Below are 57,671 nucleotides of genomic sequence, written 5' to 3'. Positions count from 1 at the left end.
TTATAGTAAACACGAGAGGTTGCCTCGAAAAGGCAGCCTCTCGTATTATATACAGGCAATCGGTAGTAACGTCCCTTTTCTTGTCATCCTCGGGCTTGACCCGGAGCTCCATGAGCGTCCCTGTTTCTCTCCATGGATGCCGCATCGAGTGCGGCATGACTTCCCGCCAACATCCACATCCATTCCCTATTCCCCATTACCTACTATACCCATCCCCCTTCTACCCTTTTACCTTCTTACTTTTATTAAATGACGTCCGAACAGCAAGTGGGCTATCCATCCACTCAGCGATTCTATCTCAATACCCCAAATTTCTTTTGTTTCTGAAAAAGTTCAAGGCTAAACCCACCATAACCATATTACCCAGAAGTGATGAACCGCCGTAAGAAAGAAAAGGTAATGGAACTCCTATAACAGGAAAAAGGCCGATGGTCATACCGACATTGATCATCACATGAACCAGCCACAGAGAAACAAAACCGACAAGCGTAAGCTCGACAAACTTATTCTTGATAACACTGACTAGCCAGAGCATCCTCAGAAAAAGAGCGAGAAAAAGACTCAGCAACACTATACTACCAAGTAAGCCCATCTCTTCGCCAATCACACAGAAAATAAAATCTGTCCATTGTGCCGGAATAAAACGTAGTTGCGTTTGTGTTCCTTCAAGAAAACCCTTTCCAAACATTCCACCCGAGCCAATCGCAATTTTTGCTTGCAGTGCATTGTAACCCGCCCCCAGGGGGTCTGACATAGGGTCAAGAAAGGTCTGGATACGCTTCATTTGATGAGGTTGTAGAATATCTGCAGCAAAACGATATGTGAAAAGTCCGCCTGCCAAACCAGAAAGGGAAACAATGACCTGAGAAAAATGAAATCCCTTACGGATAAAAACAAGTAGTACAAAAACAATTATAGTAAGCGCAACCAGCATATATATGTTAAAAAAACCAATGACGGTAAGAAGAAAAGGAATTATCATCAAAAGAAGATAATACACATTGAAACCTGCCATAATCATTACAGGAAAGATAAATGAAAGATAGGTCAACGTCGTCCCCATATCAGGTTGAAGCAAGACCAGTCCCGCAGGTATCACAGCAATGGCGATAGCCAGCAGCACATCATTACGAGAGGTTATATCTGTATTGTCATTCGAGAGATATCTTGCGAGAGCAAGAATAGTGGTTACTTTTGCTATTTCCGATGGCTGTATACCGACAAATCCTATTCTCAGCCAACTTGTAGCACCTGAAACTTTTGTTCCAAAAAACAAGACCAATATCAGCAAAAATAAACCTGACAGATATAAAAAATAAGAGTACTCCATAATCTTCCGGCAGTCGATATAATAAACAATGGCCATGACGGCCAAACCTATCCCAAACCATATAAGCTGTTTATAAAATAAATCGATTGTCCCAACCCCATTGCTGGCACTATATATTGCAAGAAGCCCGAAAATCACAAGGCACACCATGAAACCAAACAACCATATATCAAGTTTGTTATAGCGATTAATCATATCGTTCCCGAGATAATAAGTCGAAATATTGTTGATTCATCTAACTTTTGAATGCTTCATTCAAAAACAAGAGCCAAATTTGATATGCTCTTCAAGCAAGCCATTTCACCTTTTTCACTATTCTTGTCATGAACACAAGATGGCCCATTTTCCATCTATACTGTTCCATGAAGCTTCATGGATCCCCGCATTGCACATCGAAATGATAAAAATCCACCACCCCCACTCTCTATTCCCACTACCACAACCACCTACTACCTATTCCCCTAATTCCCACTCCCTATTATTACCTCCATTACCATAAATTTTAGTATAGTATAACCATTCAACATGCATTCAAACCATCATTCATGCCGAATACAACAGTTTTTGCATGCGGGTACGCCGCTATTGTCGGTCCGCCGAACGCAGGCAAGTCAACCCTGCTCAATAAGCTTCTCAAGCATAAACTATCCATAGTAACACCAAAGCCGCAAACCACAAGAAAAAAAATAACCGGAATCTACCATAATGATCATTGCCAGATAATTTTTCTCGACACCCCCGGCATCATGACTCCCATGCAGAAATTGCATGAATCGATGCTGAAAACAACTCGAACGACCCTCAACGAAGCGGATGCACTCATTGCTCTGATTCCAGCATGCAAAAGACCCGAGCTGTTTGATCGTGCATTCACCAACATGCTTTTTGAAAAATGGCTCAAAGAGACAAAAAAGCCGGTGATCATGGCCTTGAACAAGTCCGACGTCCTTAACGCAACAGAGCGGAAAGAGGCACTGCACATTATCCAGGATCGTTGGCAACCGCAAAAAGCACTGGCAATTTCGGCTCTGCATGGAACAGCAACTGATACACTTGTCGATTGTTTACGACATTTCTTACCGCTCGATGCACCACTTTACCCTGACGATATCCTCAGCATCGCTCCTGAGCGTTTTTTCGTCAGTGAAATTATTCGCGAAAAAGTGTTTCTGCAATACGGGCAGGAAATACCGTACGCAACAGAAGTTGTCATCGATGAATTCAAAGAACAACATGAGAACACACCGGCGAAAAAGGATGTAATCCGTAGCTCGATCATCGTTGAACGCGATTCCCAGAAATATATTCTTATCGGAAAAAAAGGAGCGGCTCTCAAGAAACTCGGTATGGCGGCAAGAAAAGATATCGAGGAGCTTCTCGGTAGACCTGTCTTCCTGGAGCTGTTCGTGAAGGTCAGACCCGACTGGAGAAAGAAAAAAATAATGCTGAGAAGTTACGGGTATTGAGCGTCTCTTTCACGGACGGCATTGCCCCCCCGCCCCGTCATCCTCGGGCAAGCGAAGCGCGACCCGGGGATCCATCGGTATAGATACCTGAAAGATGTATGACGTAACTCTGTCACTGCCCGATTCCTTTTTCGTCATATGCAAAAAAGCCTCTTCCGGCAATCCGGAAGAGGCTTTTTTCATTCAGTGTTTCAGACGAATACCTTTATTCGCCACTTTTTTTCCCTTCTGCTTGTGATTGCGATTCCAGTTCTGCACTGGCATCTTCAATCTCTTTCTTTTCGTTTGGATGAGCCTTCAGATACTCTTCGATCTCTTCCTTGCTCTTGTCTTTGAAATACTCGAGCGCCGAAAGAATGATCCGCTTGTTCTCCTTGTCAAACTCTATCACACGAAGCGGTAACTCATCTTCAACCTTGAAGGAACTATGGATATCCTTTACACCACCCTGGAGCAGATGAGACACTGGAACGAAGCCATCAACATCTCCCGGCAGAATAACGATAACACCTTTCTCGATGATCTGGGATATCGTACCGGCACACTCCGAACCGACAGCATACTTCTGCTCGAATTCATCCCATGGATCAGGATTGATCTGCTTGTGACCAAGTGCTATACGACGAGCGTTCACATCGAATTTCAGCACTTTTACCTCGAGTTCCTGATTCTTCTTCACCAGTTCGCTTGGATGACGAATTTTCTTGGTCCATGAAAGGTCGGAAATGTGTACAAGCCCATCGACTCCTGGTTCAAGCTCAACAAAAACACCGAAGTCGGTAATATTGCTGACCGTACCTTTGTGAATCGAACCTTCGACATACTTCTCCGACAACGCAATCCAGGGATCCTCGTTGACTCGTTTCATTGAAAGCGAAAGTTTTGTGTGCTCTTTATCGATATTGAGAATGACACATTCCACTTCCTGACCGAGGGAGACAAACTGGCTCGGGTGCTTGATATGCTGTGTCCAGCTCATCTCAGAGATGTGAACAAGACCTTCGATACCTTTTTCAATTTCGACAAATGCACCGTAATCCGTAATCGATACGACACGGCCGTTTGTCTTGATGCCGACAGGATATTTTATTTCGATGTTTTCCCACGGATGAGGCTCGAGCTGCTTCATGCCGAGAGAAACCCTTTTGGTTTCTTCGTCAAAACCGACAACGACAACCTTGATCGGCTGATCAAGTTCAACAACTTCCGACGGATGGTTGATCCTGCCCCAGGTGATATCGGTAATATGCACAAGACCGTCAAGGCCTCCGAGATCGACAAAGATACCGAAATCGGTGATGTTTTTCACCGTACCTTCGAGCACCATACCGACCTTGATGTTGGCCAGCATCTCTTCGCGTTTTGCAGCATACTCTTCTTCAAGAATCACCTTGTGACTGACAACGATATTCTGAGTGACCGGATTGATCTTGACAACTCTGAAGTCCATGGTCTGTCCGACAAGAGCATCGAAGTCCCGAACCGGCTTGACATCGATCTGTGAACCGGGAAGAAATGCTTCGACTCCCGAGAGCGAAACGGTCATTCCACCTTTCACGCGGTTGACGATCTTTCCGTTTATAATGGTGTCGTTCTCGATCGAATCGTATATCTTATCCCAGATCCTGAGAACATCGGCTTTTCGTTTCGACAGAATAAGCTGTCCCATCTTGTCTTCGATATTCTCGAGATATACCTCAACCTCGTCCCCGACTTTCAGCTCTTCTTCATCCTTGAACTCGAGCTTCGATACGATACCCTCGGACTTGAAACCAACGTCGATGGTGACATCTTTGTTCGAAATCGCGACAATGGTTCCTTTGACGATCTCTTCCTCCGTGATCTCGTTGAGCGTGCTCGAATAGAGCTGCTCCATTTGATCGAGTTCCGAAGGTTCGTAATTCGCGAAAAATTTTACCCGGTGGTTTTTAGGGTTTGTTTCCGTTGCCTTCTGTTGTTCGATTGTTTGCGTTTCTGACATTAATTGTTTCCTTCCTCTCTTGTGAATGTTGCCCTTCGCCTCGAGAGATACCAGCGAAAGGTTTTATGGTTAACAAATATGAAGCCGTTCTATACGGCTGTTTTTTCCAAAGCAAGATTGTATACCAGAGCGACTTGCTCATCTATTGTAAGACCGGACGTATCAACCTCGACAGCATCCCGATGTTTTTTCAGCGGTGCATGTGTCCTCTCGGCATCGCTTCTGTCACGCAGCAGGATTTCCTGCTCAAGTTCTTCTACCGAGGGAATATTGTTACAGCCTCCGCTTTTCTGAATCAGTTCTGCATAACGACGGTTAGCCCTCTCCGAAGCATCGGCAACAAGGAAAATTTTCAACTCGGCATCGGGAAAAACAACTGTTCCAATATCTCTGCCATCCATGACCACCCCACGTCTCTCTCCCATAACTCTTTGCATCTGCTTGAGCGCATCACGCACCGGTTTCAACGAGCTGACAAAACTTACATGACGGGAAACCCTGTTATCTCTGATAGCTCCGGTCACATCCCGGCCGTCGAGCAATACACGTTCACCATCAAAAGCGATACCGATATCTTCGAGCAGTGATGCCGCATCATCGGGATGATCATGCAAATGTTCCAGCAATCCAGCCTCAAGAGCCTTGAGGGTTACCGAACGGTACATCGCTCCCGTATCGATATAGGTATATCCCAGTTTTTTGGCCAACAAACGTGCCGTAGTGCTTTTACCTGAAGCGGCAGGACCGTCTATTGCAACGATAATTTTTCTTGTTCCGCTTGTGATATCCAAAACATTTTGAGTTAGCCTGCTATTCTATAAAAAAATTTTGCTTTTTGCAAATATATTGATTATTTCAAAGGCCCATCATATATGGTTCCATAACCACTACCTATAACTTTTTTCATTACTTATGGCTTTACGTTGCGGAATAGTCGGGTTGCCCAATGTCGGTAAATCAACGCTTTTCAATGCTATAACAGCCAAACAGGCTGAAGCTGAGAATTATCCATTCTGTACCATCGATCCCAACGTAGGCATGGTGCTTGTTCCTGACAAAAGACTTCAACAGCTTTCCGAAATAGCCAAAACATCGACAATCATTCCTGCAACCATCGAACTGGTAGATATCGCAGGGCTTGTTCGGGGCGCGAGTAAAGGAGAAGGACTCGGCAACCAGTTCCTGTCACATATAAGGGAGGTTGACGCAATTGTTCATGTTGTACGATGTTTCGAAGATACCAACGTCATCCATGTCCATGGCAAGGTAGACCCTGCTGATGATATTGCCACCATCGAAACCGAGCTGATCCTTGCCGATCTTGAAAGCATGGAAAAACGACTGGACAAACTGAAGAAAAACGCCAAAAAGGAAAAAGAACTTCTGCCTGCCGTAGACCTCGCCGAAAAGCTCATCGATGGCTTAGGGAATGGCACTCCGGCACGCTTGCTTCTGGAAACCGACGAAGAAAAACTTCTCGGCAATCAGTTTTTTCTACTCTCGGCCAAACCCGTGCTGTATGCTGCCAACGTTTCCGACGGCGATCTCCCCGAGGGGAACAGTTTCACTGCTAAGGTAGCCGAAATCGCTGAAAAAGAAGATGCAAAAATGCTCATCATCAGCGCTAAAACCGAAGCTGAAATCGCAGAACTGCCAGAAGAAGACAGACCGGAGTTCCTGGAAAGCCTCGGATTGGAAATGTCGGGCCTCGACCGTATCATTCGGACCGCTTATGATTTGCTTGGTTTGCACACCTACTTTACAGCAGGGGAAAAAGAAGTCCGTGCCTGGACCATACGCAAGGGTGCTGCAGCTCCCGAAGCTGCAGGAGTGATTCATACCGATTTTGAAAAAGGGTTCATCCGCGCTGAAGTCATCGCCTATGACGACATGATTTCCTGCGGCTCGGAACAAAAAGCCAAGGAAGCTGGAAAAATGCGCTCCGAAGGAAAGGAATACGTTGTCAAAGACGGCGACGTCATTGTATTCCGATTCAATGTTTGAGAAATGCTGAGTGCTGGTGCTGAGTGCTGAGTGCTGCGGAAAAGAAAAAAAAGTCATCCTCGGGCACGCGCAGCGCGACCCGGGGATCCATCTTCCAATGAACGTCACCATGGATGCCGCATCGAGCGCGGCATGACTTTCGTAGAGGATTACACCCCATCCCTGTGTAATCTAAACGTCTATTCCGCGGAACGGCACGGCTTCTCCCCTCTTGTCATCCTCGGGCAAGCGCAGCGAGACCCGGGGACCCATCTTCCAATGAGCGTCACCATGGATGCCGCATCGAGTGCAACATGACTTTCCGCCATTCCCTATTACCCATTACCGATTACCGATTACCCATTCCCTACTACCTACACACCTGAACCTCTCTCACACGTCGACCAGTTCCACATCCGGAATATCACGACCAAGGAAAAGTTCACATAATGCTTTAAACTTCTGGGGAAGATCGCTGACAAGAAGATGAGGAAAAACCGAACTGGCGGAATCATTGAGCAGGTTGTTTTCAACCAGCACCTCTTTTGCCTTGAGAGCAATGGCTTCTGCAGAGTCTATGATAGCGATATCCGGTCCTACGGTTTCCTCTATCAAATTCCTGAGTATCGGGTAATGCGTACACCCGAGAACAAGAGTATCGACACCCTGTTCCAATAGTCCCTCGAGATATTCCCGGGCTATCATACGTGAAGCAGGATGATCGATATACCCTTCTTCTGCAAGTGGAACGAACAAAGGACAGGGCGAAGAAAACACTTCAACAGCAGGTTCGATCAAACCGATGGCAAGCGAGTAGGCATTCGACGCGATAGTCGCCCGGGTTCCTATAACCCCGATACGGTTGTTACGCGAGTGTTGAACCGCAAGGGCAGCCCCGGCCTCCAATACTCCCAGCACCGGGACACCGTTACCAACCTGTTTGACTACATCGAGCGCAAGAGCTGAAACGGTATTGCAAGCAACAATGATCATCTTCGGCTGATACTTCATCAAAATCGCAGTATCGTCCTGTGCGTATTTGCGAATCGTGACTTGCGATTTCGAACCATAAGGAACACGTGCAGTGTCACCGAAATAAATAATACGTTCCGAAGGCAGAAGAGACTGTATGGCTTTTACCACGGTAAGCCCACCAATACCCGAATCAAAGATACCGACCGGACTTGACGCTGATACTGTCATGGAATGATAGTGAATAGTGAAAAGAAAGAAGATAGTTCAGAAAACGAAAACAAATGAATAACGATAGATGAAGAATGGCGTTTTCTTCATCCCTTGGGCTCCAGCATCTTTTCACTGATATCCCAAAGTTCCTGGCGTAATTGGCGATCCTCGACAAGCGAAGAATATGAAACCTGTCGGTCGTTTTCGAAATAACAGCCGGTTATCGCCTCGACATCCTTTGCAAGTGCTAGCCACGCCAACCTCTCACCACCTCGTGCCGGATCTTCTCCAGAAAGCGGCCATCCGGCATGAAGCAACTTCGTTGCAAGAATGCCGGGATCCAGGGTATTGACGGTAACCCCTGTTCCCTCGAGCCGTTCGGCATGTTCGACCGTGAACATGATGTTACAGAGCTTGCTGAAGGCATAGGCATCATAACCCGTATAATGTCGCTCTCCCTGCATGTTTCCGAAGTCGAAACCGGCACTGAGATGATCGACCGAACTGACATTGATAATACGGGCTCTGCTTTTGAGCAGGAGTGGTTCCAGCAGAAGAGTCAGGCGGAAATGAGCAAGATAGTTCACGGCAAAGGTGGTTTCAAAGCCATCGACCGTCAGTTCCCTTCGTGCTCTATAAAGACCGGCATTATTGATCAGCACATCTATTGACTGCTCACTTTCAAGCAGTGTTTCAGCCATTACGGCAACCTCATCGAGAGAACTGAAATCGGCTTTAATTTTCCTGATCTTTGCATTTCCGGAAAGTAAAGCGATCTCTCTTTTTACCTTTTCAAGCCGATCACCGTTTCTGCCATGCAGAATAACCACTGAACCTTTGCTCGCAAGCTGTAAAGCCGCCGCGCGTCCGATCCCGTCCGTGCCTCCCGTTATGCAGATAACTTTTTGTCTCATGTACCAGTCACACTCGACCTACCAATTAGAGATCATGCGGTTAAAAAGGTCATCGACAATCTGGTCGACGACCGTATCGATCGCCTCTTCTTTTCCGGCAAAGTCACCGATATTGTAATCATCGAATCCAGTAAACGGGGTGTTGGTAAAAAAGGCTTTGTTTTCCACACGGTCGGTGAATGATGCACGGACGACAATCGTAATCCTATTGGTTATCGCACGTTCGGTTTCGCTGCCAATCTGGCTCGGTTCATCGCTGAACGACACAATTGCCGCTTCAAGCACGGCATCTGCCCTATTAATGTCCGACTCTATACTCAAAGAACTTTGCAATTCAATCGTATCGATCAGTTTTTCCGTGAACTCGGCACTCAGTTGAGCCACACCAGCCCCTGATTGCTCCTTGAAGGTAGGCACGGCAACCGTCTTGATATGTGGAGGTATCGATGCCCCTGTAAAAGAATAGCAGCCTTGCAAAAAAAGCACAAGGCCTAAAAAAACTGGAAGAAATCCCATAAGCCCCTTGATCCTGAACACAATCCTCTCTCCTTTTTTGATAGCTACGAATGTTATCGATCAGCTTTCCTTCGTTGCCTTTTTCTCCCCGTTCACACGGACATATGATATATGTCTTCACACATCATCGAGCAGCTTGTTCAGTACGCTAATAGTTTGTCCGATCGATTCTATGAAACAGTTTTCGAAATGGATAGGAAAACAGAAGCCATTTTTTACGCTTTCCATCGAGTGCAGAAAGGTAATCACCACTGTTACATCCGCCTTTTTCGCTGGCCATTTTCACCGCCAATGATGCTGCCACAGAAGGCGGTTGGGAAAAAATATCGACTATGGTCTGAAATGTTGCCTGCTGACGCTTCATTTCAGGAGTCTGCGGGCCGGAACGTATCATTTCTGTACGAACGAGCCCCGGATGCAACAACATGATGGAAACCGGATGGTTTTTATATTCTTCCGCAACAGCGAAAGTAAATCTCGCTATTGCAGCTTTCGATGAACCATACGCGCTGATATAGGGAGTATTCGATTTTTTATCGGTACCCGAACCGGCCATGTTGATGATTTTTCCTGAATTGCCGGTTTCAAGAAAATAGTTCAAGGCTGCCCTCGTACCATAATATGTACCCTTCAGGTTAATATCTACGACACGTCCCCAGTCCTCGGGGTCACTATCGGTAATGTTATAGAACGTGTCGGATATTCCTGCGTTGTTGATAAAAACATCGAGTTTTCCAAACCGCTCGACAGTCGCTGAAACCAGCTTTTCAAGCTCCACACAGTTCGACACATCGCAAACGTGACCGAAAACGTTCTGTTCGGGAAAATCATTCAGTGCAGTATCGACATTGATCTTGCTGCTGGAAGTGATAACAACCTTCGCACCTTCCCGTACGAACGCCTGTGCGATGACTTTGCCGATCCCTTTGGTTGAACCGGTAATGATAGCAACCTTATCGAAGAGTTTTGCCACAGCTGTCAAGTCAAAAGTGAAAAGGCAAAAGCCAAAAATATGCACTCAAGAGTCAAAACATACATCATCGGGGATTGAACGTGTTGCTTTTTGACTTCTAATTTTTTGAATTTTGACTTATTATTTCCCCAGCATTGCCATGAGCTCCGGATGAGTATCCGCATAGCAATCAAGAGACTGACCACTCTCGATGGCATCCCATGCTTGGCGAATACTCGACGCACCTGCTTTAGGACCCATTGGATGCCCGAAAATCCCTCTTCCCGGAACAAACCCGAAATCGACACTGCCGACTTTCCGGTAAACGCTCTCGAGAGTCAACGCGGAATCACTCCCGCCCGGAACAGGTAGTGAACGTTTTACCGTTCCCATTTCATTGAGACACTCCTCGATATTTTCACGAACTTCCTGTTCGGGAGTCATCATACGATTGCCAAACCCCGGCATGATGATTGCATCGAGGCCTGCCAGACGCTGCAACTTGGTTACAACTCTGGAATGAACACCGAACTTTTTAAGACGGGTAAATGCCGCGATAAAAGGAAAATGCCCTATCAAGGGGACTTTTGTATGTTTACGCAGCATCCGTACAGCACTCAGTCCTACGGGAACAGCGTTCAGAAGAAGTGCATTTGCACCATTTGCCACAGCGATATCATGCTGTTCGATCATTTTATCAACCTCATCGGTGATATTGGCGAGGTAGATTTTTTTATCTCCGGTCACCTTTTCAGCCCTGAGCCGTGCTTTGCCAAGAAGTTTCGTACGCTTTCTGGTCGTTGACCAGGGAACATCCGCCAACATCTCGTCATCTTTTGCTATATCGAGACCGCCAAGCCAGCTTTGATAGGCAATCTCGGCAAAATGCTCGGGCTGCAGCCCGATGTTAGGCTTGACGACTCCGAAAAAAATAGGCCGGTTATATGCCCCAAGCATATCGCGAATGCCATCGATACCGAACTTTGGCCCCTCGAACTGTGCGAGGTAATTGTCCGGAAACGATATATCCAGCAGCTTGACAAGCGGGATACCCGGCGTAAAAAACGTCCCTTCACCGCAGACAGCGGTAATCAGGTTGGGAAGCTTGGGTCCAAAATTCCCATGAGGATGCGCTATGGTAACCCGGCATGCATGAATTTTCCCAACAGCAGCGTGTTCCACCGGATAGCTCAACGCATCAAGCTCTTCGAGAACCTGCCAATCGAGGACCTTGGCGCCATACAACGTCCTGAAATCCTCGTCAAAGCCAACCCTGCTCCACTGAGCGGTTGACTGCTCACTACAAAAATGAGCCAAAGCTGTTTCGATGTCACCGACACACTCGAGGTAATACTCGAGTGTGAGGTAATCATCCATGTCGAGCTTGTCGCGATCTGCAAAAAAACCTTTTATCTCCTCTGCATTCATAATACGTCGTTCAGTGCAGGAATTGTAAAAAAACAGGATTACCTGCCTTTTCCTGTTCGTACTTCGGCCGATACCCGATGAAACCGTCCCATTGGATTGCGCCTTTCCCTACCCTTCAGCTTTGATGCTGTTGAAATAGTCAAATGCTTCTTCAGGCGTCAAGTTTTCATGAACAATCCGATTCACGGCTTTCATCATAGCCACCGGAGCTTCGCTCTGAAAGATATTTCTTCCCATGTCAACCCCGGCTGCTCCTTCTTGAATCGCTCTATAAGACATGGTAAGTGCATCGAGTTCGGGAATCTTCTTACCGCCGGCCATAACGATTGGAACAGGACACGATGATACGACGGTATCGAAATCTTCAGGAACGTAGTATGTTTTGACTATCTGAGCTCCAAGCTCGGCACACATTCTACAAGCAAGACGGAAATACTTCGCATCACGGACCATATTCTTTCCGACAGCGGTTACAGCCATAACGGGAATACCATACCGGTAACCCCAATCGATAAGTTTGGTCATATTATGAATCGAGCGGGTTTCGAACTCACCCCCGATAAAAACCTGAAGAGTGATGGCAGCGACATTCATGCGGATCGCATCGTCAATATCAACGGCTATCTGTTCATCGGAGAGCTCCTTGAGGATGCTTGGCCCGCCACTGCTACGCATGACAACCGCTTTGGTCAACGTTGGAGGAACGGTAGTCCGAAGAATGCCTCTCGTCAACATGATAGCATCCGAGTACTGCATAAGCGGTACTATATTGAGGTCGACCCGCTCGAGTCCTGTTGTCGGCCCCTGAAAATAACCGTGATCGATCGCAAACATGACGGTCTTTCCGGTATCAGGCCTGAAAATCCTGGACAAACGGTTTTTCATACCCCAATCCAGAGCACTTGCTCCTTTAAGAAAAAAACCATGAGTATCTACCGGTACATCGGTAAAGTAATTTTTCTCCTGTTTCACCTGATCTACTTCCGGCATAGTTTATGCTCCTGTTATGCGTTTTTTTAATGGATAGAAACTCTTGAAATCTTATCTCAGCGCAGCTGCAATGTTACCGCCATCCACCGTCGTAATCGAACCTGTTGTTTTTCTCTCGAGTGCAAGGTGTATAAATGCATCGGCAACATCTTCGGCCGTAACCTCGAGCTCGAGAAGGTTACCAGCCATATACTCCCGGACACTGAGTCCCCGTGCTTTCGAGCGTGACGAAATCATATCCTCGTTCAGCAGTCCACTGCGAATCCTGTCCGCATTGATACCGTTCGCACGGATACCATCACGACCGTGATCGAGGGCATACTGACGAACAAGAAAAAGCGTTGCTGCTTTGGGGAGACCGTACGGCCCGAAATCCGGACCGGGATTGACTGCCTGTTTTGACACGTTGTACAGCAGGTTTCCACCCATGCCCTGCTGCTTCATGATCGCAACAGCTTCTTGTGAAATTGCCTGGTGGGAAAAGAAATTCAGTTCAAAACTTTTTCTCAACACATCATCGGCGACTTCGCCGATCCTTCCCTGTATAGCAGCACCAACGTTGGAAACAACGATATCGACCCCTCCGAATTTACGGCATATTTTTGTAAATGCACTCGAAACGGATGAACGGTCGGTAACGTCACAGACAACGGCAAGTGTATCGGGTCCCAGTTTGTTCTTTGCTTTTTCGAGACTCTCGGCGTCCAGATCGAGAATTGCGATTTCCGCCCCCCTATCCTTGAACGCTTTGGCTGTAGCCAAGCCAATAGCACCTGCGGCACCGGTCACCATGGCAACTTTTCCGGCAAAAACATCATGTTGCACTTTTTTCACCTTGGCTTGCTCCATATCCCAGTACTCTATTCCGAAAACCTCGTGTTCGCTGATAGATTCGAAACAGCCGATCGATTCCGCCTGAAGCACAGCTTCTGCCGTACTTGTAGCGATATCAGCCGTAGTACGGGCATCCTTGAGTGTTTTACCGAGCCCAAACAACCCAAGCCCCGGAACCAGAACAACTCTCGGTAGCGGATCCAGCATATCGACATTTATGCCGGAAGCCTGTTGTTGTTTTGTAAAGTAAGCCGAATACTCTTTTTTATATGCATCCACAGCATCATGAACGCCTTGCCGGAACCTTTCAGGTTCCGACGCGTCGGGAACAGAGAGAACCAAAGGTAGATTTTTGGTACGGATAATGAAATCCGGCGTCATGCTGCCCTTACGGGTCAGAGATTCAAGATCGTCACAGTTGACATATTCCATGATCTCCGGAGAAGTCCGAAAATCAAGCACAAAGCTTTCATAATCTCGACTCTCAGGTACTTTTTCCATTGCACAAGCACCCCTGATTACCGGAGCGACTTTCTCGACAGGAAGAAGTTTTTCAGGCAAATCAACTGAAGGGAACACGTTTCTTTCCGCCTGCTCGATCCTATCTTCCAATTTTGAAACTGCACCGATCATCAGATCGTAGGCTTTTTTGGATGTCTCTCCAAAAGTGACCAATCCGTGCTTCAGCAGCACAAGACCCTCCACGTCTCTGTTTTCCGCATAGATTTGTTCGGCAGAACAGGCAAGCTCGAGGCCCGGCCTCATATATGGCACAATACCAAACCGGTCACCAAACACCTCTCTACAGAGCTTTTCTCCATTTGGCTGGTTGGTTAACGTCAGCAGAGCCTGAGAATGGGTATGATAGATATATTTATGAGGTAAAAAAGCATGGAGCAGGGTTTCAATCGAAGGGGTCAGACCGTTTTTGACCATGTGATCGGTCAGACTGAAAAGGTTCAGGAACAGAAAATTTTTGAGCTCCCTGTTTGAAAATCTCTTGAGATCCTCATTGGTCAGATTCTCACCGGACAGCACCATTTGCATCAGTTTGTCGAGAGGTTCAATTCTGACCGGTGTAAAATCGTACGCTGTAACATCTGCCAGATCAACTCCGCTTCCTTTTATAAACAGCACGTTGACTTTATAGCCGAGAACATCGGTCAGCTGACTTTTTACAGACGTATTACCTCCTCCATGCATGACAAGCCTGCTTTCTCTGCCCAGCAGGCGAGAGGCATAGACAAGTTCGGCGAGCTCTCGAGGCAGTCGGGCATCAACTTCCAGTGATTCCAATGTCGTATCGAATCCAGTTTCTTCCCAGAGGTTTTTCATAGAAAAAAACGTCTAATATCTGAAGAGGCGAAAATTACTAAAGAGTATCATTATGTAAGGCTTTGAATATAGCAAAAACCTGAAACCCTGAAAACCCCGCAAGACAGTCGTTCCATTATTTTTCCGGTTGTTGTTACTTTGGGATAACAGCGGTAGTAGTTAATGGAAATACGAGAAGCAGATAGTTTGATTGCTTTGCCATTAAGCTATCAGGCATCACCCCTAACAAGCCATTAGTTACAAACGGGAAACACCATGACCGAAAACTCAGACAAAAAGGCTTTCGAACTTGCCATTCGCTACCTCGGCAACCGAGAACATTCACGCAAGGAAATCATCACAAAACTCGAACGCCGGCAATTCAGCCCCGAAGCTATAGCTAAAACCCTGGAGCGGCTCGATGAGCTCGGCCTGCTCGATGACAGATCGTTCGCGTTGAACTACATAGGAAGCAAATCGAGAAAAAAACCCTCGGGGCGTTATAAACTCAGACATGAATTGCTCCGAAAAGGCGTATCAGAAGAAGTTATCGAAGAGGTTCTCAGTGAGTATGACAGCTCGAGCCATTGCCTCGATGCGGCATTGAAAAAACTGCCCTTCCTCAAGGGAGATGACCGTTACAGGCGGCGAAGGCTGCATGCCTTTTTGATGAACAGAGGATTTGACAGCCAGACGATCCGACAAACCCTCGACCAGATTTTTCGATCCTGAATCCCTCAGCAACCAAACCTGACTCGTGTAGGAGGAACGGTTCGTTTCGTGTGATTGCGGTACCCGATCCGGAATGCTTCGAAGGGTTCTCGGGTTACGTATCCACAGAAAAGGAGCCTAACGACTGTCATCGGTCAACCGGAAAATGCCGTACTCACCTAGAAATGCCATACCGGTTTACTCTTCTCCACGGTTGACAAGCGTCCCGACAGCTTCACCGTTCAATAATCGCACAAAATTACCTTCCACATTCATGTTCATGACGACAATAGGAAGAAGATTTTCGCTGCAGAGAGTAATGGCTGTGAGGTCCATTACCCTGAGATTCTTTTTCAGAACATCGATATATGAAATGTTACGGTACATTTCAGCGGTTGGATTTTTTTCCGGATCAGAGGTGTAAACACCGTCGACCCGTGTTCCTTTGACAATGACGTCAGCCTCGATCTCGACAGCCCGGAGTGAAGCTGCCGTATCGGTTGTGAAGTAAGGGTTACCCGTACCGCCACCGAAAATTACCACACGGCCTTTTTCAAGATGACGTATTGCACGCCTGCGGATAAACGGTTCTGCGACCTGCTCCATCTTGATCGCGCTCATGAGACGTGTAAAAACCCCTTTTCTTTCAAGCGCATCCTGAAATGCAAGAGAATTGATGACAGTGGCAAGCATGCCCATATGATCTGCCTGAACACGGTCCATGTCTGCCGCTGCCGAAGACAAACCTCGAAAAATGTTACCGCCCCCTATTACCAGTGCAATTTCCGCGCCGAGTTCAAGTGCCTTTTTAATTTCTCCCGCATAACGATCCACCATGCGGGCATCGATTCCATAACCCTCATCACCGGCAAGTGCCTCACCGCTTAGTTTGAGAAGGATGCGCTTATACTGTAACATGAGTGTATCTCCAGAATATTTTACACCAAAAAAAAGCCTCGTAAAACGAGGCTTTTCGATTTATTCACCCAACTGATATCTGACAAAACCGTCTATCGTCATTTGCATATCGTGCTGTTTTATAAAATCTCTGAGCACATCGTCAACCTTTGCATTGCTATCCTTTATAAAGGATTGCTCGAGCAACACCACCTCCTGGTAGTATTTTTCCAGACGACCGGTCACAATTTTATCGACAAATTGTTCGGGTTTCCCCTGACTCAAAGCCTGTTGACGATAAATTTCTTTCTCCTTGTCGATATAATCAGCCGGAACACCGTTACGCTCAACAACGACAGGTGAAGCCGCGGCGACCTGCATGGCTATATCTTTAGCGAAAACAATGGACTCCGGGGTACTTTCAGCAGACACCTTGACCATGGCTCCGAGCTTTGACCCTGGATGTACGTAACCGGCAACAAGCCCTGCTTCCGATTTCACATACTCCAACCGCTTGAGTTCTATTTTTTCTCCGAGTTTTCCCGTCATGGTCTTAATGGCATCCTCTACCGGTTCATTGCCATGAACATCACCCAGAGAAACACTCATCATACGCTCTGCCGAATCGATACCACCCTCGAGTGCAAATTGAGCAATTGCTTCGGCGAAACCTGTAAAATCTTCACCCCGTGCCACGAAATCGGTCTCACAATTGAGTTCGAGAATAACCCCGGTATCAGCGGCATCGTTGATTCTGACAACGATCACGCCTTCTCTTGCCTCACGTTCAGCACGCTTTGCCGCAAGTGCCGCACCTTTTTTACGAAGATACTCCATGGCTTTCTGCATATCGCCGCCGGTTTCATCCAGTGCTTTTTTGCAGTCCATCATACCAACGCCGGTCTTGTCTCTTAACTCTTTAACCGTTTTTGCAGATATCTGACTCATTACACTCTTTGTATGGTTTGAATGGTAAAATAATAATTAATCCTGTGCACTCCCTTCCTGACCAGCTTTGTCACCTTCTTCTGCGGTTTCTTGGGCCTCAGCCATTGCAGCTTCTTCAGCAGACTGCTGACGAGCACTTGCAATCGCATCTGCAACACCTTTGACCATCAATTCAATGGAACGGATAGCATCATCGTTTGCAGGAATAACGAAATCAACCTCATCGGGGTCACAATTGGTATCGACAAGAGCGAAAATCGGTATCCCGAGTGACCGGGCCTCTCTTACCGCTATATGCTCTTTTTTGATATCGACGACAAAAAGTGCCGCTGGCAACCTGGTCATCTCTGCAATACCACCGAGTATTCTCACAAGCTTTTCTTTCTCACGCATAAGCATGAGGCGTTCCTTCTTGGTGATCATATCGAAGGTGCCATCGGTCTCCATCCTGTCAATTGCATTCATCCTACGAATGCTTTGACGGATTGTCGAAAAGTTGGTAAGCATACCGCCAAGCCATCTCTCCGAAACATAAGGCATACCTGCGCGTTCAGCCTCTTCTGCGATAATGGATTTCGCCTGTTTTTTCGTCCCTACAAACATGATCTCCCGTCCTGTCATGGCGATTGCCTCGATGGCTTTCATAGCCTCTTCAGCCATTACAAGAGTTTTTTTGAGATCGATGATGTGTACGCCGTTCTTTTCCATGAAGATGTACGGCTTCATTTTGGGACACCAGCGGCGTGCCAGGTGACCGAAATGCACACCGGAGCGTAGCATGTCTTCAAGCTGAAATCTCGATACTGTCTGTGTCTGCTGCATAATTCTAACGGTTTTTCCTCTACCCTGCCCATATCGCACGGAATCCGGTACAGACCATACTGGACACCTCCGTACAACGTCACCCGCCGAAGCGGATCAGCAGAATATGCGTTGTTGATATAATAGTAAAATAAAGAACTTAACGTTTCGAGAACTGGAATCTCTTACGAGCTTTTTTCTGACCATATTTCTTCCTCTCAACCATACGGGGATCCCTGGTCATGAGCCTGTCTTTACGGAACAACAAACGGTTTTCAGCATCGACTTCGACAAGAGCCCTTGCGATAGCAAGACTTACCGCACCTGCCTGGCCACTGATACCACCACCCCGCACATTGATTTTGACATCAAACTCGTCCTGCTTTCCGGAAAGCATCAAGGGCTTGAGCGCTTCGCTTCTTTTGTATTCGTCCCTGAAATACTCATCAACAGGTCGCTTGTTGACCGTAACGGATCCTTTACCCGGAACAAGAAAAACCCTCGCCACCGAGGTTTTTCTGCGACCCACTGCATTGATAACCTCTTTCATCACCATTTTTTTTTATTAGTTAACTTTCATTTCAACAGGACACTGGGCAGCATGCGGATGCTCGGGGCCAGCATATACTTTGAGCTTCTTGAAAAGAGCTCTTCCGAGATTATTGTGCGGAAGCATTCCCCACACAGCTTTTTCGATAACCTTTTCAGGGTTTTTCACGAGAAGCTCCTTGACGTTTTCAACCTTGACACCGCCAGGATAATTCGAGTGTGAAAAGTAGGTCTTTTGATCGATTTTTCTTCCACTCAATCCGATTTTACCGGCATTCGTTACGATAACGAAATCTCCCGTGTCTACATGTGGGGTAAACTGCGGCTTGTGTTTTCCACGCAGTACCTTCGCGATTTCACTGGCAAGACGGCCCAACACCTTACCTTCCGCATCAACGACATACCATTTGCGCTCAACTTCACCGGGCTTGGCCGAATATGTCTTGAAACTAATCGTCTTACTCATCCTCGTACATTGTTTAGAGAAACATTCCAAAAAATTGTGTCTGGCAATGTAATTTATTTCAAATAATTCTACAAACATTATACCTTGCCAAAAACAATTGCAACTGTCAATGATCTGGCGAAAGCATTGTACATTACCTTTTAATGCAACAAGAGCCTTGATCGCATGCGGCAGAATCGCCTGGCAGGCAGTTAACAAAGAAAAGCAAAAGTATTTTCATTTGCTGAATATTATGACGATGATATAGTGTAATTTTGAAACCTGTATGCAAGAACCATGAAGGCTTCAACCACCTTACACGTTCCGGAAGACAGACCTGTGAACACTACATTGTCATATGTCTCATAACGTCATGGCCATTCAGCCATCGAGCTGTCTGGCTGGCAAGCCATTAAAACGAACAATGAAACCTCTTGTAGCTCTAGTCGGCCGACCGAACGTCGGGAAATCAACCCTTTTCAATCGTATTACACGGAGCAAAAGCGCAATTACCGACAGTACCCCCGGGGTTACGAGGGATCGCCATATTGTACAGGCGGAATGGCAAGGAAAGCAGTTCATGGTCATGGATACCGGGGGATATTGCCATGAAAAGGACACGATAAGTACCGCCATGCTCGAGCAGACACTTGCGGCAATACGTGAAGCCGACGTCATTTTGTTCATGGTCGACGTACGCTCCGGGCTGACCTATCTCGATCTCGACATGAGTAACATGCTTAAAAAACATTTCCAGGATAAACCGGTTTATCTGATCGTAAACAAGGTTGAAAGCCGCCAGCTTGCTTATGAAGGTGAGGAATTTCGTAAAACCGGCTTTTCCGAACCCTGGTTCATATCTGCCAGGGAAGGAACAGGGGTCGCTGACCTGCTCGATGAAATTGTGGACTCTTTTCCCGAAACATGCCTGGAGGATGAACAAGACGATACGACCAGACTTGCCATCATAGGACGCCCCAATGTCGGTAAATCAAGCTTTGTCAACGCTCTTCTCGGCACAAACCGGCACATAGTCTCAAACACACCCGGAACGACGAGAGACGCTATCGACAGCAGATTCAAGCGTAACGGAAAGGACTTTTTGTTGATCGATACCGCAGGACTTCGTAAACGAACAAAAATCGACAAAGGCATAGAATTTTACAGCTCTTTGCGGACGGAAAAATCCATCGAACGGTGCGATGTAGCATTGCTGTTGCTCGACGCAGAGCAAGGCCTTGAAAAACAGGATATAAAGATTATACAGATGGCGGCCGAAAAGAAAAAAGGAATCCTTATCCTTGTGAACAAATGGGATCTTATTGAAAAAGATTCGAAAACAAGTAAAAAATATAGTGACAATCTCTATGCTCAAATCGGGAATCTCTCCTGGATTCCGATCCATTTCGTTTCGGCACTGACCAGAAAAAACCTTTTCAAAGCGATCGACACCGCTTATGAAATATCGCTGAACCGCCAAAGAAAAATAAGCACAAGCGAGCTCAACAGGTTCCTGCAACAGGTGCTTTCGGAAGTTCCACCTTCCTCAAAGTCAGGCCGTGAACTCAAAATAAAATATATGACCCAGATCGGCGCTCATTACCCGGTATTTGCGTTTTTCTGCAACAACCCGGACCTTGTACTCAACAATTATAAACGGTTTCTCGAAAAGCGTCTTCGGCAAACATTCGATTTTACCGGAGTACCATTATCATTACGTTATAAAAACAAATAAGCCTACTAAAACGCTTATACGTACTTTTTCAGAACCTCATAAATAGTTTACGATATGCCAGTAATTACCGAGAAGCAGGTACTTGAAGCTCTTGAAAACGTCATGGACCCTGACCTGAAAAAAGATCTGGTCTCTTTGAATATGATCGAGGACATACGCATCGATGACAGCAACAACATCTCTTTCAGCATCCAGCTGACTACACCAGCCTGCCCGATGAAGGAACACTTCAGAAACACCTGTACTGCCGTTATTCGCGACCGACTGCCCGAAGCGGGTGAAATAACAATAGATCTTCCTGCAAAAGTCACCTCAGGGACAAGCTGCGGCAACCATGGAGAAAAAGCAAATCCCTTACCCAATGTCAGAAACATTATCGCCGTCGGTTCGGGCAAAGGAGGAGTCGGCAAATCGACAGTAGCAGTAAACCTTGCAGTGAGCCTCGCCCGAACAGGAGCGAAAGTCGGCCTGATCGACGCCGATCTCTACGGACCAAGCATTCCGACGATGTTCGGCCTCGAGAACAAGCGCCCGGAAGTAGTTGACAAAACCATCGTACCAATAGAAAAATACGGTGTGAAACTGATGTCAATCGGATTTTTGATCGAAAGCGACAACCCGGTCATCTGGAGAGGCCCCATGGCATCATCCGCCATAAAGCAGTTCATCACAGATGTCGCATGGGGTGAACTGGACTATCTCATTTTCGACCTTCCTCCCGGCACAGGGGATATTCAACTCACTCTTGTGCAGACGCTTCCCGTCAACGGTGCCGTCATCGTCACAACTCCCCAGGATGTTGCCCTGGCTGATGTTTCGAAAGCGGTCACCATGTTCAGAAAAGTCAACGTACCACTGCTCGGCCTCATAGAGAATATGAGCCACTATCTTCTGCCCGATGGCACAAAAGATTACATATTCGGCAAAGGAGGCGGGGAAAAGTTCGCCAAGGCGCAGGGAATAGCACTTCTTGGCTCCATACCGATCGGGGGTAGTATCAGAGAAGGAGGAGATAGTGGGAAGCCGGTTGTCGTGGAGTCTCCCGACAGCATAGCTGCAAAGGCAATCGACACTGCAGCCTGTGAGGTTGCAAGAGAAATTTCCATACATAATGCCGCAGCGTGCGCCCACCACAATTGACGAAAGTCATGCCGCCCTGTGTAATATAAACAATAAGTATTACACGGGGTGATCCGGCACCCATAGAAGCGTTATGATACGATGGATTCCAGGGTAAGACCTGTGAAACAGTTGTTTTGTTCCTCAGAAGCCAGGCTCGCGAAGAGTAATCACAAAGGGGAGCAGAACCATCAAGTATTATCTGCTTACAATACGAAAGGCTGCCTTTTCATGACAGCCTCTTTTCATTACGAATTTACCACTCGCTTTTACACCGATTCCACTCTTGCGATTTCAGGAATAGCTCTCTTGACTGCCTGTTCAACCCCTGCACGAAGTGTCAGTGTACTCATCGGACATGAACCGCAAGCTCCGAGAAGTTTGACGTCGACAACCATATCTTTGGTAATGCCGACAAGCTGGCAGTCTCCGCCATCAGCCTGAAGGTAAGGGCGAACATCTTCAAGTGCCTTTATAACCCTGTCATACAGTGGATCGGTATCCGGTAAATAATCTTTATTGGTATTCATATTCTTTGTTTTTGTGTACGGAAACAATCAAGGGTATAGTGTCCCATGACCTAATATGAACTGTCACAAGCAAAAAACAAAATGGTTTTCCCAAATCAGGCGATTGTCAGAAACAACAGGTTCGATGTTTTTTTTCAAAGCCCACTCATTCAGAGTCACGCTTCCCGATAAAACGGAGGTTCTCTCAGTCGAGATTTCTCAACAACAAATCAAGCGCATCGTGACTGTCAACCAAAACATCACGAGCCTTGCTACCGTCTGCAGGCCCCACGATACCGGCTGCTTCGAGTTGATCCATAATACGGGCAGCCCTGCTGAAACCCAGTTTCAGACGACGTTGAAGCAGGGAAACACTACCCTGCTGGTGCATAACAACGAGATGTGCGGCTTCCTCAAACATGGAGTCCCTTCCATCTTTATCCTGAAAACCGCCATTTTGCATACCATTTCCTTTTTCCCTGATATCCGGCTGGGGAAGATGATAGAAATTTTTCAAACCGTCCTGTTTCCCGATAAACGATGTAATAGCCTCCACTTCGCCTGAAGAGACATAAGGACATTGAATGCGTTCGGGTTTTGGCTGTGAGGTTGGCTGATACAGCATATCACCATTCCCAAGAAGCTGTTCGGCACCCGACCCATCGAGTATGGTACGGGAATCAACCTTACTTGCGACCTGAAAAGCGATCCTTGCAGGAAAGTTCGCTTTAATGACCCCCGTTATGATATCGACAGACGGCCTCTGCGTCGCAACAATAAGGTGAATGCCGACAGCTCTCGAGAGTTGTGCAAGGCGGGTGATCGGTTCTTCAACATCCCTTCCTGCGGTAATCATGAGGTCTGCCAGTTCATCGACAACGACAACAAGATAAGGTAATGCCTGGTCAGGCTGTTTGCGGTTGTAATCCGCAATGTTACGAACCCCGGCTTTTTCAAGCAGATCGTAACGCTGCTCCATCTCTTTCTCGACCGATTTCAATGCATACACCGCTTTAGCCGGATCGGTGATTATCTGTTCGTCAAGACCGTGAAACTTTACAAGAAAATGGTTTTTGAGGTTCTGATAATGCAGCAGTTCGACGCGTTTGGGATCTATCAGCACAAATTTGACCCTGTCAGGACTGCATGCATAGAGAAGACTGGTCAACATGACGTTGATACCTACCGACTTTCCCGAACCGGTTGCTCCTGCAATGAGAAGGTGCGGCATGGTAACAAGATCTTCAAGATAGACCTGGTTGGCAATGGTTTTCCCCAAAACAACCGGCAGGGCCAGCCTGTTGTTCTTGAATTTTTCAACCTGAAGAACCGAACGCATCCAAACGGTTCGCGGCTTGCCATGCGGAATTTCAACACCAACGGCATTTTTCCCAGGAATCGGAGCAATGATCCTGATACCTCTTGCCGCCATCGCCATCGCAAGATCATTTTCCAGTGACGTCACCCGGCTTACCTTGACATCGGGTGCGAGTTCAAGTTCAAAAAGAGTCACTCTCGGACCGACGGTTGCAGATATTCTCACAACCTCCACCTTGTATATCCGCAACTTTTCAAGCAGCCTGTTCTTACTGTCTTCAAGCAGCGTTTCATCAATATAATCGTCTTCATCACGAGCATGACGAAGCAGATCAACAGAAGGAAAACGATAGGCAACCCTGTCTTTTGTCTTTACCTTGAGTCTGCGTTTATCGAGATCGGCCTCTTTCTCATGCACTCCTTCACGAATGGTTATTTCCGGCTCATCATCAGTTTGGACTGGTGGAAGAGAGTTCGTTATCTCTTCCTGAGGTTCTTCATTCAGCTTTTCGACAAAAGCGTTGTCCGGTTTTTCAGGAGGAAATGGCAGGCTCAACTCCGCATCTTCGGTTTCAGGTTTCGATTCCTCCTTTCTCCTGCTCTCGAAGGAAGAAACAATGCGTCCCTTGAACGCTCCGACACCGGTGATCGCAGAACGCAGCTTGTCAAGCGGATTTTCAACAAGAACTCTTACAGCGAAAAGAGTTGCCGCCACCGCCAGTGCACCAAGCAGAATCCATGCACCCGTATAGCCGATAACCGTTGAAAGAAATGCTGCCAGCATCCTTCCTATCACACCGGACATGACATCACCGAACGGAGCGGTAGTCAACCCGAACATGGAAGCCGCAAGAAGAGAAATGAAAACCGTATAAAACGTAAAAAGCAACGGAGGCTTGAGGCTTTTATGACGCAAAAGAGACCACGCCCAGTATATAACAGCCAAACCAGGAACAATTGAAATATAGCCTAGAAAAGATCTGATGAAAAGTTCCGCCAGGCGTGCTCCGAAAATACCGAAAGGATTGTGAAGCTTGGAAACCGTTTCCATAGCGTTACGGCCAAAAAACTCATACCACTTCAATCCTGCAAGAACCGTTTGGTCATCTCTATCATAAAACAGCAACGCCCCGATATAAAAAAAGGCAATGATGCCCAGCACTATCCCTGACAGCTCTTTTTTCAGCTTATCCTTATTCATGAAAGTAACTATGCCTGAAGTCTAATTCATTGTTCATTGATCGTTCATTGGTATGAAACGTGTCCCATAACCATCCATCCCCCATTACCTAATCCCCATTACCCATTCTCCCTATTTTCACCCCCGATTGACAAACGGCAATTTGACAACCCTACCACTGTAACGCTTATTCCTGACATCCATGAAAACAATGCTTCCCGGCGCCATCGAGCTCCGCAAAACATGTGCTGTCCCTATAGGTTTCTTCAAGGTTGGTGACATGGTACCGCTGCAGACATTTCCGATTTCATTTCCGGCACTGTCGTACAACACATACCCCTGGCGAGGAATCGCACGCTCTTCCATAACAAACCCAACAATGGTCCGCTCAGGCTGGCGATCAACTTCCATACAAGCTTCCTTGCCGATAAAATCATCCTTGTCAAGTTTCGTCACCCACTTCAATCGAGTTTCAACTGGGTTGGTTTCACGGCTTATTTCATGACCATAGAGCGGGTAGCCCATTTCAAGCCGCAAAGTGTCCCTTGCTCCAAGCCCAATGGGCTGAATACCAAATTCACTGCCTTCCTGCATGAAAACCTTCCATAAATCCTCAGCACGGTCATTCGGGACCGAAATCTCGACACCTTTTTCTCCCGTATACCCAGTACAGGCTATCATGAGCTCACTGCCCTGAAAGCCGGTCCTGAGGAACTGAAAAGGAGAAAGCTGTTCGCATACCGATGAAGAAAAGACACGTTCAAGAATATGCATCGACTTAGGCCCCTGCATGGCAATGAGTGAAAGTCTCTCCGTGTGATCTTCAACCGACACACCCTCGAACTTTTCGACATGCTCCCTGAGCCAATTGAAATCTTTTTCCATATTACTTGCATTGACGACAAGAAACCATGTTTCATGATCTATTCTGTAGATGATAAGATCATCGACAATTCCGCCATCGGGATAAAGCATCAACGTATACTGCGCCTGACCGTTTTTCAGGGAAGCCGCATCATTGGAAGTCATGAACTGAAGAAACTCGAGAGAACGTGCCCCTGTAACATAAAAGTTGCCCATATGGGAAACATCGAAAAGCCCCACTGCAGTACGAACGCACTTATGTTCTGCAATAATTCCGGAATACTGAACAGGCATGAGGTAACCGCAGAAATCGATCATTTTCGCCCCTCTTTCCTCGTGCCACGAATACAACGCTGTTTTTTTCATGAATCGTCAACCTTACATCGTTATGGTACCGACAGCATCCGCTTTTCACCACGATAACGCTGTCATTTTCTGCAATAAACATAACAATATAGAATTCCGGGAAATAAATCTGCGGCACTGTCATTCTCTTCCATATCGGACTGTGCACCGCAGAAACAATGGAACCCTTCCAAGAGATATGTCTCTAAGGCACATAAGGGAATTCAGTACAACGTCATTCCGTTACTTCTCTACACGGACTCTGTCGTACTATCGAAAACAATGGGGTTGCATCTATGAGAGATCCTTATATCTACTACGCCTTAGGATTTTTATCGCTTTCATCAATTTTCATATTTCCTCTAACAAAAGACAACCGGTTACAATATATCGACAACCCTTGAACTTCGATTGTTCTCGGAATTACTGTCTTCAAAGCCCTCGGGAATTACCATAGCCGATATGGTATACTTACCGGGGAGGAATCCATCGAGGTCGACCGAGGCTGAAAAAGCAGCCCCTACTTGCCCCGGTTCAAGGGCCTTTTTTTGCACGGCCCGGCTTTTAAACACCTCGCCTCCATTGACATCACCGACAACGACCTCGACGGTGTAAATCCCTGACCGGACGACACCGATGTTCTGGCAGAAGACACTCAGAACAAACGACTCGGCTCCCCGGGGCACCCTTGGTTGAACCTCGATGCCGGAAACCATGATATCAGGCATCACCCCTGAGCGTTCCCAGCTTTCTTCACGTTCGAGATCTCCGGTGGTCGATCCTGAAAGACGATAATCATTCATGAGGAATATCAATGAGGCAAAAAGTACAAGAACAGTAAGAAGAGCACCCATCCTGCGCTTTTTCGATTCCTGGCTTTCAACAAAAAGAATCACCGTTTCTCCAGGGTTGTGCTGCGTTCGTCGACAACAAAAGGAACATCGCTCTTTGTTGTTTTCTGTCCCTGCATCGAAGAGCGCAGTGTCATAAGAAAACGTTTCATAGCAATCGAGAGGAATTCACCGGCCGGATATACCGGTTCCCGTTACAGCAAAGAAAAAATATTCGATCAGTATGACGGTCTCAGGCACCTTGGTATTGTTCAAGCTACCGCGTCAACGCTTTTTCATCTTCATGATCGCTTGTACCCTCTTTCGCCGCTTCATCGTCCCATTCAATGCCGTTATCCTCGAGCAACTCGCGAATAGCATGGTCACCGAGTCTGGCAGCTACCTTCAGGTCGGCAAGTTCCCCTTCCCTGTCACCGAGCCATGAACGAACCAAAGCCCTGCTGACATAGGCCTCCGTATCCTCTGGATGCAGCACTATAACCTTGTTGAAATCAGCCATTGATTTATCATACTCTTCGAAGTAGCTGTAAATTATACCACGGTTATAGTATGCTTCTACATACCCCGAGTCCAGATGAATGGCTTTGTCGAAATTTTCGAGCACTTTCAGTAGCTCTCCGGTTTTTATGTAAACATGCCCGCGGTTAAAGTAGGACACCGCATACCCTGAATCCTGCTCGATGGCTTTGTTGAGATCTTCCAGTGCCCCACCGAAATCCTCGTTTTCCAGCTTCTCCATTGCACTGGTATTGAGTTCCTCGGCACTCGGGCCACATGCACCGAGACCAAAACAAACAATCAGAAGAAACAACGGTAAAAGATTTTTGTAATACGTCATTGTGAACTCTCTCGAATTTAATAAAGCACGAAAACACAAACAGCTTCCGTACAGGATAGAAAGATAGCCAACCTCATACGAAATGCGATACGCTGACGCGAAGGGCTGTTGTTGTTAAATATGCATTTTTTGCTGTTTCATTGTTGAAAAAAACGGTAGATCAACCGCGTGATCAGGAAACAATCTTTACCGGCTTGCACAGATGTTCCTTCTTTTTCGAAACCCGTGCACATTTCTCACAATAGTATCTTGGCTTGACCACATCCTTCACCAGGTTCTTGATATTTTTTTCCACCTCTTTTCTCGTAAGCTTGCACAACGATTTCATAAGCCTCTTCTTCTCGTTTCAATGCCCTATTATCACGGAATCACCAAGTTCATTCGAGTTATCCGGCTCTGCCGGAAAATGCTTTTCGAGAATATCGCCGCAACGCTCGACAGCTCGGCAGATAGCTGAAACTTGCCTCTTCTCCTTGATGCCTGCCGTTATCATACCGGTTATCTCCTGCCACACAGATTTATCCACTGACGCATCGATGCCTTTGTCCCCGAACACCCATACTCGATGTTCAAAAAGGGATATGTAGATCAAAATTCCTGTATGATTCCTGGTATTGTATATCTCCTTTTTATAAAACGATCCTATCGCTGCTTCTTCAACCTCCTCGTCCATATCGGAACCGGTAACAAACAGGCGCTTGAGAAAAAAACTCCTCTTGATAACCTCATTGCTCAACACAAATGCCAGCACGAAAAAACCCAGAAAATGCCACATGGTACCCAGACCCGTTATCAAGGAAACCGTAACTCCTGCGATAATACCGAACAGCATCCCGCCAAGAATGTTTGCAAGAGGATAATGATGACTCGAAGAGACAACCATCACAACAATTTCTCCAGCAGTCCGTTTTTCAGTCTCGCGAACTTTTTTCTCTATTGTCGCTTTGTCATCTTCGGAAAGAAATCTTCCGACAAGATCGCTCATAAAAAAATCCCTTATATCTATTTTATAGAACAACTTAACTCAGATCGACGCAACGAATCACAAGAGACAAACCGGTATCCGGCATTCACCAGCTTCCAGAAGCACCACCGCCACCGAAGCTTCCGCCTCCACCGCTGAAACCGCCTCCGCCGAAACTTCCGCCTCCACGGCCTCCGCCATAAAATCCACCGCTACCAAGACCTCCTGTGAATATCAGCGGACCGGAACCGTGCCCCCCACCGCCACGAGGCACCTGACTGTAAAAGTAAATGATCACGATCAGGATAATCAGAACGGGAAGAAGAGATCCTCCGTTTTGCTCGTCATCATTTTCTTTCTGAATGGCAGAATACTCACCCTGAACGGCGGCAATGATCATATCGATACCGTGGGCAATACCTCGATCATAACGGCCTTTCGCAAAAAAAGGTACGATTTCGTTATCGACGATTCTTCCTGCGGTTAAATCGGTAAGCCTCCCTTCAAGTCCATAACCAACCTCTATACGCACCTTGCGGTCCCGTTTTGCAACGAGCAACAAAACCCCGTTATCGTAATCTTTCTCCCCTATCTTCCACGCCTCCACAACACGGATGGAAAAGTCCTCCAACGGTTCACCTTCGAGGGAATCAACGGTCAGAACAACAACCTGCGTCGACTCGTTTTCTTCGAGCCGTGAAAGCTTTTCATCGATACCTCTTGCTGTCTCAGGAGTAATCATAGAAGCATAATCGTTCACCCTTCCGGTCAAAGAGGGAAGCTCTTCAGCCAAGCTGACTGGCCAAAAGAAAACCTGCACCATGATAATGAACAATATACCACCGAGCATGTATGGCATCTTCCTTACAAGAGAACTCTGCACCATTTAAAACTCCACCTGTGGCACCTCTTGCGCCGATGCATCACCCTTGAAATACTCTTTCGGCTTCAGGTGAAGAATAACACCATTGGTCAGTGAGTTTGGAAACATTCTTATCGAATAATTGAAGGTTTCAACTGAAGCGTTATACCGTTGACGAGCAACGCTGATTCTGTTTTCGGTACCTTCCAGTTGGTTTTGCAGATCCCTGAAGTTCTGATTCGCTTTGAGCTCAGGGTATCGCTCTACAACAACCATAAGCCTCGAAAGCATGGATGATAGTTCTCCCTGCGCGTTTTGAAATTTAGCCATTGCTGCCGGGTCACTGAGCATTTCAGGGGTCAACTGGACAGAGGATGCCTTTGACCGAGCTTCGATAACCCCCGTAAGGGTTTCCTGCTCGAAATCGGCAGCCCCCTTCACCGTTGCAACGAGATTGGGGACAAGATCGGCTCTTCTCTGAAGCTGTGACTCGAGGTCTCCCCATGCCTTGCTGACCCCCTCTTCATTCTTTTGCATGGCATTGTATCCACAACCGCTGAACATGAAAGCGAGAAAAAAAACGGATAGAATCTTAAAAAAACCGGATTTCATGGTTATGCTCCTTGCGTTTATTCAACTATGGTTTTGATCATTCAAGACTGTTACGAACGATATTCCGAGACTCGCAATACGAGTTCAAGAACACAAAAAAATACGGATTTCCTTACAGTCAGGAAAAAACAAAGGATTCATCAGCAATAACATCATGTTTTACAAAGAAATAAATTATATTACTCCTTTAATACACCCTCCCGTAGAGATGTACATACATGAAAGTAACGTTCCTGTTTTTGCTCTTAATCCTCAACCTTATCCCTGCGACTGTATCCGGCAGTTTCGAACACCGCAGCCCGGATGCACGCGTCGAAGCAATGGGAGGTGCTGGCGTAGCCCTTGAAAATTCTCCTTTCGGTATTTTCTATAATCCCGCTTCACGTGCTGCAGAGAAAAATCGCTCTGCCGGCATCTCCTATGCGCTACCGTTCGGACAAAGCTCGTTTGACAGTTTTTACGGCACCTTGCAAACAAACGCTCTTTCATTCGACAGGAACGGATGTGCCGGAATCTCTTGGCTGAATTACGGCTCCTCTCTCTACAACGAGACATTCACTTTCCTTACGTATGCAACAAAAGTAGCAGGCCCTTTACGAGCCGGAATATCAGCCGGTATTCTCGACAGGGATACCGCAGAAAAAGGATCCGAGTCCACTCTGGGGGTCAACCTCGGAGTCCTTACATCACTCTCTTCCTCTGTGAACCTGGGTGCCTCGATTTTCAATCTGAACCGTCCGGAAACAGGCAAGAATGGCGAAAATGCTCCCTCGACAAGTTTTGCCGGTTTAGCGTACAAACCCTCAACAGACATTGTCCTCAATGCGGTCATCGAAAAGCGGGAAAAAAAAGATGCCAGGCTGCGGGCAGGCGGAGAAGTTCGAGTCTTTTCTTTCCTGAATCTACGTGCAGGCTTCACGACAGGACCATCGACATTTTCCGGAGGAGCTGGCTTTATCTTCGAGAGCCTCCAGGGAGACATAGCCCTTGTTCATCATCCTGAACTCGGAACCGAAAGCTGGTACACCATGAGAATTGCATTCTGATTTTTTTACAGATCGGAAACCTCTCCAGCCTGTATGCTTGTTCGCAGATGATACCGGACGGAATCTGCCGTAACGGCCAATGATAAATCCGCCTTGAACGTTTCATACTTTTTTCCAGTCTGCAAGAAAGTGTTTCATTGCATCGAGGCGTTCTGCTGACAGCGGTTTGTCCTGTTCCCTGAACGATGCCAGCCGAGCATCACACACAGTTATACTATCGACATATTCAAGGGGTAAACCGCTAAAGAGAAACTCGTCCATCTGGACCGCCATGACAATCGCATCAACTTTCGGCGAAAGCGTCAGGGCTCGAATACGCCGGTAGAGGCTTATGAACGGCATGTGAACCGGTTTTCCTGAAGAATCGAAGGTTTGCCTTTCATTGGTCAGAAATGCGTGTATTCCTTTTGAAAGCAGAGCTCTCCAGAGCCTGAACGTAGCTCGCAACGCACGCTCCCCTCCGACAAAAACGTTGACAGGGATTCTGCCGTCACCTGCCATGAACTCACGGAGGAAAATTGGTATATGGCGCTTTGAAATCTCCCCCCCCCTCCGGACAAAGGGGCGTAGTTGACTTCGTTGATGATAGCTCCATTCTCATACCAAGGCACAGAGATATCGGCGCTGATGATGTCGATGCCCGCTACATCGAGACTGAAAAGTTTTGCAGCATCGGGAGCCGTCACGAGATTTTCTGAATGAACATGGTCAGTGACTTCTTCATCGACACCTCCCCATTGGGTCGATTCGATCGGACGCAGGGGAACAAGCCTTCCTTTTTCAGGGACAGACATCTCGGAAAAACCGGCAGCCTCGATGGAGTCACGGGCGCGCTGGTCCAAAGGCTGTGCCTCCCCTTTTCCGCCAAGCACGGCACTCCGCCCCAGAAGGGTTAGAATCGTCTTGTTCAGTTCGGTTCGAACAGGTTTTCCCCGCTCATTACGAGGAATGTCATCGAGGATCACGACACGATAGAGAACAGACGCACCGAACCGCTCCCGGGTAAACGTGAACAGATCGTCAGCGGTCGCTTCCGAATTCTTTTCAAGCACTACAGCACAGACAAGGCTATCCTGGTAGATCCCGTCTTTCAGTGACAGAACCACTGCATCATGAACACCCGGATGGGAACCAAGGGTTTGTTCGATTTCCTCGGAATAGATGCTCATGCCGTTCATGATTATGAGGTCATCTGTCTTTTCAAAACCAACGCCCTGATGCAATGTCTGCTCCTCCGGCAAAAGCCTCGAGGTATTTCTGCATCAAAGCATAAAAGGATACACCGAAGTATCGGTGCAAAAATATCTTCAATTTCATAGGAAACCAGCTCAGTTTCCGAGACGCTCGACGGAAAACACACCCTGTACTTTTCTGATTTTATCCATCAAAGCCTGCAAACGAGCTATGTTACGGACATAGATCATGACCGTTCCGATAAACATCCCGTCTTTCGCATGCAAAGAGATACTGCGAATATTGATATCGGACTTGGAAAGCACACCGGTTATCTGGTTCGTTATACCGATCCTGTCTTCTCCAACCACCTTAACCCCGGCAAGAAACTCGGTTTCAACCTTCCTGTTCCAGGAAACACTTACGACGCGCTCACTTTTCAGAAGACTTTCATTACTGACATTGACACAGTTTTTCCGATGGATCTTCACAAACCCCTCTTTGGTGACAAACCCTATGATATCATCTCCGGGAACCGGCTTACAGCATTTGGCATAAGAATACGCAATATTGGGTAACCCTTCGATAACAACTTCATCCTTGCCGACTCTTTCACCCTCTTTCCCCTTTCGAGCCTCTTCTGCAAACGCATCATATTCGTACTCTTCAGGCTCCGGCTTCTCGGTTGTGAAGGGCTGCTGTTCCTGATCGGCCAGACTTTTGAAAACCTTTTCGGCGTCAATCTGCTGGTTAGCCAATGCGCTGAAAAAATCTGCCGGTGTTTTGATGCCGTATTTACGGACCTGTTTTATGATATCGTTTTCCGTAAGCAGCTTCTTCGTGCCGGAAAGCATCTTTTCCCACATGTTCCGGCCTTTTTCAATCTGGCGACGCCGTTCTTCGTTGATTGCCGAGCGAATTTTCATACGAGCCCGGTGGGTCACAACGAACTTCAACCAATCTGCTTTGGGTTTCTGGTTCTTGGAGGTGATGATCTCTACACGATCACCCGACCTGAGCTCGGAATTGAGTCTGACGATTTTCCCGTTCACTTTCGCCCCGATACACCCGTTACCTATCTCCGTGTGTATCGAATACGCAAAATCAATAGGAGTTGCTCCGGCAGGCAGGGTTTTCATATCACCTTTGGGTGTAAAAATATAGATCTCGTCATGATAGAGATTCAGCTTGAAACCCTCCATGAACGAGGCAGCCGAGTCGGCGTCCTTGATGAGATCACGAGCCCACTTGAGAAACGTGTCTATCGTAGCGTCATCCTTGGATACTTTCTCCTTGTAACGCCAATGAGCCGCAACACCGAATTCCGCAAACTCATGCATCCGGCTTGTTCTAATCTGCACCTCCACGACACGTCCTTTCGGCCCGAGAATCGCAGAGTGAAGCGACTGGTATCCGTTATGTTTCGGGATGGAAATATAATCCTTGAAGTGCTGGGGAAGCGGCGGATATTTCTGTGTTATGTAACCGTAGGCAGCAAAGCAATCGGAAATCCGTTCGGTATCAATGACGATCCTGATGCCGTAAAGGTCGTGAATATCCTCGAAACGCTTGTTCTTATAACGCATCTTGTTATAAATGGAAAACAGATGTTTTGCCCTGCCCTCAACATCCACCTTGAATCCCTGCTTTTCCAGATCCTTTTTGATTGGCACAATCATCTTGTCGAGATAAGCGATTCTTTCCCCTCTACTGAGCCGTACCTTCTGCTGAATCTTCTCGAACATATCCGGGTCGATATACTTGAACGCCAGGTTTTCAAGCTCTATCTTCATCTTTCCGAGACCGAAACGATGTGCAAGCGGGGCATAAATGTCTCGTGTCTCCAGGGCGATTTTAAGGCGGCGATGCTCCGGTAGAGCATCGAGGGTTCGCATGTTGTGCAATCGATCACAAAACTTTATCAGAATAACCCGCACATCTTTGACGACTGAAAGCAGCATCTTGCGAAAGCCTTCTGCCTGAGTAATCTCACGGTTGATCATAATCCCGGAGATTTTGGTAAGACCCTCCACGATATCCGCCACCTCACTGCCCAGTTCCGCTGCTAGGTCCTCATAGGTATACTCACTGTCCTCTATGACATCGTGCAACAGGGCCGCAGCTATCGAAACCCCGTCAAGAGGAAGCTCGGTAAGCAGTATTTTCGCAACTTCAACAGGATGATAGAAAAATGGTTCTCCGGATGCACGCTTTTCACCTTCATGCGCTCTATAGCACATGAAAAAAGCCCGTTGAATCAGCGATTCATCGAAATTCCTGAGATTCTTCCGAGCCAGTCGAAGAATTTCATGCATCTTTTCATATTGTGCTTTTTCAATCTGGGCTAACATACGTCAAGTACCGGTAATCGGGTTTATGATTTTCTGTTCCAATACATAAATAACGAGCGATACGTAAGAAGTCAAAGAAAAAACATTGCTCATTGCTCATTGCTCATTGCTCATAAGGTTACAATAGCAACACTTGAACAGGTTTTGAAAATGCCTTCAGAAATTCCAAGAGCGCCAGATGCATTCTCCCATCAATCGTCATCATTCATTTGTGGAGCTTCTTGCTTTCTTGTTCGTTTCCTTGCGTCTTTCCTTCCGCAGCGTGCTCGAGCTTAGCAATCTCATCGCGAAGATATGCCGCTTTTTCATACTCCATGCCCTCTGCCGCCTCCTGCATCTCCAGCTTGAGGGTTTCCGCCATGGCATACAGATCCTCGCTTCCCAGGGAACCGATCAAGTCCTCCAGAACTCTCTGTGACCGCTGCTCGAGTCCCATTCTTCTTCTTCTGAACCGCTCCTCGGCATCGGCTACCCCTGTGGTATCGAGAACCTGGTCAACCGACTTGACGATCGATGCGGGAGTGATACCGTGTTCCGCATTGAACTGCTGTTGAACCGTTCTGCGCCTCCGGGTTTCTTCGATAACCGTCCGCATGGAATCGGTAATCTTCTCAGCATAAAAAATCACCTTGCCTTCAACATTTCTGGCGGCACGGCCCGCAATCTGCATCAGCGATTTGCTATCCCTTAAAAAACCCTCCTTGTCAGCATCGAGAATAGCGACAAGAGACACCTCAGGCAGGTCAAGTCCCTCCCGGAGAAGGTTTACCCCCACAAGTATGTCGATCTCTCCGGTTCTCAGCTCTCTGAGGATCTGCATCCTCTCGAGGCTCTTGATTTCAGAGTGCAGATAACGCACCTTCAAGCCGGCTTTTCTGAGAAAATCATGCAGATCTTCACTCATGCGCTTCGTCAGGGTCATCACCAAAGACTTGAATCCTTTGGCAGTATGCTTCCGGATTTCTTCGAGAAGATCGTCGATCTGCCCATTGACAGGCCGAACATAAATTTCCGGATCGAGCAAACCGGTCGGTCTCACAAGCTGTTCGACAACCGCCCCGCCCGTACGGCGAAGTTCGTATTCTCCAGGAGTCGCACTGACACTTATCAACTGCGGGACCATCGATTCGAACTCTTCGAAACGCAACGGTCGATTGTCAAGAGCCGAAGGGAGTCGGAACCCGTAATCGACAAGAATGGTTTTTCTGGAACGGTCACCCGCATACATTCCACGGATCTGCGGAAATGTAACATGTGATTCATCAATAATGACAAGGTAGTCTTTCGGGAAATAATCCAAGAGACAGTACGGTCTGTCTCCGGCATCCCTGCCTGACAGATGACGTGAATAATTCTCAATTCCCGAGCAATACCCCAGCTCTTTCATCATTTCCAGGTCGTAACGGGTTCTCTCTTCCAGCCTGCGTGCCTCGACAAGCTTGTCTTCGGCACGTAAAACGTTCAGACGCCCGGCCAGTTCATTTTCTATAGCGAACATAGCCTGTTTCAGTTTTTCCTCTTCGGCGACAAACTGCCGTGCGGGGTAGACAAAGGCATACTCCTGATCACCGAGAATTTCACCGCTTTGATGATCGAAAAGCTGCAGCCTCTCGATCTCATTGCCGAAAAACTCTACGCGCAAAGCAATATCTTCATGCATCGGAACGAGATCGATGACATCTCCTCGCACCCTGAATTTTCCGGAGGCCAGGTCCTTGTCATCACGAACAAAGTGAAGGGAAACAAGCTCTTTCAAAAACTCGTCCCTGTCTTTCTCCATTTCCCGACGAAGTTCCACTATCTGAGCTTTCCAGTCTTCCGGTGAACCCAATCCATAGATGCAGCTCACGGAACTCACTACAACGACATCCTTGCGACCACTTAAAAGAGCGCTGGTCGCTTTGAGCCTCAGCCGCTCGATTTCATCGTTAATTCGCAAATCCTTTGCGATGTACTTATCCATCGAAGGGATATAGGCTTCAGGCTGATAGAAATCATAATAGCTTATAAAATACTCTACCGCATTATGTGGAAAAAACTGCCGTAGTTCACCGTACAACTGAGCGGCAAGCGTTTTGTTATGACTGATGACAAGAACAGGCTTGTTGACAGCAGCGATAACGTTGGCCATCGTGAAGGTTTTACCTGAACCGGTGACACCCAGAAGAACCTGACTCTGGTCGCCTCTCAACACACCATCGGTAAGCTGCCGGATAGCTTCCGGCTGATCGCCTTTAGGTTTATAGTTGCTTTCAATTGTATATACATTGTTGTCGTTTCTTTTCATTGGCTTTACCTTTACCGCTTCACGTCCTTCTTACCGTAAAATTGCTATTGTTCAACTATTTAAACTATTTATAAAATTTGTTAGTTCTTTCTCAGGATTGTACCATGAAAGTTATTGAAACAGGAAAATGCCTCTCAAAATACCGTACAGTATATGTGTCTTTGTTCCCGTCAGCCACTCATCCACCCGGCCACTATTCGCTGTACCTTCGTTAACGCTTTTATTCTTTTAATCCTAATGTCGTGCACCGCTATGCATTCTGAACACCGGTATTCATACACCACAGTACCCAACGACCCTCTGCATACAAGAATCTACACCCTCGACAACGGCCTGACAGTCTACATGAGTCCGCATAAGGACGAGCCGAGGATATACACCTCGATCGCCGTAAGGGCCGGCAGTAAAAACGATCCTGCGGAAACAACCGGTCTCGCCCACTACCTCGAGCATATGCTTTTCAAAGGAACGGACTCTATCGGGTCTCTGGATTACGAAAAGGAAAAAGTCGAACTGCAGAAAATCATGGATCTTTACGAAGAATACCGCTCAACCGACGATCCGGATAAAAGAGCGGATATTTATCGTCACATCGACAGCACATCCAATTTTGCAGCTGAATTCACCATACCCAACGAGTATGACAAACTGCTCAGTTCAATAGGGGCAAGAGGAACGAATGCATACACCTGGGTAGAACAAACCGTCTACTTGAACGATATTCCGTCCAACCAGCTTGAAAAATGGTTGACCATAGAAGCAGAAAGGTTCAGAAATCCGGTCATGCGCCTGTTCCATACCGAGCTTGAAACCGTCTATGAAGAAAAAAACATGACGATGGACAGCGACAGCAGGAAAATCTGGGAAAATCTTTACGCAGGCCTTTTCAGGAAACATACATACGGCACACAAACAACCATCGGCGAAGCGGAGCACCTGAAAAATCCGTCAATAAAAAATGTCATCGATTATTACCGTACCTGGTATGTGCCGAACAATATGGCGATCTGTATTGCCGGTGATTTCGATCCCGATGAAGCGATACAGCTGATCGATGAAAAATTCTCGAAACTCCAGCCCAATACCGTTCCTCAGTTTTTCCCACCAAAAGAAGATCCAATCGGACAACCGGTGGTCACAAAGGTAAAAGGTCCCGAAGCGGAAGAACTGGTTATCGGCTTCAGGTTCGGAGGGGCCGACACACCGGATATTGATTTTCTTACCCTTATCGACAAAATACTGCACAATCAGACGGCAGGCCTTATCGACCTGAACCTCAATCAAAGTCAAAAAGTCCTCGATGCTGCCTCGATGGTGGTCGAAATGAAAGATTATTCAACGCACCTTCTTTCCGCCAAACCCCGAGAAGGTCAAAGCCTCGATGAAGTCAGGGAACACCTGCTCGAACAGGTCGAAAACGTTAAAAAAGGAAATTTCCCGGACTGGCTCCTCGAGGCAGTCATCAACGATCTGAAGATCGAGGAACTCAGAACCCTTGAAACAAACAGGGGACGCACAGAAACGTTTGTCGATGCCTTTGTGCTCGGTATCGACTGGCAAAGTGTGGTTGAGAAAAGAGAGCGCCTGAGCAGCATCACCAAGGCAGAAATATCAGCCTTTGCACGTAACCATTACGGGAACAACTACGTTGCCATTTACAAGCAGCATGGCAAAGATGCGGAAACTCCCAAAATTCAGAAACCGCCGATAACACCGCTCAAGGTAAACCGCAATAAAACATCTGTTTTTGCTGAAAACATACTTGCGCGCAAAACAGAAGATATCGACCCTGTTTTTCTCGACTTCGAGCGAGATATTCAATCGGAAAACATTATCGACGGTGTTCCGATCTATTCCGTCAAAAACAATGAAAACGACCTATTCTCCCTCTACTATGTCTTTGATATCGGCAATAATCACACAAAAAAAATCGATCTGGCACTCGATTATCTCAGTTACCTGGGAACATCTACATTGACACCGGCCGAATTCAATCAGGAAATGTACAAGATTGGAGCGAGCTTTTCAGCGTATACCGCGGACGACCACCTCTACTTGAAACTTTCCGGTCTTCAGGAACATTTTCCTACAGCGCTTCACATGCTCGAAACGCTGCTCTGCGATGCCCGTCCCAATCCTGAAGCACTCGAAAAACTAAAGGCAGGTATTTTGAAGGAAAGAGCCGACGACAAGCTTTCGAAGCGTAAAATCCTTTTCGAGGCAATGTATAATTACGGACGCTACGGCGCATCGTCACCATTCACCAATGTGCTCGACAATGGCGAACTCAACAAGGTAACCCCCGAAGAGTTGCTTGCCGAAATCGACACTCTCATGCGATACCGCCATAGAGTATTGTACTATGGGCCAGCTGCGCCAGGCAAGCTTTCTTCCGAACTTCGGGAACTCGAACACCTCAAACGGAAACTCGTCCCTATCCCGGACATAGAACCTTACAGAGAGATCGAGCAGCAGGAAAACCGTGTTTATGTCGTCGATTACGACATGACACAGGCTGAAATGCTCATGCTCTCCAGAGACGAACGGTATGATCCGGAACAGATTCCATTGATCACACTCTTCAACGAGTATTACGGAGGAGGCATGTCGTCGGTCGTTTTTCAGGAACTCCGTGAAGCGAAGGCTCTTGCATATTCTGTCTTTTCGGTTTACCGCATACCCAAAGACAAAGATGAACATCATTATATTTTCAGCTATATCGGGACCCAGGCGGATAAACTTCCCGAAGCGCTCTCAGGCTTAACCCAATTACAGGAAAACCTGCCTGAATCACCGGATCTCTTCGCAGCGGCAAAAAACGGAATTCAGAGAAAAATCCATACCGAACGGCTGACCAGAACAAAAATTCTTTTCACCAGGGAAGAGGCACAAAAACTCGGCTTGAACCATGATATCCGAAAGGATATTTATGATAATACCGCAAACCTCGGCTTCGAAGACATAGCTGCATTCCACCGGCAGCGGTTCACCGATAAAAAATACACGCTCTTGGTACTGGGAAAAAAAGAAAACCTCGACATGGAAACCCTCGGCAAGTTCGGAAAAGTCGACAATCTTTCTCTCGAGGAAATATTCGGTTATTGATGCTTCAGGGAGGAATAAAATAATGGTAACTTTACTGCATAATCAGTCGTCCATCGAACCGGTTCTGCAACAAAAAAAACAATCCGTATATCAATCATGACTTCACTACTCTTTCTCGGTATCGTACTTTTATTCATAGGGATTACTGCACGATCGCTCAACCCTTCTCTGCTAAGGTTTTCCGGGCTGTTCAAGATTGGAGGAATATTTGCGATAATACTCGGGATTCTGACCGCAAGTATACGAATCGTTGAACCTGGTAAAATCGGCGTCAAGGTATTATTCGGTAAAGTTCAGGAAGAGGTGCTCTCCAGCGGGCTCAACATCATCAACCCGCTCGTCAAGGTTGAGTTGTTCGACATCACCACCCAGACCTATACCATGTCCGGTACGGAAACCGAACTTTCACAGTTGAGTGATGCCCCAATAAGAGTCCTCAGCGCCGATGGACTGGAAGTCACCATCGACATGACCGTCCTCTACCGCATCAATCCTATCAAGGCTCCTGAAATACGTCGGGAAATCGGCCCCGGTCTCTCTTATATCGATAAAATCGTCCGACCGACCGCAAGAACACGTATCAGGGACAACGCAGTCATATACAACGCTGTAGATCTTTACTCGAAGAAACGTGACGAGTTTCAAACGAAAATCTTTTCGAGCATCAAAAACGACTTTGAAAATCGCGGCCTTATTCTCGAAAACCTGCTTGTTCGCAACATCTCTCTTCCTCAGTCTGTAAAAGCCGCCATCGAAGCCAAGATCAATGCTGAACAGGAAGCCCAGAAAATGCAGTTCGTCCTGCAAAAAGAAACACAGGAAGCTGAAAGAAAACGTGTCGAAGCCAAGGGTATAGCCGACTACCAGCAAATTCTTTCACAGTCATTGACAGATAAGTTGCTGAAATATGAACAGATAAAAGCCCTTCAGAACCTGGTCAAGTCAGACAACTCCAAAGTCATCATTATGGGTGACAGCGAAGGAGCCTCGGTACTGATAGGGCAATAAGCCGAAATCACCGGTCAGCTGTTTTCAGGAGAAGAAGAAAAACTGCTGAACAGTTGAGCTAGCTGAGCTGCAGGTGTATCCCTATAGGTGGAGTACACCTGCATTTTTTGGTTTCCGGCATGAAACGTCTTCCTACCTGTACTTCATGAAACTTCTGGATAAATATATCGCCCGGCAGTTCCTTTCGACCTATGTCTTTGCTGCGATAAGTTTTACAGCGCTGTTCATTCTTGTCAATCTCATAGAAAACATAGGCCGGTTCATCGACAAGGGGATCGATGCAGGAAAAGTAACCCTGTACTTCTGGAGTCTCGTACCTGAAACCATCTTGCTGATCTCACCGTTGAGTACCTTGCTCGCCTCTCTGTATGTAACCGGACGGATGTCGGGAGCAAGTGAGTTGTCTGCAATGAAAGCAGCAGGAATAAGCATGAAACAGCTGCTCAGGCCCTTTTTCATGACAGCATTGCTCCTATCGACCCTCAATATCCTCAATGCAGGCTGGCTGCACCCAAAAGCAGCTGTGGAGAAAAATCGCTTTGAAATGGAATATTTCGACAAGAAATTCGAAGCGATTTCAGGGAATAAAAACCTGCATATCCTCGAATCACGAAACAGAATCCTGTCCATAGGAGCTCTCGATCCGCAACAGGCCACCGGTTTCAACATATCTCTCGAAACCTTTGACGGCCCGGAACTCGTCAGCCGTATCGATGCAAAAAAAATCTCCTATGAAAAAAACCTCGACCACTGGCTTTTGCATGAAACCAGCACGAGAATCTTCAATGAGAACGGAGTGCTCTTTCGGGAAAACCCGGGTAATGACACCCTGAAACTTTCCCTGACAGCATCGTCCCTCAGAGATCTCGGTGTTCAGCCGGATGAGATGGATATCATACAGCATTACCGGTACATTGAAGAAAAGCAACAAGCCGGCTTTTCAAACCTGGGAAGAGTCATCGTCAAATTTCACAGTAAAATGGCTCTCCCGGTGGCATCCCTGATCATCATACTTATTGGAGTTCCACTATCCGCGCAAAAAAAACGCAGTGGACTTGCCGTTGAATTCGGGATAAGCCTTTTCATTGGATTCAGCTATCTTGCCATACAGAGGACATTTGCCATTGCCGGGTACCGCGCTTTGATGGACCCGGTTCTCGCTGCATGGTTGCCGAACCTGCTTTTTCTCGGCATCGGCATCATCATTTACAAAATCGCAAACAAATAAGCCATGCGACCACCCAAACCCCTCATAGTCCTGATGACCGATTTCGGACTTCAGGACCATTATGTAGGCGTCATGAAAGGAGTCATTGCCGGCATCTCCCCTTTTGCCGGAATTATAGATCTGACCCACGGCATTACACCTCAGAATATACTGCAGGGATCTTTGCAGCTTGGCTTATCCGCCCCCTACTTTCCTGACGGAACGATTTTCGTCGCTGTTGTAGATCCCGGAGTCGGAACAAAGAGAAAAGCTATCGCACTCGTGACTGAAAAGCAGATTTTCATCGCACCCGACAACGGTTTGCTGAGTTCCGTCATGAGCATGCAAAGAGTCGATAACTGTTACATCATAACCAATCCATCCTGCATGCTTACCGTACAAAGCACAACGTTTCATGGGAGAGACGTTTTTGCCCCTGCCGCCGCACACCTCGCCAATGGCATCACCCCGGCAACCCTTGGCAATACAGTCAACCCTGAACACTGTATACGAATCCCGCTTCCAGAAAACAGAACACCTGACGGAGAGCTCTCATGGCAGGGAGTCATTCTGTACGCCGATGTCTATGGTAACCTCATCACCTCGTTTACCGATGACCAGCTCGAAAAAAAAGGGAAAAAAGCTGTGGGTGTGTTTCTGAAAAATGGGGACTTCGTGCCGTTACGGCGTACTTATGGGGAGGTTGCAGAGGGAGAACCCTTGATTTACGGAGGCAGTAGCGGGTTTCTCGAAATAGCAGTTCGAAACGATAACGCCTCACTAACGCTTGGCCTGAAACCCGGTGACAATATCGAACTGAGAGTACAATCGCAAAACACTCAAACCTAACTACCGATATACTCTTTAAGAATTTTACTGTAGGCTGACTGGCGAAGCCTTCTGATAGCCTTCTCTTTGATCTGGCGTACTCTTTCACGGGTAAGCTTGAATTTCTCCCCGATCTCCTCGAGTGTAAGGGGATTTTCCATTCCTATACCAAAATAAGAACGGATAACATCGGCTTCACGCGGAGCGAGGACCGAGAGTGAACGTTCAACCTCGAGAGTCAGCGAATCACGTGTCAGACCGTGATCGGGTTTGTGCCCGTCGTTCTGCAGAACATCGAGCAACCGGTTATCGTCTCCCTGAGCAAAAGGAGCATCCACGGACACATGCCGACCGGCAATTTTCAGGGTATCGGCGACATCCTGAGAGTCCATATCGAGTAGGTTTGCAAGCTCTTTTGTATTGGGATCCCTCTCATACTCCTGCTCAAGCTGACTGTATGCCTTGCTGATCTTGTTGAGCGTCCCGACACGGTTCAGGGGAAGTCGTACGATCCTCGATTGCTCGGCAAGAGCCTGAAGAATCGACTGACGGATCCACCAGACCGCATAGGAAATGAACTTGAACCCTCTCGTTTCATCAAAACGCTTTGCTGCTTTGATAAGGCCGAGATTACCTTCGTTGATGAGATCCCCGAGTGTCAAGCCTTGATTCTGGTATTGTTTGGCTACGGACACGACGAAACGAAGGTTACCTTTTATAAGTTTGTCCAAAGCGCGCTTCGCACGTTTGTATTCCGGCGTATCGACGGGCATATCATAGCCTTCCTTGATCGCCTTGGTGAGCTTCACTTCATCCTCAGCAGTCAGAAGCTCATATTTTCCGATCTCCTGTAAATAGCGATCAAGAGAAAGACTTTCACGATTAGTGATTTGTTTGCTGATTTTCAGTTGCCTCATTGACACTCTCCGTATTACGTATTACTTGGAACAACCTGTATACTTTCTGTATAACCGTTTCGTTTCACTTTTCCCTCATGGTACTGTTTCTGTCATACCTGCTGTAATGAAACAAAAAAAAGTGACTACCTCGTGTCAGTCACACAGAACGTTAAGGTTTGCCTGAAGTTTTTCGAGATTACTTTTCGCCTCTTCCAGTTTTCTTTGTTCACCCTCGATAACCTCTCCTGGAGCGTTATCGACAAAACCTTTGTTTGAAAGCTTTTTCTCCATTCGTTTCACGTAAGAAGAAACATTACCCAGTTCCTTTTCGAGACGGGCAATCTCTTTATCAAACGAAATTAACCCTTCGAGAGGCATAAAAAGTTCATTACCATCGATAACGGAACTCGCAGAATGAGGTGGTCGCTGAAGAGTACCTTCAGATATATCGACAGTGCATCCTGTCATCTGCGTCACAATAGGTGCATTGGCAGCGAATATTCTCCGTGCACTCTCTTCAGGTGAACTGATGATGAGACTTGCCTTCATGTCATGAGGAACCCCGAAAACCGCACGAAGGCTGCGAGCCTCTGAAACAACTTTCTGGACAGCTGTGAAGCCGTGTGCCTTCTCATCACCGGTCCAGTAGTCGTCCGATTGCGGCATCGCGGATAGTGCAATGCTTTCACTGGTTTGCCGCTGGAGAATATGATGCCAAATCTCTTCAGTGATGAAAGGCATGACCGGATGAAGTGCTTTCAGAACCCCTTCGAGCAGATAAACCGCAAGAGAGACCGCATGCTGCTTTCCCGCTTCACCGGTTTCTTCCGCCAGTTCGATTTTCAGCGTTTCAAGGTACCAGTCACAGTAATCGCTGCGGAAAAAATCATAGACGATTCTGGTAATATCGTTCATCCTGAACTGCGTAAACGCCTTATGGTAAGCGCTGAGCATCTCATGATATCGCCCGAGTATCCAACGCTGGGCATCGGATAACGCACCTGCTTCGGGTGTGAAACGCAGGGAAGCCTCAACGAACCCGTCGATGGAATCGAAAACTTTTTCACGCTGCATGAAAACAAGACGCGACGCATTCCAGATCTTTGTGGCGAAATTTCTACCGAACTCGCATTTTTCCTCACCGAACAATACATCCTGCCCAAGAGGAGCTATGTAGACAATGGTGAAACGAAGCGCATCCGTTCCATAAGTGTCCATCACCTTCAGCGGATCGGGTGAATTTCCGAGGGACTTGGAAAGTTTCCTGCCTTTCATGTCCCTTATAATACTGGTAAAGTAGACATCCCTGAAAGGCACCTTGTCCTTGAAATACAGGCCCGCCATGATCATTCTGGCAACCCAGAAGAAAATGATATCAGGAGCGGTCACCAATGTTTCTGTCGGATAAAATGCCCGCAGGTCCTCATTGTCATCATGCTCTCCTGTCCAGCCCAGGGTGGTCAGAGGCCAAAGCCACGAAGAAAACCATGTGTCAAGCACATCATCATCCTGGATCAACTTGTCGGTCCCTGCCAGATGACAGGCCTCTTCATATGACTCGGCGACCCAGATTTTTCCATCTTCATCATACCATGCCGGAATCCTGTGTCCCCACCAGAGCTGACGGGATATACACCAGTCGCGGATGTTTTCCATCCAGTGACGATAGGTGCTGATCCAGTGTGACGGGTGAAAACGTATCTCACCGTCATTGACAACCTGTAACGCTTTTTCGGCAAGGGGCTTCATCTTGACGAACCACTGTTCGGAAAGGTAGGGCTCGACCACGACGCCGGCTCTTTCGGAATACCCCACATTGTGCTCATACTCTTCGACCTTTACCAGATTTCCCCTTTTTTCGAGGTCTTCAATAATCTTTTCCCTGGCATCAAACCGGTCGAGACCCGCATAACCGAAGTCATCGATCATCTTTCCGTCTCGACCGACCACGCTGAGAACCGGAAGGTTATGACGACCGGCAACATCAAAGTCGTTAGGATCGTGTGCAGGGGTTATTTTCAGTGCGCCTGTCCCGAACTCCTTGTCGACATAATCATCGGCAATGACCGGAACGTGTCTGCCAGCAACAGGAACGATCGCAAGTTCTCCGATCAAATCGGCATAACGGGGATCGTCGGGGTTGACGGCTATAGCGACATCGGCAAGAATGGTTTCAGGCCTCACCGTTGCAACGGTGATATACTCTCCAGGCCGATTGGCTAGCTGATATCGAACATAGACCAGCTTGTCCTTCCTCGGCTTCATGATCACCTCTTCATCGGAGAGAGCGGTCTGGGATACCGGACACCAGTTGATGATACGTTTGCCACGATAGATCAAACCGTCACGATACAGGGTGACGAAGGTGTGACGAACAGCCCTGGAAGCACGTTCATCCATGGTAAAAAGATTCCGGCGCCAGTCACATGAGATACCGAGCTTGCGAAGCTGTTTGAGAATCAGTCCACCGTACTCGTCCCTCCATTTCCAGACATGCTCGAGAAATTCCTTGCGTCCGAGGTCGTAACGCGAAATGCCTTTTTCGCGAAGCTTTCTTTCCACCACAGTCTGTGTAGCAATACCGGCATGATCCGTACCGGGAAGCCAGAGAGCCTCTTTGCCGGACATGCGTTGGTAGCGGATAAAAATATCCTGAAGAGTATGGTTCAGAACATGACCGAGGGTAAGACTACCGGTGACGTTCGGAGGTGGCATGAGCACTGTATAAGGCTCTCTGCCTTCATCAAGTACCCTGAAGCTTTCCGCCTCGTAAATGCCTTCTCTTTCCCAGTGGGCGCTGCACCAGCGACGCTCCACATCATGATGGTTATACGTTTTTTCGAGGTTTGCACTCATTACCGATTACTTCGATGTCTTTTGCATACTTCGACGAACACTACAACGATCACCAAAGCAGCTTTTGCTATGCCTATAATTCCTGGTTGCCGGTGTTTTCCACCGTGTTATTTTTCTTTTTCCAGAGCCGGACGATGATCGAAAATCTGATCGATGATGCCATAAGCCTTGGCTTCCTCTGCATTCATCCAGCGATCTCGTTCGGAATCTTCTCTGATTTTCTCGACACTCTGCCCAGAGTGAGAGGCCATGATCTCTTCAAGGAGCTTGCGGATTTTTTCGATTTCACGTGCCTGGATCAGAATATCGGTTTCCTGACCCTGAACGCCACCGGAAGGCTGATGAATCATGATCCGGGAATGCGGCAGAGAAGCCCTTTTGCCTTTCGCTCCGCAAGCAAGAAGGAAAGCACCCATACTTGCAGCCATACCTACGCAGACGGTAGAAACTTCAGACCGGATGTACTGAATGGTATCATAGACTCCCAGCCCAGCAGAAACACTGCCACCCGGGGAGTTGATGTATACAAAGATATCACGCTCCGGATCCTCCGATTCAAGGAAAAGCAGCTGAGCCATCAGAAGGCTCGCGACATGATCATCGATAGGAGTCCCCAAAAAAATGATACGCTCCCTGAGAAGCCTCGAAAAAATGTCAAAGGCTCTTTCACCACGACCCGATGTTTCTATAACCATTGGAACAAGGCTGTTGTTGATACCCTGCTCAATCGCGCCCGAATACATTTTTTTTGCCTGACGCTCAAACCCGAAATTTAAATTAGCCATATAAATTCACACTCCCTTTCAGCTGATATTTTTCGATTAAACCTTGCTATACAATACATACTGACTTATGACAACCCCGAACGGTACGCATCCGTTCCGGTCATTTTACAGATTGCTCCTTCAGTAAATCGTGATGCGTCTCAACAATCGCATGAAAATAAATTCATCACCGGCAATCTTCAAGAGCCTGTCATACTTTTCCAGACGTAAGTACCATAAAAACGTCGAAAAAACAGATCGTGAAAATTTTAAGATAACCCCCGGTATAAACAATACAAGAGCATGGCCTTGATTTTACGAAAAAAACTGCCCATTCCTAAATCAAGCGTTCTTACGACACCCGACAACCAACCGCGACACACCTGATCCATTGTGTCGGAAAAATGCATTTCCTTTTTTAACTTGGGGTCACATCATCACGTTGTTTTGCGCCTCGACAGACTTCTTGAACGGAAAACATGTTTTTGAGCTCACAGCGCAACACTTGATAGAGATATCCTTGTTCGATTTATCTCCTGTCACTCTTTTCAACACATCACAATGAACGTTCGTCTGATCTCCATAACAAATCCACTCATTGAAATACAGGACGAAAAACTCAATCCAGAAGGCCTGATAGCTTACTGCGCAAGAGTTTCAAGCCCGCATCAGGAAACCTCCGATTACGAAAATCTGCTTGCATATTGCATCAAAAACCGCCATTGGAGCATCTTCGAAATGGTCGATATGACCGTTGAAATTGTAACGTCCAGAGCGATATCTCCACAGATTCTGCGGCACCGAAGTTTCGTATTTCAGGAATTTTCTCAACGCTATGCAAAAGTTCAGAGTTTTGAGACCTACACCCCGAGAAGACAGGACGTGAAAAACCGGCAGCACTCGATCAATGATCTTGACCCGTCAACAATGAACTGGTTTTCCGGCGCGCAGGAGGAAATTCGCGCTCTTTGTGTAAAAAAGTATAACGATGCACTGGAAAAAGGCATCGCAAGAGAGTGTGCGAGAATGCTGTTGCCACTCAACACACAAACGAAGCTTTACATGAAGGGATCGGTCAGGAGCTGGATTCATTACATAGAAGTGAGAACGGACACCTCTACCCAGAAAGAGCATCGTGATATTGCAGAAGCCGTCAAGGAGATATTCACCGCCGAGTTTCCGGTTACCGCATCCGCTCTGGGCTGGACCTAAGCCGCAAAATGATCGAGAAGCTGTGCAATACGGCCCTTGAGATCTCTTCGGTGTACGATCATATCAAGGAATCCGTGCTCCAGCAGAAACTCCGCCCTTTGGAAACCCTCAGGGAGATCACGTTTTATAGTATCCTTGATAACCCTCGGGCCTGCAAACCCGATAAGTGCTTTGGGCTCACTGATGTTTACGTCTCCAAGCATGGCATAGGATGCACTCGTCCCTCCCATGGTTGGATCGGTCATGAGAGAGATGTAGGGAATATTCTTCTCCTGAAGCCGAAAAAGCCTTGCGGATGTTTTGGCCATCTGCATAAGACTGAACGCTCCTTCCATCATGCGAGCCCCGCCCGATTGTGAAACAATGATGAGTGGTGCGCCGAGCTCTATGCTCCGATCGACAGCCTGAGCTATTTTTTCGCCGACAACAGATCCCATCGATCCCCCTATAAATCCGAAATCCATTGCCGAGATCACTGCCTGGTGCCCACCTATAATCCCAATAGCATTCCTGCAAGCTTCCGTTTTACCGCTTTTCTCGATAGCATCGGAAACCCTGTCGGGATACTTCTTCGTATCGGAAAAAGCAAGTGGATCGGCAGCTCGCAAAGAAGCACTGAATTCCTCATATTTTTTTTCGTCGAAAAGAATCGAAAAATATTTACCGGGCGAAATTCTGAAGTGGTGCCCGCATTCGCAACATGTATAAAGATTGTCTTCCACCTGTTTCTTATGGAGAGCAGCTCCACAGCTATCGCATTTTCGCCAGAGACCTTCCGGAATATCTCGCCTGTCTTTGGTACGTATCGAGGGCTTTGCCCGTTTAAACCAGACCATTTTTAATTATTCATAAAGATTATACATTACACTCATTACACTGAATTGAGCGACTCGTTCTGTTACCTTGAAGAAAGAAACGACGCGGTATTCCTCCGCAAATGCTCTTTCCCGGATTAACAGTGAAGATATGAAGTCACCCTGAGAACTCAAAACAACCCTCTGGAGCTATCAATTGTCCAAAACCGGATTTCTCATCCCCCTGTTGTTCTGCAGTTGTCTTCTGGTCCTGACAGGCCATACTCCTCTTCTTGCTCAAAACCAGGTTACCGTATACCCGGATACACTCACGTTTCCTCTCAAGCGTCATGCTATCGCGTATCATATGCGACCTGCCAGAAAATCCGTTGGGCTCGCACTTTCAGGCGGAGGAGCAAACGGCATGGCCCAAATAGGCGTTCTCAAAGCGCTTGAAGAAGAAAACATTCCGATAGATGCTATCGTCGGGACAAGCATAGGTGCAGTCGTGGGGGGGCTTTACAGCACAGGGTACAATGCGGCGGATCTCGAAAAAATCGCACTGGAAGTTCCCTGGGAAGAACTCCTTTCCCTGGATAACGACGCACCGAGGGCAAGCACATTCCTCGAACACCAGAAAATCCGAGACAGAGCGACTATCGCTATACGATTCGAGAATTTCAAGCTGGTTATCCCGAAATCACTGAGTTCGGCACAAAAGTTGACCAGAGTTCTCGACCTTCTGACAATGAACTCCCTGTACCATCCTGCAGGATCATTCACAACTCTTCCGACCTCGTTCAAAGCGGTTACAACCGACCTTGTTTCAGGCAAACGCATTACCCTTTTCGATGGGTCGCTTTCCGAAGCAATGCTTGCCAGCAGTACCATTCCGGTCATCTTCGAACCGATAGAGCTCGGTGAGCATAAACTCGCAGACGGTGGGCTTGTAGCGAACCTTGCGGTTGACGAGCTTGAAAACGCTCGTCTCGATTATAAAATCGGAGTGGACACAAGAGGCAGCATGTACACTCTTGCAGAAGATATCGACATCCCGTGGCAGGCTGCAGATCAGACTATGACCATTCTGATCGAGTTACAGTATCCGCGCCAGCTCGAAAAAGCCGATCTGGTAATTGCTCCGGATGTCGGCAACAACCCGGCAATCGATTTTTCGAAGCTTCCTGAAATTATCAGCGCCGGCTACAAAAGCGGAAAAGCACTCGCACCTAAAATCCGTCAGGATATTTCACTGCCTATCCGGAAAAAAACTGCACTCGATCCCTATAAAAAATCCATAAGAATATCGGGTTCGGGAAAAAAGACATTGAAAAACTATCACCCTGCCGGTGAAATCATACGAAACGCAACATACGTTGAAGAGGCATTGAAAGGATTGCTTGAAACCGATCGTTTCACGAAAGTGTATGCTACAATCGATCGTAGAGCAAGGGAAATTGTGTTTTTCTGTGAAACTCCGCCTTCATTCGATAACGTCAAACTCATCGATACTGTCGTCCCCCTTGAAAAAAATGAAATCGAAAGCTGCTTCAGCAACCTCATGTTGAGAGATTACACAAATGAAGAAGGAAGCGAGGCTCTTGAAAAACTCCTCAAACTGTTCAGGGAAAAAGGCTATCCCCTTATAGACATCGAACGAGTCGATGTTCAAAAAGAAACCCTTTGCGTATGGTTGTCCGACGGAAAAATTTCCACACTTGCCGTTTCTCAGGATAAAAACATTACACGTCCAACCCCCATCATGCGGGAACTGGCGATAGACACCTCGAAAGCCCTGAGGCTCGAGGACATCGAGCATTCGATCGACAACCTGTTCGGAACAGGCGCCTTCAACCGTGTTTCGATCGGCATCTCGGGAAAAGACTCTCTTTCCGAACCGAAGAGCGACAATCGCACACTCAGGATAAGGCTCAATGAAAAACCTTCGAACGTACTGCGTCTGGGAGTACGATATGACGAAACGTACGATGCTCAAGCCATGATTGATTTCAGGAACGAAAACCTTTACGGAACGGCAAACTCAATTGGCGGGTGGGGGAAAATCGGAGAAAACAACAGCAGCGCCAACCTTGAATTCAACATGCCGAGAATCGGCGCTACCAATCTGACGTTTACAACACAACTGTTTTACGACCAGCGCAATCTCGATATACGCAACGTCCGGTATTCGAAAGAATTTTTCTTCTCCGACTCCGAACAGCAAAAGAAATTCAGTATACAAGAGTTCGGTGTTACCTCCTCTTTCGGAACCAGAATCGGAAAAAGCAGTCAATTACTGCTCGATATGACGGTGAAGAACAGTCAAACGTTCGATAAAGAACGGGAAGATTTTGAAACTCAAAACATCGATATAGCTTCGGCATCACTCGAGTTTGCTCTTGACACGAGGGATAATTCTTTTCTGCCAACAAAAGGGCGGCACACCAACCTGCGCTACACATTCACCCCTGAAATCCTCAATGACCAAACGTTCTGGCAGACGCACCTGGAGCATGAGGAAAACATATCGTTCAGCAAACAAGTCTCTGGCCAGCTCGGCTTCTCTCTTGGCTTCAGCAGCGAAGGCCTGCCTTTCTCGGAAATGTTTTTCCTTGGAGGTGCCGGCAGTCCATACAGCCGGAGATTCATCGGTTTGCAGGAAAACGACCTTATCGGAAGAAACGTCGCTTCCTTGGGGGCCAATTTTCGTTACAGTCCTTCATTCGACATCATTTTTCCTTCTTCGTTCCTGCTTTACTACAATGCCGGTAACGTATGGCAAAACAGATCTGAAATGTCCACCGAAGATATCATCCATGGTTTCGGTGCCGGCTTGAACTGGGAAACACCCCTGGGGCCTGCCAGCTTCACTGCCGGGAAAGCGTTCATCTTCGATGATGAAGAAAACGACGACGGCGATTCGGGAATACGCTTTGCAGAAACCGTTTTTTACTTCAATTTCGGCCATGAATTCTGAAGAAGTCGAATCTCGGTTCGGCCTTTAGTCAGGTAGAAAAGCTTTTGAATTCGGTTTTTTGTATCTTAACCGGCCAAAGGAAACCCACGAGTATTTGTATAACCGTACAAACCAAAAACGTGACGCATCAGCAAAAACCCAGCATCCTGGTATGCAACGATGATGGCATCGATGGAGAAGGATTGCATGTCCTCGCAGCTTCGATGAAAAAAATAGGAGACGTAACGGTAGTTGCGCCATCCGAACCCAGAAGCGGAATGGGCCACGCAATGACCCTCGGTGTCCCGCTTCGTATAAAACAGTACACCAGAAACAGTCGTTTTTTCGGCTATACGGTCTCAGGAACCCCTGTTGACTGTATCAAAGTAGCGCTGAGCCACATACTTTCCGAAAAACCCGACATCATAGTCAGCGGCATCAATTACGGAAGCAACACGGCAACAAATACTCTTTATTCGGGAACCGTGGGAGCAGCGCTCGAAGGAGTCATACAACGTATACCGTCCATAGCGTTTTCACTCACAACCTATGAAAACGCCGATTTCACCTACGCCGGAAAATTCGCAAGAAAACTGGTACGGAAAGTACTTCGGCAAGGACTTCCGGCAGATACCGTTCTTTCGGTCAATATCCCTAACATACCTGAACAGGAAATCCAAGGCGTAAAAGTCACAGCTCAGGGTACATCCCGCTGGGCTGAAAACACGATAGAACGCGACGATATGTACGGCAACCCTTATTACTGGCTAAGCGGCAAACTTCAACTTCTGGATGACGATTTGTCCTACGACGAATATGCCGTTAGAGAAAATTATATTGCCGTTACACCTATCTCCATCGACATGACAAATCATGATGCGCTTCAGGATATCCGGTGCTGGAAACTAAACAAATAGCAATAGGCCGTGAACTCCTTTCTGATCGACTATCGAGACATACAAGCCCCCAAAAGAGGTTTTTCAAAACTCTTCAACGACTATACCCATGAGGGCGAACTGCATGAATCATTGACAAGCAGGTTTTTCCACTTCGATTACCGTAAAGAAGCCGACTATTACAAACATCTCAACATTCTCCTATCGAGGAAATACAAGCGGAAAGAGCTTGTGGAGTTGCTTGTCCGGCAAAACAGGATGTTCGGAACCGATGAAAAGCATATCGCTTCGATAGAAAGACTCGACTCCCCACAATGTATGCTTGTCATTACCGGCCAGCAACCCGGACTTTTCACAGGAAATCTTTACTCCGTATACAAAGCACTTACCGCTGTTGTCGTAGCCGAACGTCAGAAAGAAATGTTCCCCGAGTACGATTTTCTCCCCCTTTTTTGGATTGAAGGTGAAGACCATGATTTCGACGAATCGGCAAAAGCATCGCTTTTCGAAACAGGTCGGCTGAAACACATCACCCTCGATCCCTGGAACAGGCTCCCCGACCAGATGCTCAGCCGGACCGTCATGGGTCCGGGTATAACAGAAGCTGTCTCTTCATTCATTTCTCTCTTGCAGGAAAGTGAATACAAAGAAGAGATCGCTACAGCTCTTCAAACCTTTTACACTCCGGAAAGTACTCTGGAACTCGCATTCGGCAGGACTATGGCATTTCTTTTCAGAGATTACCCTCTGTTGTTCCTTTCACCAAGCGATTCTGGATTCAAGAAACTGGCAAAAGATGTGTTCCACCGTGAACTGACAACTTGCCCGCATACCTCGCATAGTGTGATCGAGCAAAGTTCACTACTCGAAAGTATGGGCTATCAGGCACAGGCCAAACCTCGTGCGGTCAATCTTTTTTTCCTCGATCATCACGACCAGCGCTCAAAGATCGAACAGCCTTCAGCTGACTCGTTGACCATCGTTCCCGAGAAATACCGTTACTCCAGGCACCAGATGCTGGAAATCTGCGAAGATCACCCCGAAAAGTTCAGTCCGAACGTCATTTTGCGGCCGGTGGTGCAAGACCATGTTCTGCCGGTATTCGCATACATTGCAGGACCGGGTGAGATAAGTTATCTGGCTCAGTACCGTAGGGTATATGAACATTTTGGACTTTACATGCCCTTTATCATACCAAGAGGCAGCTTTACTCTTATCGAACCTGCCATCAGCAGAATCATGGATAAAGTGTTGCAGAAAACCGGAAGACCAAACCTGTCGAGAAAGCAGATCTATCATACCGCATTTCACAATCTCCGCATATTGCAGAAAAGCGCTATCTCAGGCGCTGAAAACAATGATTTCGATGCTGTTCTGGACAATGCCGAGAATACCATGCTCGCAGAACTTCAGGCTCTCTCACCAATGCTTGCAAAACTCGACCGTAACCTCGAGCAGGTTCTCAGCGGATCAGCGCGGCAGGTTGAAAAAGTAATGGATACCATTCGACAGAAAACGCACCGCTCAAGCCGAAAAAAACATGATGAACTCGTCGCTCAGCTGGAAAAGGCTGCAACAGCTCTTTTTCCGGAAGATATTCCCCAGGAAAGAGTCATCAATATCTTTTACTTCATCAACAAGTACGGGTGGAATATTCTTGACAGTTGCGCAACGATGCTCCGCGCTCATGCAACCGAGTCACACATGATCCTGGAATTGTAAAACAGAGAGAGGATACCGGACAAGCTACTCAAGCCTGAATCTCCCGCAGAGCGGAGAGAAGCATTTCAACGGTTACAACCTCCGGCAGAACAATCGCCCGCTCCATATCTCCCTCTGGTATAATCACAAAAAGCGGCACTCCGGATCTGCCAAACCGCTGTAATAAAGCAGTTATAGCATCATCGCGGGTTGTCCAGTCTGCTTTGACAGCAGCAACACCGGGACGCTGCAATGCATCGCTAACCGACCGATTGCTCAGCACACTTGCTTCGAGAACCTTGCAGGTAAGACACCAGTCTGCAGTGAATTCAAGAAATATCGTTTTTTTCTCTTGTATGAGCGTCTCGAGGAGAACCGGTGAAAAATCCAGCCATACCAAACCATTGGTATCGACATGGTTTCCACTCCGTTCAGTTCCGCCTGCTCCGGCATTGCCCTTCACTGCGGTTTCATCTGGCATAAGGAAAAAAAAAGCTCCTACAACAGCCAACAATCCGATACTCCAGGTTACAAACTTTTTTCGGAAAGAGGCTCCATGACCGGCAATGTTACCGAAAAACCAGAGAGCGAAAGAAAGTATCAGTAGCAGTATAAAAAGCCTCAAAACCCCGTCACCACCGGTTTGTGCATTCAATATCGAGGCAAGCCAAACAACAACGCCGACAAGTACGAACCCCATCAGCTGCTTGAAAATATACATCCAGTGCCCAGGCTTTGGCAGGAATTTCAGCCATGAAGGATGCCACGCAAGAATCACATATGGAAAAGCCATTCCCAGAGCGATAACCGTAAAAAAAAGAAACACTACCCATGAGGGTTGAGCAAAAGCAAAACCCAGTGCCGTACCGAGAAACGGAGCGGTACAGGGTGTTGCAAGTGTTGTCGCAAGGACACCGCTGACAAAAGCCCCGAAACTGCCATGACGGTTTGCCGCCTTGCCTACCCGACCCGATACCACCGGAGCGTCAAACTCGAAAAGACCGAAAAGATTGAGGCCGAAAGCAAAAACAACAAGAGCGATAAACATGACGAACGCTGGGGACTGGAACTGAAATCCCCATCCTATCTGGGCCCCCATACCCTGCAAGATCCAGACAAAACCGGCCAGGACCCAGAAAGAAAACAACACACCTGCAGCAAAAAACATACTCTGAATACGCCCGCTTTTCCTCCCCGATTCAGAGGTATCGGGACCGATGAGACTGAAAACCTTCAACCCCAGAACAGGAAGCACGCAAGGCATGACATTGAGCAGCATTCCACCAAAAAACGCAAAAAAAAGCATCAGAAAAAGCGACCCTGACACAGCCGAAACTGCTATTGTTTCCGATTGGCGGTCGACCATCCCCCTAACAACATATGATGCCGTTTCCGTCACAACGACCCCCTCGATTTCTTCCGGCAGGTCATCCTCCAACAAAGGAACCCTAACCCGGCCATCGGTTAGGGTTATCCCATCGAGTTTGAAACTTTTTTCAGGGAAAAGGGGGAAGAAATCTTTCAGGCCTGTCGCAGCAGGCCCGGCGAAAACAATCTCCAGATATCTGCCGCTCTCGCTTTTTCCATTGCCAATCCGTTCAACGGCAAGACCCCCGTCGGGAGATTCCATACTACGGGGAACCCTCCTGACGAATGTATCGGCCAATTCCTGCAGAACAGCATCAACCTTATCCGGATATAACGATAAAGAAACCGATCCCGGAATACACACTTCTTTACAGGACAGCCATGACAGCTTGGCTTTCAGGGGAAACGTCACTCTATCGACCGAACGATCGGTCGGTCCCTCCTCAGGGACAATTCTCGAAAAAAGAACAACTTCATCTTTATAGCCAAATCCCATCACTCCTCCCGCATCGAAGCGCTCGGGCGCGGGAAACTCCAGAGGCAGTGCCTTGAATCCTTCAGGCAGTTCCCACTTTATCGCTACAGGCATCCCCGCTTCCCCCGGGTTCTGCCAGTAGACATGCCAGCCCGGCTCCATCGTCATATGCACAGCTGCCACAAGCCCTTTTTCCGGTGAATTTTCGACAACGAAGAGATCTGCCGAAACGTGGGTCTGTTCATCAAAAATAGAGGCCTGTAACAACGAAAAAGGTGCGAAAAAAAAGAGAAAAAGGCTCACAA

The 57,671-nt window shown here is 47.3% G+C and carries 48 protein-coding genes (1 of these 48 cut by a window edge); 15 read left to right on the top strand and 33 right to left on the bottom strand.

Annotated features, from left to right (window positions below; translation table 11 throughout):
* Positions 1–298: 298 nt before the first annotated feature.
* Positions 299–1,525 carry a rod shape-determining protein RodA gene (gene rodA / locus QZ209_RS11340; RefSeq protein WP_294347965.1) on the bottom strand — a complete coding sequence of 409 codons (1,227 nt, stop codon included), beginning with the start codon at positions 1,523–1,525 and terminating at the stop codon, positions 299–301.
* Between the two features lie 350 nt (positions 1,526–1,875).
* Between rodA and era the strand changes: the two genes are divergently transcribed.
* Positions 1,876–2,796 (top strand): GTPase Era, encoded by a 921-nt coding sequence (gene era, locus QZ209_RS11335; RefSeq protein WP_294347964.1) that lies wholly within the window; start codon positions 1,876–1,878, stop codon positions 2,794–2,796.
* Positions 2,797–2,805: 9 nt separating this feature from the next.
* On the opposite strand, the gene QZ209_RS11330 is transcribed toward era, so the two are convergent.
* The 3 genes from QZ209_RS11330 to cmk all read right to left on the bottom strand — a co-directional run bounded on the left by QZ209_RS11330 (position 2,806) and on the right by cmk (position 5,568).
* A complete protein-coding gene (locus QZ209_RS11330) occupies positions 2,806–2,979 on the bottom strand; it encodes a hypothetical protein (RefSeq protein ID WP_294347962.1) in 174 nt (57 codons plus the stop codon).
* A gap of 22 nt (positions 2,980–3,001) precedes the next feature.
* Positions 3,002–4,777 (bottom strand): 30S ribosomal protein S1, encoded by a 1,776-nt coding sequence (gene rpsA / locus QZ209_RS11325; RefSeq protein ID WP_294347960.1) that lies wholly within the window; start codon positions 4,775–4,777, stop codon positions 3,002–3,004.
* A gap of 89 nt (positions 4,778–4,866) precedes the next feature.
* Positions 4,867–5,568 carry a (d)CMP kinase gene (cmk, locus tag QZ209_RS11320; protein WP_294347959.1) on the bottom strand — a complete coding sequence of 234 codons (702 nt, stop codon included), beginning with the start codon at positions 5,566–5,568 and terminating at the stop codon, positions 4,867–4,869.
* A gap of 121 nt (positions 5,569–5,689) precedes the next feature.
* Between cmk and ychF the strand changes: the two genes are divergently transcribed.
* Together ychF and QZ209_RS11310 are read left to right on the top strand one after the other, a co-directional pair.
* On the top strand, positions 5,690–6,781 hold the full coding sequence (gene ychF / locus QZ209_RS11315; protein ID WP_294347957.1) for a redox-regulated ATPase YchF: 1,092 nt from the start codon (positions 5,690–5,692) through the stop codon (positions 6,779–6,781).
* Positions 6,782–6,913: 132 nt separating this feature from the next.
* Positions 6,914–7,078, top strand: a complete 165-nt coding sequence (locus QZ209_RS11310; RefSeq protein ID WP_294347955.1) for a hypothetical protein — start codon at positions 6,914–6,916, stop codon at positions 7,076–7,078.
* A 75-nt stretch (positions 7,079–7,153) separates the two neighbouring features.
* On the opposite strand, the gene murI is transcribed toward QZ209_RS11310, so the two are convergent.
* The 7 genes from murI to QZ209_RS11275 all read right to left on the bottom strand — a co-directional run bounded on the left by murI (position 7,154) and on the right by QZ209_RS11275 (position 14,914).
* Positions 7,154–7,963, bottom strand: coding sequence for a glutamate racemase (murI, locus tag QZ209_RS11305; protein ID WP_294347953.1), 810 nt, complete (start codon positions 7,961–7,963; stop codon positions 7,154–7,156).
* Positions 7,964–8,049: 86 nt separating this feature from the next.
* Positions 8,050–8,859 carry an SDR family NAD(P)-dependent oxidoreductase gene (locus QZ209_RS11300; protein ID WP_294347952.1) on the bottom strand — a complete coding sequence of 270 codons (810 nt, stop codon included), beginning with the start codon at positions 8,857–8,859 and terminating at the stop codon, positions 8,050–8,052.
* Positions 8,860–8,877: 18 nt separating this feature from the next.
* Positions 8,878–9,396, bottom strand: coding sequence for an LptE family protein (locus QZ209_RS11295; RefSeq protein ID WP_366515767.1), 519 nt, complete (start codon positions 9,394–9,396; stop codon positions 8,878–8,880).
* A 127-nt stretch (positions 9,397–9,523) separates the two neighbouring features.
* Positions 9,524–10,348 (bottom strand): SDR family oxidoreductase, encoded by an 825-nt coding sequence (locus QZ209_RS11290; RefSeq protein ID WP_294347950.1) that lies wholly within the window; start codon positions 10,346–10,348, stop codon positions 9,524–9,526.
* 120 nt (positions 10,349–10,468) lie between these two features.
* Positions 10,469–11,755: a RuBisCO large subunit C-terminal-like domain-containing protein gene (locus QZ209_RS11285; RefSeq protein WP_294347948.1), complete on the bottom strand. Its 1,287-nt coding sequence runs from the start codon at positions 11,753–11,755 to the stop codon at positions 10,469–10,471.
* A 108-nt stretch (positions 11,756–11,863) separates the two neighbouring features.
* Complete coding sequence (gene lsrF / locus QZ209_RS11280) at positions 11,864–12,745, bottom strand: 3-hydroxy-5-phosphonooxypentane-2,4-dione thiolase (protein WP_294347946.1); 882 nt, start codon at positions 12,743–12,745, stop codon at positions 11,864–11,866.
* 51 nt (positions 12,746–12,796) lie between these two features.
* Positions 12,797–14,914 carry a bifunctional aldolase/short-chain dehydrogenase gene (locus QZ209_RS11275; RefSeq protein WP_294347945.1) on the bottom strand — a complete coding sequence of 706 codons (2,118 nt, stop codon included), beginning with the start codon at positions 14,912–14,914 and terminating at the stop codon, positions 12,797–12,799.
* 255 nt (positions 14,915–15,169) lie between these two features.
* Between QZ209_RS11275 and QZ209_RS11270 the strand changes: the two genes are divergently transcribed.
* Complete coding sequence (locus QZ209_RS11270; RefSeq protein ID WP_294347943.1) at positions 15,170–15,625, top strand: regulatory protein RecX; 456 nt, start codon at positions 15,170–15,172, stop codon at positions 15,623–15,625.
* A gap of 177 nt (positions 15,626–15,802) precedes the next feature.
* Here the strand turns inward: QZ209_RS11270 and pyrH are convergent, their stop codons facing one another.
* The 5 genes from pyrH to rplM all read right to left on the bottom strand — a co-directional run bounded on the left by pyrH (position 15,803) and on the right by rplM (position 19,265).
* Positions 15,803–16,522: a UMP kinase gene (gene pyrH / locus QZ209_RS11265; protein WP_294347941.1), complete on the bottom strand. Its 720-nt coding sequence runs from the start codon at positions 16,520–16,522 to the stop codon at positions 15,803–15,805.
* A 60-nt stretch (positions 16,523–16,582) separates the two neighbouring features.
* A complete protein-coding gene (gene tsf / locus QZ209_RS11260) occupies positions 16,583–17,449 on the bottom strand; it encodes a translation elongation factor Ts (RefSeq protein WP_294347939.1) in 867 nt (288 codons plus the stop codon).
* 36 nt (positions 17,450–17,485) lie between these two features.
* A complete protein-coding gene (rpsB, locus tag QZ209_RS11255) occupies positions 17,486–18,271 on the bottom strand; it encodes a 30S ribosomal protein S2 (RefSeq protein WP_294347938.1) in 786 nt (261 codons plus the stop codon).
* Positions 18,272–18,410: 139 nt separating this feature from the next.
* Positions 18,411–18,800 carry a 30S ribosomal protein S9 gene (rpsI, locus tag QZ209_RS11250; RefSeq protein WP_294347936.1) on the bottom strand — a complete coding sequence of 130 codons (390 nt, stop codon included), beginning with the start codon at positions 18,798–18,800 and terminating at the stop codon, positions 18,411–18,413.
* A 15-nt stretch (positions 18,801–18,815) separates the two neighbouring features.
* Entirely contained in the window at positions 18,816–19,265 is a 450-nt protein-coding gene (gene rplM, locus QZ209_RS11245) for a 50S ribosomal protein L13 (protein ID WP_110022337.1), read from the bottom strand.
* 403 nt (positions 19,266–19,668) lie between these two features.
* Here rplM and der point away from each other — a divergent pair, with 403 nt between their 5' ends.
* Complete coding sequence (gene der / locus QZ209_RS11240; protein ID WP_294347934.1) at positions 19,669–20,979, top strand: ribosome biogenesis GTPase Der; 1,311 nt, start codon at positions 19,669–19,671, stop codon at positions 20,977–20,979.
* Positions 20,980–21,033: 54 nt separating this feature from the next.
* Positions 21,034–22,119 carry an Mrp/NBP35 family ATP-binding protein gene (locus tag QZ209_RS11235; RefSeq protein WP_294347932.1) on the top strand — a complete coding sequence of 362 codons (1,086 nt, stop codon included), beginning with the start codon at positions 21,034–21,036 and terminating at the stop codon, positions 22,117–22,119.
* Positions 22,120–22,367: 248 nt separating this feature from the next.
* On the opposite strand, the gene QZ209_RS11230 is transcribed toward QZ209_RS11235, so the two are convergent.
* The 8 genes from QZ209_RS11230 to QZ209_RS11195 all read right to left on the bottom strand — a co-directional run bounded on the left by QZ209_RS11230 (position 22,368) and on the right by QZ209_RS11195 (position 30,440).
* Positions 22,368–22,628 (bottom strand): NifU family protein, encoded by a 261-nt coding sequence (locus tag QZ209_RS11230; protein WP_110022340.1) that lies wholly within the window; start codon positions 22,626–22,628, stop codon positions 22,368–22,370.
* A gap of 184 nt (positions 22,629–22,812) precedes the next feature.
* Positions 22,813–25,125 carry a DNA translocase FtsK gene (locus QZ209_RS11225; protein ID WP_294347929.1) on the bottom strand — a complete coding sequence of 771 codons (2,313 nt, stop codon included), beginning with the start codon at positions 25,123–25,125 and terminating at the stop codon, positions 22,813–22,815.
* Between the two features lie 117 nt (positions 25,126–25,242).
* On the bottom strand, positions 25,243–26,334 hold the full coding sequence (gene gcvT / locus QZ209_RS11220) for a glycine cleavage system aminomethyltransferase GcvT (RefSeq protein ID WP_294347928.1): 1,092 nt from the start codon (positions 26,332–26,334) through the stop codon (positions 25,243–25,245).
* Between the two features lie 359 nt (positions 26,335–26,693).
* Entirely contained in the window at positions 26,694–27,209 is a 516-nt protein-coding gene (locus tag QZ209_RS11215; protein ID WP_294347926.1) for a hypothetical protein, read from the bottom strand.
* A gap of 211 nt (positions 27,210–27,420) precedes the next feature.
* Positions 27,421–28,002 (bottom strand): hypothetical protein, encoded by a 582-nt coding sequence (locus QZ209_RS11210; protein WP_294347925.1) that lies wholly within the window; start codon positions 28,000–28,002, stop codon positions 27,421–27,423.
* 346 nt (positions 28,003–28,348) lie between these two features.
* On the bottom strand, positions 28,349–28,987 hold the full coding sequence (locus QZ209_RS11205; protein WP_294347923.1) for a hypothetical protein: 639 nt from the start codon (positions 28,985–28,987) through the stop codon (positions 28,349–28,351).
* 85 nt (positions 28,988–29,072) lie between these two features.
* Positions 29,073–29,816 (bottom strand): YgcG family protein, encoded by a 744-nt coding sequence (locus tag QZ209_RS11200; RefSeq protein WP_294348045.1) that lies wholly within the window; start codon positions 29,814–29,816, stop codon positions 29,073–29,075.
* 36 nt (positions 29,817–29,852) lie between these two features.
* On the bottom strand, positions 29,853–30,440 hold the full coding sequence (locus tag QZ209_RS11195; RefSeq protein ID WP_294347921.1) for a LemA family protein: 588 nt from the start codon (positions 30,438–30,440) through the stop codon (positions 29,853–29,855).
* A 218-nt stretch (positions 30,441–30,658) separates the two neighbouring features.
* Between QZ209_RS11195 and QZ209_RS11190 the strand changes: the two genes are divergently transcribed.
* Entirely contained in the window at positions 30,659–31,486 is an 828-nt protein-coding gene (locus QZ209_RS11190) for a hypothetical protein (protein ID WP_294347920.1), read from the top strand.
* A gap of 102 nt (positions 31,487–31,588) precedes the next feature.
* On the opposite strand, the gene QZ209_RS11185 is transcribed toward QZ209_RS11190, so the two are convergent.
* The 4 genes from QZ209_RS11185 to uvrB all read right to left on the bottom strand — a co-directional run bounded on the left by QZ209_RS11185 (position 31,589) and on the right by uvrB (position 37,297).
* Positions 31,589–31,828 (bottom strand): hypothetical protein, encoded by a 240-nt coding sequence (locus tag QZ209_RS11185; RefSeq protein WP_294347918.1) that lies wholly within the window; start codon positions 31,826–31,828, stop codon positions 31,589–31,591.
* A 44-nt stretch (positions 31,829–31,872) separates the two neighbouring features.
* Positions 31,873–32,655: a hypothetical protein gene (locus QZ209_RS11180; RefSeq protein ID WP_294347916.1), complete on the bottom strand. Its 783-nt coding sequence runs from the start codon at positions 32,653–32,655 to the stop codon at positions 31,873–31,875.
* Between the two features lie 159 nt (positions 32,656–32,814).
* Positions 32,815–35,010: a bifunctional (p)ppGpp synthetase/guanosine-3',5'-bis(diphosphate) 3'-pyrophosphohydrolase gene (locus QZ209_RS11175; RefSeq protein ID WP_294347914.1), complete on the bottom strand. Its 2,196-nt coding sequence runs from the start codon at positions 35,008–35,010 to the stop codon at positions 32,815–32,817.
* A gap of 205 nt (positions 35,011–35,215) precedes the next feature.
* Positions 35,216–37,297 carry an excinuclease ABC subunit UvrB gene (gene uvrB, locus QZ209_RS11170; RefSeq protein WP_294347912.1) on the bottom strand — a complete coding sequence of 694 codons (2,082 nt, stop codon included), beginning with the start codon at positions 37,295–37,297 and terminating at the stop codon, positions 35,216–35,218.
* 237 nt (positions 37,298–37,534) lie between these two features.
* Between uvrB and QZ209_RS11165 the strand changes: the two genes are divergently transcribed.
* The 4 genes from QZ209_RS11165 to QZ209_RS11150 all read left to right on the top strand — a co-directional run bounded on the left by QZ209_RS11165 (position 37,535) and on the right by QZ209_RS11150 (position 43,466).
* Entirely contained in the window at positions 37,535–40,402 is a 2,868-nt protein-coding gene (locus tag QZ209_RS11165; RefSeq protein ID WP_294347910.1) for a M16 family metallopeptidase, read from the top strand.
* A gap of 96 nt (positions 40,403–40,498) precedes the next feature.
* Positions 40,499–41,410 (top strand): prohibitin family protein, encoded by a 912-nt coding sequence (locus QZ209_RS11160; RefSeq protein ID WP_294347908.1) that lies wholly within the window; start codon positions 40,499–40,501, stop codon positions 41,408–41,410.
* Between the two features lie 145 nt (positions 41,411–41,555).
* Complete coding sequence (gene lptG / locus QZ209_RS11155) at positions 41,556–42,638, top strand: LPS export ABC transporter permease LptG (RefSeq protein WP_294347905.1); 1,083 nt, start codon at positions 41,556–41,558, stop codon at positions 42,636–42,638.
* Positions 42,639–42,641: 3 nt separating this feature from the next.
* Complete coding sequence (locus tag QZ209_RS11150) at positions 42,642–43,466, top strand: SAM-dependent chlorinase/fluorinase (RefSeq protein WP_294347903.1); 825 nt, start codon at positions 42,642–42,644, stop codon at positions 43,464–43,466.
* Here QZ209_RS11150 and QZ209_RS11145 read toward each other — a convergent pair.
* The 3 genes from QZ209_RS11145 to clpP all read right to left on the bottom strand — a co-directional run bounded on the left by QZ209_RS11145 (position 43,463) and on the right by clpP (position 47,985).
* Positions 43,463–44,362 carry an RNA polymerase sigma factor RpoD/SigA gene (locus QZ209_RS11145; RefSeq protein ID WP_294347901.1) on the bottom strand — a complete coding sequence of 300 codons (900 nt, stop codon included), beginning with the start codon at positions 44,360–44,362 and terminating at the stop codon, positions 43,463–43,465. The genes QZ209_RS11150 and QZ209_RS11145 overlap by 4 nt on opposite strands.
* Before the next feature lie 135 nt (positions 44,363–44,497).
* The gene (locus QZ209_RS11140; protein ID WP_294347899.1) at positions 44,498–47,200 is read right to left on the bottom strand and encodes a valine--tRNA ligase; all 2,703 of its coding nucleotides are present in this window, start codon (positions 47,198–47,200) and stop codon (positions 44,498–44,500) included.
* Between the two features lie 107 nt (positions 47,201–47,307).
* Positions 47,308–47,985 carry an ATP-dependent Clp endopeptidase proteolytic subunit ClpP gene (clpP, locus tag QZ209_RS11135; RefSeq protein ID WP_294347897.1) on the bottom strand — a complete coding sequence of 226 codons (678 nt, stop codon included), beginning with the start codon at positions 47,983–47,985 and terminating at the stop codon, positions 47,308–47,310.
* A 540-nt stretch (positions 47,986–48,525) separates the two neighbouring features.
* Between clpP and thyX the strand changes: the two genes are divergently transcribed.
* The gene (gene thyX, locus QZ209_RS11130; protein WP_294347895.1) at positions 48,526–49,176 is read left to right on the top strand and encodes an FAD-dependent thymidylate synthase; all 651 of its coding nucleotides are present in this window, start codon (positions 48,526–48,528) and stop codon (positions 49,174–49,176) included.
* On the opposite strand, the gene accD is transcribed toward thyX, so the two are convergent.
* Positions 49,173–50,012, bottom strand: coding sequence for an acetyl-CoA carboxylase, carboxyltransferase subunit beta (accD, locus tag QZ209_RS11125; RefSeq protein ID WP_294347892.1), 840 nt, complete (start codon positions 50,010–50,012; stop codon positions 49,173–49,175). The genes thyX and accD overlap by 4 nt on opposite strands.
* Positions 50,013–50,187: 175 nt before the next feature.
* On the opposite strand from accD, the gene QZ209_RS11120 reads away from it, so the two are divergent.
* From QZ209_RS11120 to bshC, 3 genes are all read left to right on the top strand, one after another.
* Positions 50,188–52,947 (top strand): BamA/TamA family outer membrane protein, encoded by a 2,760-nt coding sequence (locus tag QZ209_RS11120; protein WP_294347890.1) that lies wholly within the window; start codon positions 50,188–50,190, stop codon positions 52,945–52,947.
* 119 nt (positions 52,948–53,066) lie between these two features.
* Positions 53,067–53,843 carry a 5'/3'-nucleotidase SurE gene (gene surE / locus QZ209_RS11115; protein ID WP_294347889.1) on the top strand — a complete coding sequence of 259 codons (777 nt, stop codon included), beginning with the start codon at positions 53,067–53,069 and terminating at the stop codon, positions 53,841–53,843.
* Positions 53,844–53,852: 9 nt separating this feature from the next.
* Positions 53,853–55,544: a bacillithiol biosynthesis cysteine-adding enzyme BshC gene (gene bshC / locus QZ209_RS11110; RefSeq protein ID WP_294347886.1), complete on the top strand. Its 1,692-nt coding sequence runs from the start codon at positions 53,853–53,855 to the stop codon at positions 55,542–55,544.
* A gap of 28 nt (positions 55,545–55,572) precedes the next feature.
* Here the strand turns inward: bshC and QZ209_RS11105 are convergent, their stop codons facing one another.
* A protein-coding gene (locus QZ209_RS11105) for a protein-disulfide reductase DsbD domain-containing protein (RefSeq protein WP_294347885.1) crosses the window boundary here: on the bottom strand, positions 55,573–57,671 show its 3' portion. 28 nt of this gene lie beyond the right edge of the window; the window shows 2,099 of its 2,127 coding nt (coding positions 29–2,127); the start codon falls outside the window, past its right edge; its stop codon occupies positions 55,573–55,575.

The sequence above is a fragment of the Prosthecochloris sp. genome (assembly GCA_015482705.2).
Lineage (GTDB): Bacteria > Bacteroidota > Chlorobiia > Chlorobiales > Chlorobiaceae > Prosthecochloris.
This window is presented reverse-complemented; position numbering and strand designations above follow the sequence as displayed.

Excerpts from the sequence above, each read along its gene's own strand:
- rodA (WP_294347965.1), bottom strand. The coding sequence starts at position 1,525 with ATGATTAATCGCTATAACAAACTTGATATATGGTTGTTTGGTTTCATG.
- era (WP_294347964.1), top strand. The coding sequence starts at position 1,876 with ATGCCGAATACAACAGTTTTTGCATGCGGGTACGCCGCTATTGTCGGT.
- QZ209_RS11330 (WP_294347962.1), bottom strand. The coding sequence starts at position 2,979 with ATGAAAAAAGCCTCTTCCGGATTGCCGGAAGAGGCTTTTTTGCATATG.
- rpsA (WP_294347960.1), bottom strand. The coding sequence starts at position 4,777 with ATGTCAGAAACGCAAACAATCGAACAACAGAAGGCAACGGAAACAAAC.
- ychF (WP_294347957.1), top strand. The coding sequence starts at position 5,690 with ATGGCTTTACGTTGCGGAATAGTCGGGTTGCCCAATGTCGGTAAATCA.
- QZ209_RS11310 (WP_294347955.1), top strand. The coding sequence starts at position 6,914 with ATGACTTTCGTAGAGGATTACACCCCATCCCTGTGTAATCTAAACGTC.
- murI (WP_294347953.1), bottom strand. The coding sequence starts at position 7,963 with ATGACAGTATCAGCGTCAAGTCCGGTCGGTATCTTTGATTCGGGTATT.
- QZ209_RS11300 (WP_294347952.1), bottom strand. The coding sequence starts at position 8,859 with ATGAGACAAAAAGTTATCTGCATAACGGGAGGCACGGACGGGATCGGA.
- QZ209_RS11285 (WP_294347948.1), bottom strand. The coding sequence starts at position 11,755 with ATGAATGCAGAGGAGATAAAAGGTTTTTTTGCAGATCGCGACAAGCTC.
- lsrF (WP_294347946.1), bottom strand. The coding sequence starts at position 12,745 with ATGCCGGAAGTAGATCAGGTGAAACAGGAGAAAAATTACTTTACCGAT.
- QZ209_RS11275 (WP_294347945.1), bottom strand. The coding sequence starts at position 14,914 with ATGAAAAACCTCTGGGAAGAAACTGGATTCGATACGACATTGGAATCA.
- QZ209_RS11270 (WP_294347943.1), top strand. The coding sequence starts at position 15,170 with ATGACCGAAAACTCAGACAAAAAGGCTTTCGAACTTGCCATTCGCTAC.
- pyrH (WP_294347941.1), bottom strand. The coding sequence starts at position 16,522 with ATGTTACAGTATAAGCGCATCCTTCTCAAACTAAGCGGTGAGGCACTT.
- tsf (WP_294347939.1), bottom strand. The coding sequence starts at position 17,449 with ATGAGTCAGATATCTGCAAAAACGGTTAAAGAGTTAAGAGACAAGACC.
- rpsB (WP_294347938.1), bottom strand. The coding sequence starts at position 18,271 with ATGCAGCAGACACAGACAGTATCGAGATTTCAGCTTGAAGACATGCTA.
- rpsI (WP_294347936.1), bottom strand. The coding sequence starts at position 18,800 with ATGAAAGAGGTTATCAATGCAGTGGGTCGCAGAAAAACCTCGGTGGCG.
- rplM (WP_110022337.1), bottom strand. The coding sequence starts at position 19,265 with ATGAGTAAGACGATTAGTTTCAAGACATATTCGGCCAAGCCCGGTGAA.
- der (WP_294347934.1), top strand. The coding sequence starts at position 19,669 with ATGAAACCTCTTGTAGCTCTAGTCGGCCGACCGAACGTCGGGAAATCA.
- QZ209_RS11235 (WP_294347932.1), top strand. The coding sequence starts at position 21,034 with ATGCCAGTAATTACCGAGAAGCAGGTACTTGAAGCTCTTGAAAACGTC.
- QZ209_RS11230 (WP_110022340.1), bottom strand. The coding sequence starts at position 22,628 with ATGAATACCAATAAAGATTATTTACCGGATACCGATCCACTGTATGAC.
- QZ209_RS11225 (WP_294347929.1), bottom strand. The coding sequence starts at position 25,125 with ATGAATAAGGATAAGCTGAAAAAAGAGCTGTCAGGGATAGTGCTGGGC.
- gcvT (WP_294347928.1), bottom strand. The coding sequence starts at position 26,334 with ATGAAAAAAACAGCGTTGTATTCGTGGCACGAGGAAAGAGGGGCGAAA.
- QZ209_RS11210 (WP_294347925.1), bottom strand. The coding sequence starts at position 28,002 with ATGACGTATTACAAAAATCTTTTACCGTTGTTTCTTCTGATTGTTTGT.
- QZ209_RS11205 (WP_294347923.1), bottom strand. The coding sequence starts at position 28,987 with ATGAGCGATCTTGTCGGAAGATTTCTTTCCGAAGATGACAAAGCGACA.
- QZ209_RS11200 (WP_294348045.1), bottom strand. The coding sequence starts at position 29,816 with ATGCTCGGTGGTATATTGTTCATTATCATGGTGCAGGTTTTCTTTTGG.
- QZ209_RS11195 (WP_294347921.1), bottom strand. The coding sequence starts at position 30,440 with ATGAAATCCGGTTTTTTTAAGATTCTATCCGTTTTTTTTCTCGCTTTC.
- QZ209_RS11190 (WP_294347920.1), top strand. The coding sequence starts at position 30,659 with ATGAAAGTAACGTTCCTGTTTTTGCTCTTAATCCTCAACCTTATCCCT.
- QZ209_RS11185 (WP_294347918.1), bottom strand. The coding sequence starts at position 31,828 with ATGCCGTTCATAAGCCTCTACCGGCGTATTCGAGCCCTGACGCTTTCG.
- QZ209_RS11180 (WP_294347916.1), bottom strand. The coding sequence starts at position 32,655 with ATGAGCATCTATTCCGAGGAAATCGAACAAACCCTTGGTTCCCATCCG.
- QZ209_RS11175 (WP_294347914.1), bottom strand. The coding sequence starts at position 35,010 with ATGTTAGCCCAGATTGAAAAAGCACAATATGAAAAGATGCATGAAATT.
- uvrB (WP_294347912.1), bottom strand. The coding sequence starts at position 37,297 with ATGAAAAGAAACGACAACAATGTATATACAATTGAAAGCAACTATAAA.
- QZ209_RS11165 (WP_294347910.1), top strand. The coding sequence starts at position 37,535 with ATGTCGTGCACCGCTATGCATTCTGAACACCGGTATTCATACACCACA.
- QZ209_RS11160 (WP_294347908.1), top strand. The coding sequence starts at position 40,499 with ATGACTTCACTACTCTTTCTCGGTATCGTACTTTTATTCATAGGGATT.
- lptG (WP_294347905.1), top strand. The coding sequence starts at position 41,556 with ATGAAACTTCTGGATAAATATATCGCCCGGCAGTTCCTTTCGACCTAT.
- QZ209_RS11150 (WP_294347903.1), top strand. The coding sequence starts at position 42,642 with ATGCGACCACCCAAACCCCTCATAGTCCTGATGACCGATTTCGGACTT.
- QZ209_RS11145 (WP_294347901.1), bottom strand. The coding sequence starts at position 44,362 with ATGAGGCAACTGAAAATCAGCAAACAAATCACTAATCGTGAAAGTCTT.
- QZ209_RS11140 (WP_294347899.1), bottom strand. The coding sequence starts at position 47,200 with ATGAGTGCAAACCTCGAAAAAACGTATAACCATCATGATGTGGAGCGT.
- clpP (WP_294347897.1), bottom strand. The coding sequence starts at position 47,985 with ATGGCTAATTTAAATTTCGGGTTTGAGCGTCAGGCAAAAAAAATGTAT.
- thyX (WP_294347895.1), top strand. The coding sequence starts at position 48,526 with ATGAACGTTCGTCTGATCTCCATAACAAATCCACTCATTGAAATACAG.
- accD (WP_294347892.1), bottom strand. The coding sequence starts at position 50,012 with ATGGTCTGGTTTAAACGGGCAAAGCCCTCGATACGTACCAAAGACAGG.